The following is a 56,351-nucleotide window of genomic DNA, read 5'->3' as shown; positions in this document are numbered from 1 at the left end:
ATTGCTGTTTTCATTCAGCGCGCCCGTAAAAAGCGTCTGTTTGCAAGAGGGGCATAAAACGCACATTTCGCCCGGAACATCGGGCGAAACCGTTTTGAGATACTTGTTGTAATTTTCAAGCTCGTTTTTCGGCTTGCGAAAAAATTCTTTTTTCAGCACGGAACGTTACCCCGTTTCTCGATCAAATCGGTATAATAGTCGCCGGCGATAAATTCGCTGTCGCTCAGAATATCCATCTGCTGCTCCGCGTTGTGCTCCACACCCTCGATCACCAGCTCGCACAGGGCCGCCTGCATTTTGCGGATGGCTTCCTCGCGCGTTTTGGCGTGCACGATCAGCTTGGCGATCATGGAGTCGTAAAACGGCGGAACGGTATAGTCCTGATACAGGGCCGTGTCAAAACGGACCCATGGCCCGCCCGGAATATGCAGAAAGGAAATGGTACCGCAGCTGGGACGGAACCCGTCACGCGGATTTTCCGCGTTGATGCGGCACTCGATGGCGGTGCCTTCGATCTTGATATCTTCCTGTTTATAGGAAAGGGGCACGCCGGACGCGATCCGGATCTGCCACTTGACAAGGTCGATCCCGGTCACCATCTCCGTTACGGGATGCTCCACCTGAAGCCTCGTATTCATTTCCATAAAATAGAAATTCCCGGTCTTATCCATCAGGAACTCGATAGTACCGGCGTTGACGTATTTGACCGCACGGGCCGCCCTGACTGCCGCCTCCATCATCTTCCGGCGCGTTTCGGCGCCGACGGCGGGGGAGGGGCTTTCCTCCAGCAGCTTCTGGCGTTTGCGCTGGACGGAGCATTCCCGCTCGCCCAGGCAGACGACGTTCCCGTAGCCGTCGCATAAAATCTGCATTTCGATATGCTTTACCGGAAACAGATACTTTTCCATGTAGACCTCGCCGTCGCCGAACGCGCTCTGCGCTTCCGCAGAAGCCGCGGCAAAGGCGTTTTTCAGCTCTTTGGCACTGTTGACCGTGCGGATTCCCCGGCCGCCGCCGCCCGCACGGGCCTTGACCAGAAGGGGATACCCGATTTTGTCGGCTTCCTGCTGAATCAAAGCGGGGTCGTCAAGGATATCGCAGCCCGGCACAACGGGGACCCCGGCCGCGCGCATCGTCTTACGCGCCGCGTCCTTATCGCCCATTTTGCGGATGAGGTCGGCGCTCGGCCCGATAAACGCGATGCCGCATTTTTCACAGAGCGACGCGAAGTCCGCGTTTTCCGACAGCAGCCCGTAACCGGGGTGGATGGCCTGCGCGCCCGTTACCACGGCGGCGGAGAGGATGGCGCTCATGTTCAGATAGCTGTCCTTCGCCTGCGCGGGGCCGATGCAGATGCTTTCGTCCGCAAGGCTGACGTGCAGGGAATCCCTGTCCGCCTCCGAAAAAACCGCTACGCTCGAAATCCCCATCTCCTTACAGGCGCGGATGATGCGGACGGCGATTTCGCCGCGGTTGGCAATCAATATTTTAGAAAACAAGCTTCAGCCTTCCTTTCCTGTCAGCCGCCGACCAGCGCGAAGGAAAGCTCGCCGGAAACCGCCAGCTGCTCACCCACATAGCCTTTGGCGCTTGCAAAGCAGAAAGGGCCTCTTTCCTTTGTCAGGCTGCACTCGACTGTGAGTGTATCCCCCGGGAGGACCGTGTGCTTGAAGCGCACCTTATCCAGTCCCGTATAATACGGCGTACGGCCGTTGATTTTATCCCCGATCAGGATGCAGCATGCCTGCGCCAAGATTTCGCACAGAATAACGCCGGGAACGACGGGGTTTCCGGGAAAATGCCCCTTTAAAAACCATTCGTCCCCCCTGACGGTATACCTTCCCTGCGCCGTTGTTTCCCCTGTTTTTTCCACTTGGTCAACCAGCAGCATGGGTTCCCGGTGGGGAATCATTTTCATGATTTCTTCTCTGTTCATAAAAAACCTCCTACCTGATCCGGAACAGTACCTGCGCGTACTCCACGACCTGGCCGCTGGCCGCACAGATTTCGGTGATTTCCCCGTCGCACTCCGCGCTGATTTCATTGAGCAGCTTCATAGCTTCAATGATACAGAGCGTGTCGCCCTTTTTTACGCGGCTGCCGACCTGTACGTACGGCTCCGAATCGGGGGAAGCGGAAGCGTAAAACACGCCGACGATCGGCGATTTCACTTCCGCTCCTCCGCATTCCTTTGCGGGGGCGGGCGCCGCCTCGGCCGCGATCTGCGGCGGAACGGCTGTCGGAACGGGAAGAGCCTCCGCGCAGGCGGGTTTCCGCTCCAGCCGGAGGGAGGCCCCGTCCTGTGTGATATCGACTAAAGTCAGCCCGTTTTCGCGCATGGCCTCCGCGATTTCCTTAATTTGCTGAATATCCAAACCAAAACCAGTCCTTTCCACATTCAAGTCCTATTCGCCGCGGTATTTACGCAGGGCGATACAGGCGTTGTGACCGCCGAAGCCCAGCGAAACGGAAAGCGCGGCGCTGACGTCCTTCTCCCTTGCGGTGTTCGGCACATAGTCAAGGTCACAGTCCTCGTCCTTTTCGCGGTAGCCGACGGTCGGGGGGATCACCCCGTTTTTCAGGGCAAGCACGGAGGCGATCGCCTCGATCGCGCCCGCCGCGCCGAGCATGTGGCCGGTCATGGACTTGGTGGAGCTGATGCAGACATGGTATGCCCTGTCGCCCAGCGCCTTTTTGATCGCAATGGTTTCAGATTTATCGTTCAGGGGAGTCCCCGTACCGTGCGCGTTGATATAGATTTCCGTCTCTTCCTGCAGCCCGGCTTCCTCCATGGCGAGGGAAATCGCCCTTGCGCCGCCGACGGCCTCCGGGTGGGGAGCCGTGATATGGTGCGCGTCGCAGGTGTTTCCGTAGCCGCTGACTTCCGCGTAAATCTTCGCGCCGCGGGCCTTTGCGTGCTCATATTCCTCCAGTACCAGAATTCCCGCGCCCTCGCCCATGACAAAGCCGTCGCGGCGCTTGTCGAACGGGATGGAGGATTCCTCGGGGATATTTTTGGTGGAGAGCGCCATGCAGTTGGTAAAGCCCGCGATTGCGAGCGGGTTGACGGTCGCTTCCGCGCCGCCCGCAAGGATGACGTCCGCGTACCCGAAACGGATGGAGCGGAACGCTTCGCCCACCGCGTTGGTGGAAGTCGCGCAGGCGGTCACGACCGGAAGGCTGGGGCCCTGCGCGTTGTATTTGATGGCGATATTGCCCGACGCCATGTTGGAAATCATCATCGGGACAAAGAGGGGGGAAACCTTCCTCGGCCCGCCCTTCAGCAGCTTATCGCACTCGTTGATGAAGGTGCTCATGCCGCCGATTCCGGAACCGACGTAAACGCCGAACCGCTCGGGCTCGACCTTGCCGAGAATTTCGCTGTCCTCCACCGCCTGCGCGGCGGCGGCAACGGCATACTGCGCGAACAGGTCCGTTTTACGGATTTCCCCCTTTTCCATATAGTCATGCGGGTCAAAGTTTTTGACCTCCGCCGCGATTTTCACCTTATAATCGGCGGTATCGAATTTCGTGATAAAATCGATTCCGCTCCGGCCTTCCACCAGACTGTCCCAGAACGATTCCACGGTATTTCCGACGGGCGAAATCACGCCCATCCCGGTAACAACCACTCTTCTCATATTGAATCCTCTCTTACTGCGGCAAGCGCGCCGTCTTTACTCTGCCGGTACTCCTCTGAAAGAGTCTCGAACAGCTTTTTGACCGATACGATCTCTTTCACCTTGTAACCGTTCGCCCCGATAAACGCAAAGCCGTTTTCCATCCTGCCCCTGCCGGCGTTGATCAGCGCCATGGAGATGCAGTAGGGACTTTCCTTCTGCTTACAAGTGATAATGCAGTGGAACGGACAGCCGGCGGGATGCTTCTCCCCCTGTGCGGCCTGCTGAAGGAACCCGTTCACAATGGCGCGTCCGGGCATGCCCACGGGGCTTTGGATAATGCCGATATCCTCCTCTTTACAGGCGACATAGGCGTTTTTAAAGGCGATGTCCGCGTCGCATTCCTCGGTGGCCACGAAGCGGGTCGCCATCTGCACTGCGGAAGCGCCCAGATCGAAAAACCGCCGGATATCCGCGCCGCTGAAGATCCCGCCCGCGGCGATCACGGGGATTTTACGCCCCGCCTGCTCCTCGAGCGGACGGACCGCCTCAATAACCTGCGGCACCAGCTTTTCCAGCCGGTACTCCGGGTCGTCGATCTGTTCCTTATGAAAGCCCAGATGCCCGCCGGCCATGGGTCCTTCGACGACAAACGCGTCAGGGGTGTAATTGTATTTTTCCTTCCACCATTTCGCAATCGTCCTGACCGCGCGGGCGGAAGAAATAATCGGCACCAGTTTGGTTTTACAGCCCTTTCCCACAAAGGAGGGCAGGTTCAGCGGCAGGCCTGCGCCCGCGAAAATGACGTCGATGCCCTCTTCGACGGAGGTTTTCACCATTTCGCCGAAGTCGCTCAGCGCAACCATGACGTTGACGCCCAGCACGCCCTTGGTCTTTGCGCGCGCCCGGCGGATTTCCTCCCGGAGCGCCGCAATGTTGTCCCGGGCACTGGGGCCGGTCTGATGCATCATGCCGACGACCGCGGCGGAAAGCACGCCGATTCCGCCCTCGTTCGCCACGGCGGAGGCAAGCCCGGAAAGGGAAATCCCGACGCCCATTCCTCCCTGCACAACGGGGGTCTGAGCCACAAGGTCACCGATGACGAGTGGTTTCTGATCAAAATAAGCCATTGTATCCTCGATTCTCCGCATACAGCGCGGTTGACGTTATCACATGCAGAGGCCGCCGTCCATTTTAATGACCTCGCCGGTAAGATAGCCCGCCTCGTCCCCCGCCAGAAACGCCGCCAGCGCGGCAATGTCGCCGGGGGTGCCCATGCGCTTTAACGGAATGGCCTCCACGGCGGCTTCCCTGACCTTATCCGTCAGCGCGGCGGTCATATCGGTGTCGATAAAGCCGGGGGCAATCGCGTTGCAGGTCACGTTCCGCGCGGCAAGCTCCTTCGCCGTGGATTTGGTCAGGCCGATCAGCCCGGCCTTCGCGGAGGAATAGTTGGCCTGACCGGCGTTTCCCGTCACGCCGGAAACGGAGGTGATATTGATGATCCTGCCGCTTCTTTTTTTCATGAAGTGGCGGTAGGTATGCTTAATCATATGAAATGCGCCCTTGAGGTTCGTATTGACCACGGTGTCGAAGTCCTCTTCCTTCATCGAGAGAATCAGCCCGTCCCGCACGACGCCCGCGTTGTTGACCAGAATATCGATTCCGCCGAAGTCGGCAAGAATCGCGTCGACCGTTTCTTTGGTCTGCCGGTCGTCCGCAACGTCGCACCGGTAGGCTTTCGCCGTTACGCCGGACTGCCCGATCAGGGAACAGGTCTCCTGTGCCGCCGTTTCGTTTCCGGCGTAAAGGATGGCGACGTCGGCGCCTTCCTGCGCCAGCCTCAGCGCGATGGCTTTGCCGATTCCTCTGGAACCGCCGGTTACGACGGCCGTTTTTCCTTTCAGCATGAGGTCCTCCTTAACTCTTCCGCGGCGGCCCGCGCGTCCGCAAAGTTTTCCACATTGAGGATACGCACCTGCGAAGAGATTTTTTTGATCAGGCCGCACAGGGTTTTCCCGGGGCCGACTTCCACAAAGGTATCGATTCCGTCCGCAATCATGTTTTCCACGGACTTCTGCCAGTAAACGGGGTGGTTGATCTGCTCCGACAGCGTGACTTTCCCGTTTTCCCCGTAGGGCTTCGCGTCCACGTTGGAATAAACCGGCAGGGAGGGCGTTTTCATCTCCACCGTTTCCAGCTCCAGGAGCAGCTTTTTTGCCGACTCGTCCATAAACGGGGAGTGGAACCCGCCGCTGACCGCCAGAGGGACGGCTCTGCCGCCCGCTTTCTGCACATCCGCGCAGAAAGCGTCCATCGCGCTTTTGGAAACCGCGGCGACGGTCTGCCCCTTGCAGTTGTAATTGACAGGATAAGCGTTTTCATATCTGCCGCAAAGCTCCCTCACGATTTCCGCCGGAAGCTTCAGCACCGCGGCCATGCCGCTCGGATTCTTTTCCGCGGCATCCTGCATAAACGCCGCCCTCCGGCACACCAGCCGGATTCCCTCGTCCGGGCCGAACGCCCCGGCAAAGGTCAGCGCCGCGACCTCGCCCAGCGAAAAACCCGCGACCGCGTCGGGGGTGACCCCTTCGGCTTTCAGGCACTGTGCCGCCGCCAGGTCCACGCAGAACACGCAGGGCTGCGTGTTGATGGTCTGGTTCAGCTCCTCCTGCGTACCGCCGAAGCACTGTGCGGAGGTTCCGGGCCGCAGCTCGTCGGCGCGGTCGAACACCTCTTTCGCGGCGGGGCTGTTTTCGCAAAGGTCTTTGCCCATGCCGCTGTACTGAGTTCCCTGCCCCGAAAAGACAAACGCTATTTTACCCATCTGCCGGCACCACCCAACACAGTTTCCGCTTCCCCGAACATTTCCCGGATGATCTCCGCCGCGGGCTGCTCCTTGTCGACAATGGCCGCGATCTGGCCCGCCATAAAGCATCCGTTTTTCTCGTCGCCCTCCACGGCGGCGCGGCGCAGCGCGCCGGAGCCGAACGCCTCCAGGTCCTCTGAGGAAACGTCGGCGTCGTATTCTTTTTTGGCAAATTCACGGGTGAAGGCGGTTTTCAGCGCCCGCACCGGATGCCCGGTACGCTTGCCGGTCGTCAGGGTATCGATATCCTTCGCGTGAAGGATCTTATTCTTATAATTCTGATGGACCCCGCATTCGTTCGCCACCAAAAAACGGGTGCCGACCTGCACGCCGGCCGCGCCGAGCAGGAACGCCGCCGCGATTCCCCGGCCGTCCGCAATACCGCCCGCCGCGACCACGGGGATATCCACCGCGTCGCACACCTGCGGCACCAGCGTCATAGTGGTCAGCTCGCCGATGTGGCCGCCCGATTCGCAGCCCTCGGCAATGACGGCGACCGCGCCGCAACGGGCGACGCGCTTCGCGATGCCGGTGGAAGCCACTACGGGCAGCACCTTGACGCCCGCTTCCAGCCACGCAGCCATATACTGCGAGGGGTTTCCCGCGCCGGTCGTTACCACCGGCACCCCCTCGTCGATAACAAGTTGGGCAACCTCCTGTGCATAAGGGCTCATCAGCATGATATTGACGCCGAACGGTTTGTCCGTCAGCGTTTTCGCCTTACGGATTTCGCCTTTCACCCATTCCGCGTTCGCGTTCATGGCGGAAATCAGGCCCAGCCCGCCGCCGTTGGAAACCGCGGCGGCAAGGGAAGCGTCCGCGATCCAGGCCATTCCTCCCTGTAGAATGGGATATTCGATCCCGAGCAGTTCACACAATGGTGTCTTGATCATCTGCAGTCCTCCTTGTCTTTTTGGTCGGAACCGTCTGTTCGCCCCCAGCGGAGGATGCAGGCCCCGGTGGTCATGCCGCCGCCAAAGGCGGTCAGTGCCAGGATATTTCCGGCGTGCAGCTCCCCTGCGCGGTTGAGCTCATCCAGCAGGATGGGGATGCTCGCCGAGGAGGTGTTGCCGAACCGTTCAATATTGTGCCGGTATTTTTCCGGCGCAATGGAAAGCTTGCCGATCGCCGCGTCGATAATCCGCAGGTTTGCCTGATGGGGCAGGACAAAGTCCACGTCCGCTTCCGTCAGCCCCGCTTCGCGGATGACCTGTACAAGGTCGCCGCACATGGCGGCCACGGCGAATTTATAGACATCCTTGCCGTTCATTTTCAGGTAAGGGTCCACCTGTTTCACCTGAGAATACGGACAGTTGCCCTGTGTGTTTTCCGCGTAGAGCGGGGCGGCGTCGCCCTTCGCCCCGATTTTGACGGAAAGCAGGCTGTCCCCCGGTGCCAGCACCGCCGCGCCGGCCCCGTCGCCGAAAAGCACGCAGGTGGAGCGGTCCTGCCAGTCCAGCAGCCTGGACATGGCCTCCGCCGACACAATCAGGATTTTTTTCGCCCTGTTTGCCGAAAAATAAGAAAAAGCGACATCCAGCGCGTAGACAAAGCCGGTACAGGCCGCGTTCAGGTCGAACGCCGGACAGACCGCACCCAGCCTTTGCTGGATTTCGCATGCAAGAGACGGTGTAATATGATCGCCCCGCGCGGTGGAGCAGATGATCAAGTCCAGCTCCTCCGGCGCCGTGGAAGCGTCTTTCAGCGCGCGCGCCGCCGCTTCGGCGGCATAATCGCACAGGGTTTCCGAAGTGGTAATGTGCCTGCTTTTGATCCCTGTGCGCGTGGAGATCCATTCATCCGAAGTATCAATCAGAAGCGACAGTTCCTCGTTGGTCTTTGTGCACGCCGGAAACGCGCTTCCCGTACCGATAATCGTAAAGCTCATTCTTTCCTCCGTGTTCCGCGTCAGGAATCCCCCTGCGCAATATAGGATACGCCCACGCAGCCCGGCCCGCCGTGGGTGCCGACGACCGACCCGAGGGCGATAATCTCGCTGTCCGAAATGTCCGCCACGGACCCCGCCGCGTCCTTCAGAAGGTTCAAAAACTGCGGGGAATCGGTGTCGCCGAAAAAGATGCGGTGAGCGGGGTCCGGCTTTTCCTTCTCCATCATCTCCGCAATGCGCAGAGAGGCCGCCTTGTGCCCTTTCTTTTTGTCAAACGCCTTGATTTCGCCGTTTTCGATCGAGACGATCGGCTTGATGTGGAGCATGGAACCGAGGAAAGCGGAGGAGGCCGATAGCCTGCCGCCCATTTTCAGATATTTCAGCGTATCGATAATGGCGTAAAACTTCTGCTTCCTTTTCAGTTCTTCCACTGCGGAACAGATTTCCGCCGCGGTTTTTCCGGCGTCCCTCAGCTTGATCATCTCATAAACCAGAAGCGCCAGCCCGAAGCTGACGGTCAGCGAATCGATCAGATGGATGTTTTCCGCTCCCAGCGCCTGTTTGGCAATTACCGCGGACTGATAGGTCCCGCTGAGCTTGCCGGAAATGAAAATACCGATTACCTCGTCGCCGCTATTCCTGTATTTTTCAAATAATTTTTCAAACCGTTCGGGGTTGACCTGCGCCGTAGTGGGAAGCTCCGCGCTGTCGTGGAGCATCTGAAAAAACTGCGGTTTGGTAATGTCCACGCCGTCCACATATTCCTTGTCGCCGAAATGTACGCTCAGGGAAACGATTTCGATCCCGAGCTCGGCCTGTCGGTCAAGGGCAATGTCCGACGTGCTGTCCGTTATAATCTTAATAGCCATAGAAGTCCTCCACTATTTTTTGTTGCTTTCAAAAAAGTTTTTCACCGCGGCCAGTCCCTTTACAAACATGGCCAGTTCATCCTCCGTCATGGCGGACATGATCGCGGAAACCATTTTGTGGTGAAAAGAGGAATGAACTTCATTTACGCTTTTTCCTTTTTCGGTCGGGAGGATACGGACGACTCTTTTGTCGCGCTGGTCCTACTGCCGCTGGACAAAGCCCTTTTTCACCAGCGTGTTGATGGTCGTCGTCAGCGTGCCCGCGGTGATTCCCTGGGAGCACGCGATATCCGAAGCCGTGTTTTTGCCCGCCTGCGTGCCGTCGCACACCGCTTCGATCACATGCATTTCCCGCATGGAAAGGTTGTGGGATTCCTTGGTTTTCAGGCTGGCTTCTTCCGTTCTCAGTACCTCGTTAAACACTTTTACAAGAAAATTATTGATCTGGGAGTATTCGTTATTCAATGCAGTTCCCTCCTTTCGCCATTTATTTTGAAGTTCAAAATATTTGTTAATTATATCAAAAAAGAATCGTTTTGTCAAGAAAGTTTTGAAGTTCAAAATAAATATTGGAATTTTTTTACAAATATTATCTTGTGTTCCGGGCATGATAATATACAATCCACCAAAAAAGAAAAGGAAGCCCGCAGGGGCTTTATCGGAAAAAGACCGTTTCCAACCCCTGCGCATTATGCTATAATAGCAGCGTAAATTGGAATCATTCCCTTCAAAATGTGGCGGCGGAGGCTTCTTATGAACGTTTTTGATATCATCGGGCCGGTAATGATCGGCCCGTCAAGCTCCCACACGGCGGGCGCCGTAAGAATCGGGCGGATCGCCGGCGCGCTGCTGGACGGAAAGCCCGTGAGCGCGCACATTCTGCTGCACGGCTCCTTTGCGAAAACATACCGCGGGCACGGAACGGACAAGGCCCTTGTCGCCGGGATCATGGGCATGTCCCCGAGCGACGCCCGCATCCGTGAAAGCCTTGCGCTCGCGAAGGAACGGAACCTTTCCGTTGTCTTTGAAAAGGGTGAAATCGAGGGGGCTCACCCCAACACGGCGGTGATTACCCTGACGGATGAGCAGGGGCATACCGCGACCCTGCAGGGCGCTTCCGTGGGCGGCGGAAACATCGTCATCAGCGAAATCAACGGGATGAAGGTGGACGTCACCGGGCAGCAGACCACGCTCCTGATCCTGCACCGGGACGTGCCCGGGGTGATCGCGCATGTGACGAACTACATTGCCTCGCAGGGGGTCAACATCGGCAACTTCAAGCTGACCCGCGGGCACAAGGGTGAAACGGCGCTGATGACCATTGAGGTCGACGGCGAATTCAGCCGGGAAAGCAATGCCGGAATCGAAAAACTGCCGAACGTCCTCCGCTCGACCATGCTGCGGCCGGACTGACGCGGCCGAGAAACCAAGAATCGGAAAGGCCTGATGGAAGATGGGAATTTATTATTCGGTGGAAGACCTTGTGGGCGCGGCCGAGCGCGAAAATAAAAAAATATCGGAGATCGTCCTGGAGGACCAGGCGCGCGAGCTGGAAAAGCCGGAGCCGGAAATATACCGGACGATGCTGGAAAGCTTCCGCGTGATGCAGCAGTCCGTCGAGGACGGCATTGACCCGGACATGCGCTCGGTGAGCGGGCTTTCGGGCGGCGGCGCGTACAAAATGAAACAGGCGGTGGACAAAGGCCGCACCCTTTGCGGCAAGGTGTTCGGCAACGCGCTGGTGCGAGCGCTTGCGGTTTCGGAAAGCAACGCCTGTATGGGCAAGATCGTCGCCGCGCCGACCGCCGGTTCCTGTGGGATTATCCCCGCGGCGCTGCTGACGGTGATGGAGGACCGGGAGCTTCCGGAGCGCGACGTGGTGATGGCGCTGTTCACCGCCTCCGCGTTCGGCATGGTGATCGCCAACAATGCGAGCATTGCCGGCGCGCAGGGCGGCTGTCAGGCGGAATGCGGCGCGGCCTCCGCCATGGCAGCGGCGGCGCTGACGGAGCTGACGGGCGGAACCCCGCAGATGGCGGAGCACGCCTGTGCCATCGCGCTGAAAAATATTCTGGGCCTTGTGTGCGACCCGGTGGCGGGGCTGGTGGAAATTCCGTGCATCAAGCGCAACGCCATGGGCGTGGCGAACGCGTTTGTGGGCGCGGAGCTGGCGCTGGCCGGAATCCAGAGCGCGATTCCCGCCGACGAGGTCATCGTCGCGATGAAGCGGATCGGCGACGCGATGCCCCGCAGCCTGAAGGAGACCTCCGAGGGCGGGCTTGCCGCCACGCCGACCGGAAAGCGCCTGAAAAAAGAGATTTTCGGGGATAACTGAGACCATGCGGTCGGCAGACGGACCTGCCGGTCAGGAAGCGGACCTGCCGGTCGGGATGCGCCTACGGCGATACCTCCAATCGGCTTACGTTAAACCGAAGTCTGATGCTCCAAGACTCCCTTCGTCGCGCCGGGCGCGACACCTCCCTCACAGAGGGAGGCAGGGGTTCGACCTTTTTAGGCTCCCTCTTTGAGGGAGCTGGCAGGCGCAACCTGACTGAGGGAGTTCTCCCCAACTTCCGTATCCCCCGTCAATGAAAACCATAGCGGTATCGTATCTCCTAAAGGCACTTTGGGGATACTTGGGGGTGCAGGGGGATTTTATGGAGCTCTCCCGCCGGGAATTCAAAATCCCCCTGCGCGTACTTTGCCTACTTTCGTACAAGAACCGAAAGTAGGGGCCCGCCCGGCCTGAGGGCAAAGCCGGCGATTAGAAAAGGGCAGGGTTATTCAAGAGCAGAGTCTGACTGGGGGAGTCTATCCATTCTGACCGAGATACCAAAAGGCTGCCGGGGGATTTCCCTCCGGCAGCCTTTTGGTATCGAAACGGCGGGTCACTCCCCGCCGAACAGCTTCTGCGCGTAATGCACCGAACCCATCGCGTCCCTGGAATAGGCGTCCGCGTGAATCGACTGCGCGTATTCGGGCGTGAGCACCGCGCCGCCGACCATCACCCGGCAGTCCGGCACCCTTTCGTGCAGCTGGCGGATGGTCTCCGCCATATTGGAAACGGTGGTCGTCATCAGCGCGCTGAGCCCGACCAGCTTCACGCTGCCCTCCTCCGCCGCGTCCACCACCGTTTCGGGGGGGACGTCCTTGCCGAGGTCGATCACGTCGTAGCTGTAATTTTCCAGCAGGACCTTGACGATATTTTTGCCGATATCGTGGATATCGCCCTTGACGGTCGCGAGGATGATTTTTTCCTTCTTCGTCTGCTCCCCGTTGACGGTCATTTTCCCCCGGATGACCTCAAACGCCGACTTGGCGGCCTCCGCGCTCATCAGAAGCTGGGGCAAGAACAGCACGCCCTGCTCGAAATCCTTTCCCACCCGGTCAAGCGCGGGAATCATCTGGGTATTGATGATGGCGAGCGGTTCCTCCGTTTCCACCAGCCGGAGCGCCGCCGCGTGCGCGCTTTCCTTCAAGCCGCGCACCACCGCGTCCAGCAAAGAGATTTCCCCCGCGGCGGGCGGCGGCGCGGTTTCCGTTTTCTGCGCCGAATAGCGGGCGATATAGTCCATGCACTTCTCGTCGCTGCCGCTGAGCGCGCAGTACGCATGGTACGCGTCCATCATCGCGGCGGAATTGGGGTTGACGATCGCGGCCCCCAGCCCGTTCTGCAGCGCCATCGTGAAAAACGCGGCGTTGATGTGTTCCCGCTGGGGCAAACCGAACGAAATATTGGAAACGCCGAGCGAGGTGTGGATGCCCAGCCGGTCGCGGATCAGCCGCAGGGCTTCCAGCGTAATGGCGGCGTTTTCCTGTCCGGCGCTGATGGTCATGGCCAGCGTGTCGAAAACCAAGTCTTTTTTGTCAATCCCGTATTCCCGGGCTATTTTCACGATTTTTTCCGCAATTTCAAACCGGCCCTGCGCCGTGGTCGGAATCCCGTTTTCGTCCAGCGTCAGCGCAATCACCGCGCCGCCGTACTTTTTCACGAGCGGGAAGATCGCCTCCATCGATTCGGCCTTCCCGTTGACCGAATTGATCAGCGGCTTGCCGTTGTAAATGCGCATGGCCCCCGCCATCGCCTTCGGGTCGGAGGTGTCGAGCTGAAGCGGAAGGTCGGAAATCCCCTGAATTTCCATGACCGCGCGGCGAAGGAGCGCAGGCTCGTCGATCTCCGGCAGGCCGACGTTTACGTCGAGAATATGCGCGCCGTTTTCCTGCTGGGTGATCGCCTCCCGCAGCAGGTAATCCATGTCGTTGTCGCGCAGCGCCTGTTTCAGCCGGGATTTGCCCGTGGGATTGATGCGCTCGCCGATCAGAACCGGCTTTTTGCCGAACACGACCGCCCGGGCGAATGAGGAAACCACCGTGCGGTTTTTCGGGACAATGGGGCGCGGGGAAAGGTCTTTGCACCGCCGCACGACCGCCGCGATATGCTCCGGGGTCGTGCCGCAGCAGCCGCCCAGAATCCAGGCGCCTTCCTTCGCGATTTCCTCCATCACGGCGGCGAATTCCTCCGGATTTACGTCGAACACGGTTTTGTCCCCTTCGGTGCGGGGCAGCCCGGCGTTGGGGTTCACGATCACGGGCAAGGAACACGCCCCCGTCATCTGCGGAAGGAATTTTTTCATCTGCTCGGGGCCGAACCCGCAGTTGAGCCCCACGGCGTCCACGCCGAGACCCTCCAGCAGCGCGACCGCAGCCGGGATGTCGCCGCCGGTCAGCAGCTTGCCCTGCTCATCCACGACCATCGTGACGAACACGGGCAAGCGGGTGCTTTCCTTCGCGGCGAGCACGGCGGCCTTGCACTCGTAGGTATCGCTCATGGTCTCGATCAGGATCAGGTCGGCCCCGGCTTTTTCCCCCGCGGCGGCGGCCCGGGAAAAGGCGGAAACAGCGTCCTCAAAATCAAGGTCGCCGAGCGGCCTGAGCAGCTTTCCGGTCGGGCCGATGTCCATGGCGACCAGCGCGCCGGGGGCGGCTTCTCTGGCAAGGCCCACCGCGGCGGCCACGATTTCCTCCGTAGTACGGCCGCAGCCGTGCAGCTTGATCGGGTTCGCGCCGAAGGTATTGGTCGTCAGGATATCCGCGCCCGCCGCGCGGTATCTGCTGTGAATTTCTTTTATCAGTTCGGGGCGGGTCAGGTTCCACAGCTCCGGCAGCTCGCCGGGGCCGAGGCCGTTTTCCTGTAAAAGGGTGCCCATGCCGCCGTCAAAAAAGACGATACGTTTCCCCAAGTCTTCCAGTATTCCCATGATATCAGTCCTTTCTGAACGGACAATTCAAAGACTTGCAGCCCATGCATTTCGCAATGTGGCAGGTCGTCTGCTCTGCGGTCAGGCCAATGACCGCGGTAACGGATTTTGTCGGCACCAGCATACTGTCCTGCGTCATGGCAAGGCCGATTTTTTTCTGCGCCTGTAAAATCCCCAGAAGATCGCGCTGATGCAGGATGGAGAAGTCCCCGTAACCGGGGCTGTACCGGGGCCGCAGAAACAGCCCGCGCTTTGCCGCCTCGGCGGAAAGCTCCTGTTCCGCTTCGTCGCAGACGCTCTCTGTCAGCGCGGCGGCGCAGGCCTGCAGCACCACGGCGCGGCTCATGTCGATTTTGGAGGCGCGCTCCAAAAGGAAATCCGCTTTTGTGCCGAGCGTGGCCGCGAACAGGTACGCTTCCCCACAGCCGGAAAGATGATTCCTCAAATCCCTGCTTTCCACCCTCAGGTTGCCGAGCAGCACCGCGTCCCCGTCGAACTCCACCGGCAGAAGCAGGCTGAGGCTGCGGGGAGTGACCCCGGCCCGCAGCTCGTTCAGGCAGGATTCTATTGTAAGCAGGGTGCGCTCATCCGCGGGCTTGCCGCGGTAGCCAAGGTAGCGCAGCACTTCTTCCGTCTCTTTCATTCCCTGATGATCTCCGATAAATTATCCATGATTTTTGCCGCGATATCCGGCTTGTTCATCGTATAAATATGAATCGCGCTGACGCCGTTGGAAATCAGGTCGATGATCTGCTCCGTCGCGTAGGCGATGCCCGCCTGTTTCATGGCGGCGGGCTTGTCGGCGAATTTATCCACGATCGCCTTGAAGCGCGGCGGCAGCTCCGTGCCGGAAAGCGCGCAGATCCGCCTGATCTGGCCGCTGTTGGTCACCGGCATGATGCCCGCCACCACCGGGATATGAATCCCCTTCGCCAGAATCCGGTACAGGAACTGGTAGAGAATATTGTTGTCAAAAAACATCTGTGTAGTCAGAAAGTCGCAGCCGCTGTCCACCTTTTCCTTCAGGTAGCCGATGTCGTCCTCCCGGCGGGCGCACTCGACGTGCCCCTCGGGGTAGCAGGCCGCGCCGATGCAGAACCCGCCGTATTCCCTGATCTGCCTGACCAGCTCGCCGGCGTAGCGGTACTGGCCGGGGGACGGGAAATCGGAATTGTGGGGGATATCGCCGCGCAGGGCCAGAATATTTTCAATATGATGTTCTTTTAACCCGGATAATATTTGCCCGACCTCCTCCTTGGTGGAGGAAACACAGGTCAGGTGAGCCAGCGCGGTCACGCCGCAGTTCTGGATTTCCGACGCGATGCGGGTCGTATTCTGGGACGTGCCGCCGCCCGCGCCGTAGGTAACGCTCATGAAATCGGGCCTGAGCGCGGAAATGTCGCGCACAACCTCGTTCACCCGGGCAATATCGTCGTCTTTTTTCGGTGGGAACAGCTCGCAGGAAACCGTGACCCTGCCGCTGTTCAGAATTTCGCTGATTTTCATGGCTTTGTTCCTTTCAGTGCCCCGGAAAATAAAAAAAACCCGTCTCCACAGGCGCCGTGCCCGATGAAGACGAGATTCCAAATCCCGTGTTACCACTTCAAATTCACCCGTCCCTTGCGAAACGGGCCTCTCAGGATATTACAGTGCAGGACACCGTCTATACCCGCTTTCTGTAACGGGAAATCCCGTCGCAGCCTAAACCGGAAATCCGGTCTCGGTGCGCCGCTCAGGAGCCATTTTCGCCCGGCCTCCCGCCCGCTTTCTTTCAGCGCGGCAAAGCCGCAAAAGCTTCTCTGTATGCCTTCGGAGGGGTTACTTTCTCCATCTCTGCGTGTAAAAATATATTTTTACTAGTGTAGCATAGAAAAGCACGGTTGTCAAACGGAACAAAAAGGAAAAGGGCGGGGCAAAACGCCCCGCCGCTGTCATTCATCGTCCCGCATCAGATTCTCAGCGTAATCGCGAAGGCTTGCGAAGGAATTGATGTTCTCCTCCCGCGCGCTGATGGATTCCTGCACGTATTCGGGCAGGTTGTCAAAGTATTCACCGGCTTCGCTGTCCTCTTCGATCAGCTCGTATAAACCGCTGTACTTGTCTTTCATCGGACTCACCTCCGGGAATAGTTTTCGCAGAATTTACAGGATTATCCATTTGTTTCCCGAATATGCTCGGCGGCCTGCATCAGCTCGCCCAGCGTGGAAATCTCCACGCCCGATTCCAGAATCCTGTTTTTCACGTCGATGGGCAGATTTTCAAAATATCCCCGTAAATCCGGATCGTTCTCATAAAAGGTCCCCAAAGCAAAACGCCTCCCCAAACCTCAGTAAATAAATCATTTACTGTAGTTTTTACGGGAGGCGCTGTTTTTACGTGAGGAAATACTTTCCTTATTTCAGGCTTTCGTCGTAATTCGCGCGTTCGCCGCCGATAAATTTCGGCCGGGTGCGCGCGCTGGTCACGTTGGCTTCGCCGATTTTGCGCACGGAAAGGCGCACCGGCACCGCCACTCTGGCAAGGTGCATGCCGATCAGCGTGCCGCCGATATCGATTCCCGCCTGAGCGGTGACTTCCTCCACCGCCGCCGGATGCTCAAAGTTCGAGTAAGCCGCCGTGGCAAAGGAACCGCCGGCCTTCGGGCGCGGAACGGCGTTGACGATTTCCAGCCGGTCCCTGACCGCCGCCTCTTTTTCAATAATAATCGCGCGGTTCAGATGCTCGCAGCACTGAGCGGCCAGATAAATCCCCTTTTCCTTCAAAACGGGGTAAACGGCGTGAAACACCGCGTTGGCGATTTCCACGCTGGAGGACGAGCCGATATCGTGCCCGCCGATTTCGCTGGAGGAACAGCCCACGACCAGGATATTTCCCGCGGTCAGATCCGCGGCTTTTATCAATTCGCAGACGGCTTTTTTCGCCTGCGCCGCAATTTCATCATACATAGAACTCAACTCCGGTTATAATATTTGTAGGTTTGACAGATATTATAATCTTATTGAAGAGATTTTGCAACTCCGCGCGATTTTGCCCCCGGCGGCCGCGTTTTTTCGCGAGCGGGAGAAATTATTTAATTTTCTCACTTAGAATTAATGTGTGCTATACATTATGATATTATAGACTAAAATATATGGTTTTGAAAACTATATGATAATTTGAAATTATAGGAGTGCTTTTATGACCTGGAGTATTCTTTCAGACAGCTCCTGCGACTTACCTCAAAACGCATTCCAGGATTACGGCCTGCACTTTGCGACCGTACCCCTGAAGCTCATCGTGGGCGGCACCGAGTACACCGACGATGATTCGCTGAATGTAAACATCATGCTGGCCCAGATGAAAAATTACAAGGGGCCGTCCTCGTCGGCGTGCCCGTCGCCGGAAGAGTGGGCAATCGAATTCCGGAAAAGCGACTGCACCATGGCGGTGACGATGACCAGTGCGCTGAGCGGCACCTACAACAGCGCCCTTGTCGCAAGGGACATGGTTCTGGAGGAATTCCCCTGGAAGAAAATCCACGTGATCGATTCCCATTCCACCGCCGGGGGGCTGGTGCTGATTCTGAGAAAAGCGGCGGAGCTGATTTCCTCCGGGCTGGACTTCGACGAAGTCGTCAAACAGGCGGAAGCGTACTCCCGCAGCCTGTTTCTGCTGTTCGCGCTCGGTTCCTACGACAACCTGATCAAATCGGGGCGCATGTCCCGCGTGGCGGGGATCCTGGCCAACTCGCTCGGCATCCGCGCGGTGGCCTCCAACACGCCGGAGGGCGAGATCAAGGTGCTGCACAAGCCGCGCGGCGAGGAACGCGCGATCATGCAGATCGTGGAAACCATGAACAAGCTGAAAGACATGGCGGGCAAGCCCGTCGTCATCAGCCACTGCAACAATCCCAAGGGCGCGCAGCGCCTGAAAGAGCTGATCGCGCACGTCTGCCTGACCACGAAAATCACGATTTTGCAGACACGGGGGCTGACCAGCTATTACACGGAGAACGGCGGGTTTCTGGTCGGCTTCTGACCGTACGCCGTATCAAAAGCGGCGGGAAGTTTGAGCCGCCCCAAAACCCATCTGGTAAATTGCATATATTAATTATGTATGATATAGTTAAATATACAGGAATTAATTTAATGGATATCGGAACGGGTTTGAGGTGATATTTTGAAGGCAATCCTAAAAAACATCGGCAAAAATGAATTGTATTTAATTTTTTTCCTCATATCCCAAGAAATCATCCGTTTATTGATGAAAGCAAGCAATGATTTATCCGTCAGTTTAAAGCAATCCATAATCATGATAATCATTGTAGCCGTTCTGTCGGTCATACAGCAGTTATTAAAAAGGAATCCTTAATATATAAAGGTTTTGGCTCCCTCTTTGAGGGAGCTGGCAGGCGCAGCCTGACTGAGGGAGTCACCCCCTGCTTTCATGAGAGCATCGCCGCAAGCAGGAGTTGATCGTTAGCTTTGCCCTCAGGCCGGGCGGGAGTCTCCGCCTGCTTCATTAGTGCATCGCCGCAAGTAGGAGTTGATCGTTAGCTTTGCCCTCAGGCCGGGCGGGAGTCTCCGCCTGCTTCATTAGTGCATCGCCGCAAGTAGGAGTTGATCGTTAGCTTTGCCCTCAGGCCGGGCGGGAGTCTCCGCCTGCTTCATTAGTGCATCGCCGCAAGTAGGAGTTGATCGTTAGCTTTGCCCTCAGGCCGGGCGGGAGTCTCCGCCTGCTTCATTAGTGCATCGCCGCAAGTAGGAGTTGATCGTTAGCTTTGCCCTCAGGCCGGGCGGGGACCTGCCGGTCGGGAAGCGCCTACGGCGGACTCGACTGCAAGCAAAAAGATGAATGGGTCGCTAAATTCCGTCGTTCTAAGTAACGGCGGGAGGGTTCCATAAAATCCCCCTGCACCCTCAGGTATCCCCAAGGTGTCTTTAGGAGATGGGATACCGCTGTGGTTTTCATTGACGGGGGTACGAAAAAGCAGAATTTGGCTCTCTCTTTGAGGAAGTCACCCGACTCATATAAAACATCACCGCAGACGCCTGAAAAAGGGGCGGGAATTCTTTCCCGCCCCTTTTATTTTCCATAAAATGATATAATTTAGCAAATTCTATTGCACTGGCAAAGAAAACGCGCTATAATTCAGTTGCAAGGCACAAATAAAAGTGCAGCGCAGGAACGGAGTGCTGGAACACCCCGCCCCCTGCATACGGAGAGTACACCTCCATACACAACCGAAGAATCGGCACGCTGCGGATATTATTATACCGCCTCTTTACTCTTTTGTACAGAGGGGATTTTGTACCCGCGGACGCTTGATGACGTTGTATATGGATTTCGTATCCGTGTACGGCGTTTTTTTGTGCCCTGCGGCGGCGAAAGGGCGGCGGGAAAGTGTCCCCCGGCCGCCCTCTTCTAAGCCTCCGTGCCGATTCCGAGGAAAAGGCTTTGGATTTTCCCGTCGGCGTCCAGCACAATGTGGTCCGTCCCTTCCATGGTGAAAACGCCGCCGGTCCTGCTGACGCAGGCCGCAGCCCACGGCACCCGGAACCCGCCCTGTTCGGGCAGGATTTCCCAGACATGCTTCATTTCCCTGTTTCTGCCCAGGAGAGCCTGAAAAAACTCCCTGATTTTTCCGCGCCCGCGTATTTCGTCGTACCCTTTCAGCCGCAGGGAAGCGTTTTCCGAAAACAGCCCTTCCAGCCCGGAAAATGCCGCTTCGTTCTCCATCGCCAAATCCAGCTGGGTAAAATACCTGCCGATCACCGTCACTGCAACCACTCCCGTCGTCCGGCTTTTCCGCCGGTTCATTACACCTGCATTATAGCACCCGGCCCGGCCCCGTACAAGAAGGGATTTATTTTTCGTCCTGCTTTAACAGGCCGATATATACGTCGATCACCTTATAAAAGGTATCGATTTCCTCGGGTGTGCATTTCATCATCAGTTCTTCCGTGGTCTGGGCAATATCCGCCAGATCGTACATTTTGTGCGCGATGGAAAGCCGCGTACCTTCCTCCGTAGCGTAAAGCAGGACGGTTTTGGAGTTGTTCTCCTTCATTTTCCGCGTTACCAGCCCGCTTTCCACCAGCCTTTTCACGGTCTGGGAAATCGCGCCCTTGGTTTTGTTCCAGTCCTTCGCAAGCTCCGTGATGGTGGTGCCGGGGTTTTCCTCAATATAGGTAAGGGTGTGTACATCGATCATGCCTATTTTCTGCCCGGTGCCGTAATCCCTTTGGGCATGTATGTAATCGCTGTAAAGCAGAACAAATTTATACAGCTTATCGGCGCGCGCGTTCAGCTCGCGGTACAGCCGGTCCAAATCCTCGCGCTGGTCCTTAGTCGCCATGTAAGAGCCCCCGTTTCTAAATATATATGTATTATGACATAAAACGAATAAAATTACAATATACCGGCATACCGGCTTCCCGCCGGGTTACGTTCATCCCAGCTTCCGTATCCTTTCGTCAATGAAAACCATGCAGGTTTCGTATTTTATAAAGACACTTTGGGGATACCCGGGGGTGCAGGGGGATTTTATGGAGCACTCCCGCCGGGAATTAAAAATCCCCCTGCGCGGACCTGCCGGTCGGGGAAGCGCCTACGGCGATGCTCTCAGGCAGCTATCTGTTGAATTGCGGCGATGCACTAATGAAGCAGGCGGAGACTCCTTCCGTCGCGCCGGGCGCACCACCTCCCTCATGGAGGGAGGCTGGGGGTTCGACCTCTTTAGGCTCCCTCTTTGAGGGAGCTGGCAGGCGCAGCCTGACTGAGGGAGTTTCACCCCAGCTTCCATATCCTTTCGTCAATGAAAACCATATAGGTTTCGTATTTCATAAAGACACTTTGGGGATACCCGGGGGTGCAGGGGGATTTTATGGAGCACTCCCGCCGGGAATTAAAAATCCCCCTGCGCGTCCTTTGCCTACTTTCGGACAAACGCGAAAGTAGGGGCCCGCCCGGCCTGAGGGCAAAGCTAACGATCAACTCCCATTTGCTACGATGCTCTAATGTAACAGGCGGAGACTCCCTCCGTCGCGGACCATTTGGTCGGCACGCGCCTACGGCGACGCTCTCAGACAGTTATCTGTTAAATTACGGTGATACGTTTGCGAAGGAACTCCTTCTGTCGCGCCGGGCGCGCCACCTCCCTCACGGAGGGAGGCAGGGGATTCGGCCCCCTCCCCGAGGGGGCCGGCAGGCGCAGCCTGACTGGGGAAGTCAGCTCAACCCAACTGAAAGAATACAACTCGGCCCCATCTTGGAAGGGGCCGCCACTTGGTGGGGAGTTTAACATAGCCCGGCCGGAGGGGGTCCCTCTCTCCCTCCGGGCACGCCGGGCGCGGACCCGACTTTGATACCGGCTTCACGCCGGTTTTTTTCTGCCCTTTTTCATGTTTAATGACTAAACCAAAATTCTGTAATATTGTCGAAATATCGGGCTTCATTTCTACACAATATACAAATATTTAATATTTAACATTATTTAATTGACATATTCTTAGCATAGTGCTATATTTTTAGCAGAAAATAGTTTAATGACTAAACAATAAACGAAGCAAGAAGAGAAAGGTGATCAAATGAATGCAGAACAGTTTTGCGCAAAGTACGCGGTAGACAGGATGGGGACCAGCTCCCTGAAATGGGACGCTTTACAGTTGAGGTTCGGCGACCCGGATTTGATTTCCATGTGGGTGGCGGACATGGAGTTCCGTACCTGCGACGCGGTCGTAGAGGCAATGACCGAAAGGGTGCGCCACGGCGTATTCGGCTACTCCTTTGTCCCGGACGAATACTACGAGGCGTTTTTCAACTGGGAGGAGAAGCATCACGGATACCGCCCGAAGAAAGAATGGATGCGCTTTTCCACCGGTGTGGTGGTCGCCCTGTACTGGTTTGTAAACGCGTTTACCAAACCCGGCGACTCGGTCATGATCCTGACCCCCGTCTACTATCCGTTCCACAACGCCGTCAAGGACAACGGCCGCAAGCTGGTAACCTGTGAACTTACGAATACCGACGGACTCTACACGATCGATTACGAAAAATTCGAGAAGAACATTGTTGACAACGACGTAAAGCTGTTCATCCAGTGTTCCCCGCACAACCCGGCCGGCCGCGTCTGGACGGAGGAAGAGCTCGACACGGTTCTGGACATCTGCAAACGCCGCAACGTGCTGGTCGTTTCCGACGAAATCCATCAGGACATCGTTCTGGGCGACAAAAAGCAGATTCCGTCCGCAATCGTAAAAGGCGGCAAATACGCGGACAACCTTATTACCGTGACCGCGCCGTCCAAGACCTTTAATCTGGCGGGGCTGCTGAATTCCCACATTATTATTGAAAACCCGGAAATCCTTGCCCGGTACGACGACTATGCGAAAACGATCAACCAGACCGAAGTCAACATTATGGGCCTGACCGCGGCGCAGGCGGCATACACCCAAGGAGAGGACTGGCTGGAGGGCGCGCTGGCGGTCATCAGGCAAAATTACGAATACGTCTGCAAAGCCCTAAAGGAAGGCGCTCCCAAAATCGTTATCACCCCGCTGGAAGGCACCTATCTGATGTGGCTCGACATGCGCGCGTATCTGGACCCGGACGGCGTAAAGGATTTCACCCAGAACAAATGCCGTCTTGCGGTGGATTACGGCGAATGGTTCGGCGCCCAGTGCAAGGGCTTTATCCGGCTGAACCTTGCGACGGAGCCGAAGTACGTGAAAGCGGCGGTAGAGAACATTGTCAAAAACATAAAAGCCCTGTAAACAAAGTCCACAAAAAACAAGAGGAGGAAAACAAATGGCGACTTTCTTCAAAAACAACAAGTTCCCCTTTATCCTTCTGGGCAGCATGCTTGCGGGTTCCATTCTGGGCGCGTTCTGGGGCTCCGGCGCCACCGTTCTTTCCCCGATCGCGGACATCTTCCTGAACCTTCTGTACTGCTGCGTCGTCCCGATGATCTTTGTTTCCCTGGTGTCCTCCATTGCGAACATGGAAAACCTGAAAAAGCTGGGTAAAATTCTCGGCGTCATGATGCTGATCTTCATCCTGACCGAAATTATCGCAAGCGTCTATATGGCGGTCATCTGCGGTGTTTTCGACCCCGCCAAGGGCGCGCAGATCGCCATGAACGAGAAGGTCGAGGACCTGACCAGCAACAACAACTTCCTGTCCATGTTCACGGTAAACGACTTTTCGCTCCTGTGGTCGCGCAAAAGCCTGATGGCGCTGATCGTGTTCTCCATGATCTCCGGCGTGGCGGTGGTCGCGGTCGGCGAAAAGGGCAAGCCGGTCATGCAGTTCTTTGACTCGCTTTCCGCCGTCATTATGAAGATGGTCGGATATGTCATGCTGCTCGCCCCCATCGGGCTGGGCGCGTTCTTCGCAACGCTGATCGGCCAGTACGGCGGCGAAATCGCAGGCCCGCTGTCCCGCTCCCTCGTGATCTACCTGATTGCGGCCGTGGTCTACTACGCGCTGTCCAACACGCTGTTCGCCTTTATCGGCGGGGGCGTGATCGGCGTAAAGCGCTTCTGGAAGCCCATCATTTCCCCGACGCTCACCTCTCTGGGTACCTGCTCCAGCGCGGCGTCCATCCCCGCGGAGCTGATCGCCGCGAAACAGATGCATATTTCCGACGACGTTGCGAACATCACCATCCCCATGGGTGCGAACCTGCACAAGGACGGCGCATGCCTGATTACGATCCTGAAAATCGCGTTCATGTGCTCGGTGTTCCATGTAAACTTCCTTGACCCGCACATCCTGTTCACCGCCATTCTGGTATCGGTGGTCGCCTCCACCGTGATGGGCGCGATTCCCGCGGGCGGCTACGTCGGCGAAATCTTCATTATTTCCGCCTTCGGCTTCCCCGAGGTTTCCATCCCGATCATGGTTTTGATCGGCACCATTACCGACGCGCCCGCCACCGCCATCAACTCCACCGGCGACACCGGCGTGGCGATGATCGTAGCGCGCATCATGGAAGGCAAAAACTGGCTGAAGGACAAAATAGCGGCCGAAGAAAAAGAAGAGATTTCCGGAACAACAGAAACCGCCTGAGTTTTTCTTTCCTTTCCTTTTTCAGAGACAGGATGCAGCATCCTGTCTCTGTTTTTTTACGCTTCCTCCCACGGCAAAAGCCCCCCTGCGCCTTCCGGCCCAGGGCGTGAAGCCGAAAATTCGTACCGTCCCGCGCAGGAGAGCCGCCGCCGCCCGGTCCCGCTTGAAAAGCCGCCGGTTCCATGCTACACTAAGCCTACAGCGTTTCCCGTTGATTCTGCAACAAGGTTGCGTTTTCCCCCCGCCTTCGGCGGGGGGAAAACGTGTTCTGTCTTGCCAACTAAAAGGGAATTGCTGTACACAACATTCCGGATACTCAGGAAAGGAACTGCTTTATGAAACTAGGAATTATCGGCACTTCGGAAATTTCCCGCCTGTTCGTACAGGCCGCTGTGGAAACGGGAAGCTACGAGCCTTACGCGGTTTATTCCCGCAAAGCGGAGACCGGCGCTCAGTACGCGGCCCTCTACCGGATTCCCCACGTATTTACCGAACTGGAAGCCCTGGCAAACTGCCCCGGACTGGACGCCGTCTATATCGCGTCCCCAAACAGCCTGCATTTCCCGCAGGCAAAGCTCTGCCTTTCCGCCGGAAAGCATGTGATTGTGGAAAAACCGGCGGTGGCGACCTCGGCGCAGCTCGAAGAGCTGCTGGATATCGCGAAAAGAAACCATGTGTACCTGCTGGAAGCGATCCGCCCGATCTACAACCCCGATCTGAACGTCCTGAAGGAAGCGGTCAAAAAGATCGCCCCCGTTCACTACGTCTATTTCAACTATATGAAATATTCCTCCAAATACGACGCGTATAAGGAAGGAAAGAACCCGCCCGTTTTCAGCCCGGAATACGACGGCGGCGCGCTGGCCGACCTCGGCATTTACAATCTTTACCTCTGCGCCGCCCTGTTTGGCGCGCCGAAAAGAAGCACCTGCACCGCCGCTCTGCTCGAAAGCGGGGTGGACGGGGTCTGCACCCAGATTCTGGAGTACGACGGCTTTTGCGCCGTGCTCAGCTCCTCCAAAATCTCCGTCAGCCGGTCGGCAAGCGAAATTCAGGGCGAAAACGGTACCGTCACGCTGGAGGGCCCCACCTCTCTGGACAGTATCCGGCTTTATCCCCGCGGGGGCGGGGAGGAACTGCTTTCCACGGAGCGCAAATCCTCCATGTTCTGTCAGCAGAGGGAGCTCGCCCGCATTCTTACGGAACGGGACGAGGCCGCGTACGCACGCGCCTGCGAACGTATGCGCTGCTGCATCGGGCTGCTGGAGCAGGGCCGCCGTCAGGCCGGAATCCGGTTCAGTTCTCTTTGATTTTTCCAGTTGTCGGCGCCGCGCGATTGTGATATGATAGAAATAAAGAAAAAGCACCTCCGTTTTTATGCGGAAGTGCTTTTGAACGTAAAAACAGAGAAAGGTATTTTCACAGGATAGGTGAGGTTTATGGAGGACACCATTAAAGTAACGGCACCGGTTTACCAGAAGATTGCCGCCGACATTGCGGCAAAGATCGTGGACAACCGTTACCGCGTAGGAGAAAAGATATACGCGAGATCGTACCTTGCAAGCCAGTACAACGTTTCTTCCGAAACCGCACGGCGCGCCATCTGCGTACTGTCCGACCTGGAGATCGTAGACGTGACAAAGGGCAGCGGCGTGATTATCAAATCGTACGACAACGCCGTAAAATTCGTTCACCAGTACAACGACATCCAGTCGCTGAACGACCTGAAAAAGGATATTTTGAGCAGCGTGGAACGGCAGAAAAAAGAGACGAAATTTCTGCTGAAATCCATTTCCAGCATCATAGACCGGACGGAGCGTTTCCAATCCATCAATCCGTTTATTCCGTTTGAAATCGAGATTACGGACAAAACGCCCCTGCTCGACAAATCCCTGTCCGAGCTGAATTTCTGGCACCACACGGCGGCGACCATCATCGCCATCAAGCGCAACAGCACGCTGATGATGTCCCCCGGCCCCTACGCGATTCTGCAGAAGCACGACGTGCTGTATTACTGCGGCGAGGACAACTGCCAGGACCGGGTGAAAAGCTTTCTTTACCCGGACGAGGAAGAATAAAACAAAATACAAAGACCCGGAAAAGCGTTGTACAGCGCTGATCCGGGTCTTTTTTATGATTGAGAAGATAGCTGAATTACTTGAGCAGCCCCTTTTCCTGCAGGAACTGTTTTGCGACCTCCGGTACGGTCTTGCCCTCCACGTCGACTGCGTAGGTCAGGTTGACCATGGTCTCGTTGTCAAAGATTCCGCCGAGCTTGTTCAGGGTCTCTTTGAGGTTGGGGGCCGTTTTCTCGAAGCGCTCGAACAGGTCCGAGCGGACGAGCAGCGCGCCGTTGTACTCCGGGAAGAAGCTTCTGTCGTCCTTCAGCACTTTCAGCTGGGCCTTTTTGTTCAGGCCGTCGGTGGCGTAAACCTCGGTCACGTCGATGTTCCCGTTTTCCACCGCGGAATATTTCAGTCCCAGATCGACCGGCTTGCTTTCTTTAAAATTCAGCCCGTAAAATTTGACGAACGGGTTGAATTTCATGCTGCCCTCTTCACTGAAAAACTCATGCTCCGCGCCGAACACCAGCTTGTCGGCCACCGGCACAAGGTCGCTGATGGTTTCCAGCTTATACTGGTCCGCGATCTTCTGCGGAACGGCGATCGCGTAGGTATTGTTGATTCCGAGCTTGTCCAGAAGATAGACCTTTTTCTCCTTGAGCGCGGTTTCGTTGACAAAATCGTACAGGGTCTTCCCTTCGGGGATATCCTTTGTGTCCAGCTTCAGATAGGTGGTCAGCAAGGTGCCGTCGTAGCTGTTCATCAGGTCGCAGTTGCCCTTGACCAGCTCGTTGAAGCCGTTGACGGGGGAGACCTCGTCCTTAATGACGACCTTGGCGTCGGTGTCCTGCTCCACCAGCATTTTCACCATCTGGTGAATCAGCTTCATTTCGGAAAACTGACCGTCCATAATGACGATTTCGTCCCCGCTGCTTTTACCCGAGCCGCAGCCCGCGGCGGAAAGCGCCAAAACCAGGCTCATCATAACGGCAATCACTTTTTTCATACTTTCTCCCTCTTTTCTTTATATATTATTGATATTCCTGTCGACGAAAATACACGATTCCCGGATGGAACCGTATTTTAATGCTCATCGCCTTTTACGGTCCTGTGGCGGTACAGCCGTTTTTCAATATAGGCCATCACGCCGTCGAACAGCACGGCCATCCCCATCAGCGACAGCGTTCCAAACAGGATCAGCTGCATGTTCTGAATATGGATGCCGCGGTAGATGACGGAGCCGAGCCCGCCGCCGCCCACGAACGTGGCAAATACGGCTACGCCGATGGAGGTGACGGTTGCGATCCGGATTCCCGTGAAGATGACCGGGAAGGCAATGGGGATTTCCACATGGAGCAGCCGGTAAGTCCGACTCATGCCCATGCCGTCGGCGGCCTCTTTGATGGCCGGCTCAATATTGCTGAGGCCGAGGTAGGTGTTGTGCACGACCGGCAACAGGGAATACAGCACCAGGCCGATGATGACCGTCGGCTTGCCCGCGCCCAGAAAAACCATAATGATTCCGAGCAGCGCCAGCGCCGGGATGGTCTGCAGGATATCCACGGCCCACAGCACCACGGAGCGCACCGGTTTTTTCATATAGGCCAGCACGCCGAGCGGCAGGCCGAGAAGAACGGTGAAAAGCACCGAAAGCAGCACAATATAAAGATGTTCAAAAATCATCGTCGCGCTCACTTGACATCCCCCCTTAATCCCTTTGGCACGGCCTTTTTCTGGAAATAGTCGATCAAAAGCCCCAGCCCCACCGCGAGAATGGCAGCCGGAATCGCGCCCGCGATAATCAGCGTGTTATTGTTGGTGCTGACGCCGATATAGATGAAATCGCCCAGGCCGCCCAGGCCGATCATAGAGGCCAGCACCGCCCAGCTTACAATATAGACGGTGGACATCCGCAGCCCCCCGATGATGGCGGGAAGCGCCAGCGGAAGCTCCACCCGCAGCAGCGACTGCAGGGAAGACATCCCGCAGCCCCTCGCCGCTTCCTTATACTGCTCCGAAACGCCAATCAAGCCGGTGTAGGTGTTTTTCAGTACCGGGAAAATCGCGTAAATGGAAAGCGCGGCCAGCACGGTCGCGGGCACCATTCCGAGATACAGGAACAGGATGCCGATAAACACGATGCCGGGGATCGTCTGCACCACGGAAAGGACCGGCAGAACAAATTTGGATATTTTCGGGGCTCTGGAAAGCAGGATTCCCAGGAACAGGGCGATGACAAATCCGATAAAAACGGAAATCAGGACATAAACCAGATGGGTTGCGATGGCCTGGAGCAGCTTATCCCCGTAAAGACGGAAGAAATCACTCATTGCCCATCCCCCCAAACAACGCTTGCCAATGCCTTTGACATGCTGGTCTTTGTAATGATGCCGGCCACTTTTTTGTCCTCCGTCAGCACGATCACGTATTCCGCCCGCTGGCTGCTGATGATATCGAAAGCGGTTTTCGCGGGGGTGTCCGGCGTAACGGTCGGGAAGTCCACCGTAATCAGGTCCCTGATGGTGTCGCCCGCCTTGCCGCGCTCGTTGACAGTTTCAATCAGCAAAACGCCGATATAGTGTTCCTCCCGGTCCACCACGACAAGGGAGTCGATCTCCCTGCGGCTCATGATATTGACGCATTCCAGCGTCTTTTTGTCCTGTGTGACCTTTGCCACGTTGGTTTTCATCAGGTCGGAGCACGCCAGCTGGTTCTGTGAGAAATTATGTACATGCTTGCCCATAAATTCCCGCACGGTGTCGTTGGCGGGCGCGCGGAGAATCCCCTCGGGGGAATCCGTCTGCAAAATCTGGCCCTCGCTCATAAACACGACCGTATCGGCCATTTTCAGCGCCTCGTCCATGTCGTGCGTAACAAAGATGACGGTCTTTCCCAGGCGCTGCTGCAGGGACTTGACCTCATCCTGAAGGGAGTCCCTCGTAATCGGGTCCAACGCGCCGAAAGGCTCATCCATCAGGATAATGGGCGGCTCCGCCGCCAGCGCGCGAAGCACGCCGATTCTCTGCTGCTGGCCGCCGCTCATTTCATTCGGATATTTATGAGCATAGGTTTCATACGGCATATTGACCAGTTCCAGAAGCTCTTTCGCCCTTTGGCGGCTTTTCTCCTTGTCCCACTTCAACAGACGCGGCACCACGCAGATGTTTTCCTCCACCGTCATGTTCGGGAAAAGCCCGATTTGCTGGATGACGTACCCGATGCGGCTGCGCAGCTTTTCGGGATTCATCTCCATAATATTCTTTCCGTCGATGCTGATGCTGCCCGAGTCCATCTCGATCAGGCGGTTCAGCATTTTCAGCGTTGTCGTTTTTCCGCAGCCGGAAGGGCCGATCAGCACGACAAACTCACCGTCGGGTATCTTTAAATTCAAATCTTTCACAACTTTTTGTTTTCCATAAGACTTACTGACATTTTTATATTCAATCATAAATGCCCTCCTTTTCTGCCCATAATCCGACAAGAAACAACTTCAATTTTTTTATAGATTGCTTCTTAGATTTCTATAATATCACAAAATCATTAATCCTGTCAAATGCACGCTGTCATTTTTTGGTAATAATATTCATCCACACGCATTAAGCCTTTTAAAAATCAGTCATTTTTACCCGTTTCGGGCAGCGAAAAGCGCATATCCCCAAACGGGATATGCGCCCTTATAATGCTATCCTGTTATCCGTTCAGACCGGCTTCTGCCCGGCCTCCACAAGCTTTTTGCTGAAAACCAGGAACAGTCCTTCCACGAAAATCAGCACCCCGGTCGCAACCAGCATCCATTCGATTTTAATCCAGTCGGACAGGGGACCGAATAAAAGCATTCCCAAAGGCATGCTCATACTGGTAATCATGGTCAGCACGCCGAACACGCGGCCAAGGTAATCCGGCTCCACCTTTTCCTGAAGCAGGACGGTGGAGGGCGTGTTGAAAATGGGCATGACGAATCCGACAAGCCCCATCAGCGCCAGATAGACCCAAAAATCGGTGACAACGCCCAGCAGAAACACCCCGACACCGATCAGAAAGCTGGAAAGCGCCATGGTGTGCACACGGTTTCTCAGGCCGCCCCAGCAGGCCATCAGGAGCCCGCCCAGCATCATCCCGAGGGAAAAGGCGATTTCGATCGCGGTCAGGTACCAGACCTCTTCTCCGAAGCTGCGCGTGACCTGCAGCGGGGTCAGAAAAGCCGCCGGGGCCGCCAGAAAGGTGAAAAGGGCAAAGAACAGAAAGAACCGTTTCAGGTACGGGTGTGTGCCGATATAGGAAAATCCCAGCCGCAGCCCTTCGAAATAGCCGGAGCTTTCCGGCGCCGCGCCGCCCGCCCGGGCAGGGACGCGAAGGAAAAAGAGCAGCGTAAAAACACCGATTGCGGCGGTTCCCACATCAATAAAAAAGATGGTCTCAATCGGCGCCGCCGACATCAGCGCGCCGCTGGCGATAGGGGAAAGCAGCAGGATGGCGGACTGAATGCTCGAGTTGATCCCGTTGACCGCGGTAAGCTTTTCCACCGGCACCAGCTGCGGCAGAAACGCGCCCACACACGGCGTCTGCACCGCGGAGCCCAGCGCGCGCACGGCCGATATGACAAAAAGCAGCCACATGGCCTTGTGCCCCAGAAGGAACAAAACCGCCATGACCAGCGTCGACAGCGCGATCATGGAGTCCGACAGGGCAATCAGGATTTTCCGATCGTAGCGGTCCGCCCAGACGCCCGCAAAGGGTGAAAGCAGAAAGGTCGGGATAAAGCCGCAGAGGATGGAGATCATCATCATGACGCCCGACTTGGTCTGCAGGGTAATATACCACATGATGGCATACTGAACCAGAGACGAACCGAACAGAGAAACCGTCTGGCTTGTCAGAAACAGAACCGTATTCTTTTTCCAGTTTTGTTGCATAGGATATTTCCGTTCCCCCCGTTAAGCGTTCCGGCCCGGTCCGCCGGTCATTCCTATGATATGATACCGTAACTTACCGTGACCGTCAAGGAAAGCTTAATCCGGGCGGGGCGTTTTCCGCTGTCTGATGAGCGCAAAAATACATCCTGCCGCCGCGAGCAGCAGGATTCCTCCCAGCGCGGCGATTCCCGCAGTGTAGCTGAACACGTCGCTCACTGCGCCGATCGCAGGCGGGCCGAAGGTCTGGCCGATGTCCATCATAGTGCTCATCACGCCCAGCGACCCGCCGAGCTGCCCCTTCTGCGCAACGTCCGCCGCCAGCGCGTTGGTTCCGGAGGTAATCAGGGCGAATCCCAGTCCGTAGACCACAATAAGGGGGATCACAAGCATGACCGCTTTGAGAAAGGTCAGCAGAAAAAAAGTGCCCGAGCAGACGAACAGCCCGACGACCATCAGCGGCAGGCGGCCCACGCGGTCGGACACCCGGCCGAACACCGGTTTCAGCAAAATCATTCCGATCAGCTGGGCGCCGAGCACATACCCGATCTGCCCGGTGGACATTCCGAGCTGTTTCGCGTAAAGGGGAAAGATCATCTCAAACGCGCCGTAGGAAAAATACGCGCAGGCGTTCAGCACTCCGACCAGAAGCAGGGGCCGGTAGCGCAGCATGCCCCACAGCTTTTTCAGGGAGGAAATCTTTTCGGCTTCTTCCTTCCGGCTTTTGGCCGTTTCCTCCGCCCTCCGCATATTTTTGCTTTTATGGAAATACCAGACTGCAAAGGCCAAGGCCAGAATGCCCGCGCCGCCCGCAATTCCGTATACCGCAGGGATTCCTCCGTACTCATACGCCGCGCCGCCCACGGTCGGCGCCAGCGCCCGGCCGATCAGCGTGGCGGAGGTATAGAGGGACAGGTTCTGTCCGGTGTTGTTCCGGCTGAAAGCCGCGATAGCCGCCATTGCCACCGGGTCAAACGCCGCGGTCGCAAAGCCGTGGTAGAAACGCACCGCCGCCAGCCCCATCGGATTGATTACCAGAAAGTAAACGAACGGCGCGCTCGCAAAAACGAGCAGGGAACCGATCAGGATTTTTTTATATCCGAACCGGTCGGCCAGATCCCCGGCCAGATAGCTTATCAGGATTCCGGGCAGGGTGGACGCCGAAGCGATCCAGCCGATCTGGGTGCCGGTCGCGCCGAGATTCTTTGCAAAGATCGGTAAAACCGGCGATTTTGATATGGTAGAGCTGAAAACCGCGAAAGCCCCGCACAGGCCGAGCATCATTACGATGCGCAGTCCTCCGGTATTTTTCTTCATATGTCCTCCCTCCGCCGGCGCCGGGGGAAACGGTCGTGTCTGCACTTTGCTGTTTGGCGCCGTATCTTCAAACTGTCCCGCTCTTTATGTGAAATCCATTCGGGTTTAGTATGCTCGCTCTTTCCTTCACAATTCTTTTTCGCGGCCGGTTTTTACCGGGTACAGAAAAGCTTTCGCAGCCAAATCAGCAGGGACAGACAAAAAATGAGGAAGCCTAGAGGACTTCTACTCCGTGGGATTGAAAAAAGCCTTTCGTTTCGGGGTCCAGTTCATCGTCGGAAACCACAAGATCAATGTCCTTGAGCGTTGCAAAAGTAAAGGTGTTGACAATGCCTACTTTCCCGGAGTCCATTAAAGCGACTACCCTTTCGGATTTGCGGAGAACCGCCTTTTTCAGTTCGTTCTCGTCCTCTACGCCGCAGTTGAAACCCGTTTCCGGACTGTAACCGGTCACACCCAGAAACGCGATGCTGAAATTGACATTCTCAATCGCTTTCACGCTGTTGATGCCGTTCACACTCAGGCTGAAACGGTTCATCTGTCCGCCGAGAACATGGACCTGCGACTGCGTCAGATGTGCCAGTTCCAGCGCGCAGCTGATTCCCCCGGTAAAAATCAGGTAGGATTCATCGGGAAAAACACGGGCCAGCTCCGTAGCCGTCGTTCCGGAATCGAGGAAGACGGATGTTCCCGGGCGCAGGAGTTTCACCGCTTTTTCGGTAATTTGACGCTTCTTTTCCATATTCCGCGTACTGCGCTTGTAAAACAGATCGTCCGTTCCGATCACGACCTCCACCGATTTTGCTCCGCCGTGCACACGGACGATCTGGCGGGCCTGATCCAGAAACTTCAGATCATTGCGCAGAGTCATTTCCGAAACCTTAGGAAATGCAACCTTCAATTTCGCAAAGCTGACAGCGCCCTCGCTGTTGACAAGTTCCACGATCTGTTCTCTCCGCTGCTTCATTCTTCCTCCTATCTTTTGTAACAACAAAAAAAATTATTGAAACAATTATAAAGCATTGGAAAATACTTGTCAAACCAAGATAATATTTCTATAGAAATATATCAGGCTTTCTGAACGGGTTTCCCTGAGCCGCCCACGGGGGATTTCCCGGCTGCGGGAAAAATCGGGCAAATCGAACGGACAATGAATATACTGTATCAGATATGCAGAAAAAGGAGCCTTCCGCTGCGCTTGCCGCGGGGCCTTTTTACGATTGACACAGGAGCTGACAAAATCGCTATGTTGAATATCTGGCCATTGGCAATCCCGGACGCCGCGCAGGAAGGCTTTTCAGCCTTTGTCTCTTCGATTTCCATGTCTGCGGATACGCAGCTGAAGCCATGGACCGTAACGTCCCCTTATTTTAACAGCGGAAATCTCAATGCGACTACAGGAAATTATACCGTTCCGGCAACCGGAAGATACTTCATAGCCGCAACCGTCAGCTATACCCTGAACTCAGCCCTGACGCTTTCTCTGGGTGCGGGAATCACCCCCTGGTTTATAGTCAGACGCTCCGCGCCCAGCTCCAGAGACCTGATCACCGGTCTTCTTCCCCTGTTGAATGTCGCTGTAACGCTCTTAACCCTGAGAGCCGTGCTGGGGGCGGGTACGGTGACGTTAACCGGTGAAGTCCAGCTGAACGCGGGAGATACCGTCGGGCTTTATTATGTGGCGGACGGCATGACGCTGACTTTGAGTATTGATAGCGCCGTATGGTCCATTAACCGTATTACCTGACGGACAGGGCTCTCCAATTTTTTGTAAAAATTTGAAATTATGGAATTTTCTGCTTGCTTTTTATTCTTATAGTGATAAAATATATGTATAAACTGTAAACAGAAGGAGAGTAAGTCATGAAAACTGCAAAGCTTGTCATTGGTATTGTGTCAATTGTAATGTCTCTTTTTGTCCTTTTCCAATCATGCGTGGCCGGCATAGGGAATACCTTAGCAAACGCCGGTGAAACCAGCGGCTCGTCGGGAACGATACTTGCTATTTGTTTACTGATTGCCGGGATTGTTGGAATTGCCGCAAGAGCTTCAAAGGGAGGCGCTATCGCTTCCGGGATTATTTATGCGATCGGCGGAATTATAGGAGCTACCAATGTTGGTACATATAAGGATTTAGCCATATGGTCCGTTTTTTCTTTTGTTTTTGCCGTGGTATTTATCCTTTCCGCATTTTTCGGGCAAACATATGTTAAAAAGGACAAAGGGAATACAAAGGAAGCTTAAAATCATAATAAATGAAAGGGGCAGCTCGTTTGAGCTACCCCTTTTTCTTGTCTTTTTTAGGTTTTCTGCTGCCCAGATGGAACAGGATCATCGCAGACACGACCATTGCTACGCCGCCCAGCAGCGGATTCAGCGCAAAACAGAAGCCTGTAACGATCAACGCAACCAGAATGCTCAGAAAAACACGAAGCCCGCTGACCGGAGAATTCCCTTTTACCTCGCCGGATTGACCGTTAACCATAAAACGATAGGTTTTCCCCTTAAACAGATAGGAAGAAATCCATACGGGCAGCAGCACACTTTTAAACGTGATATTGCGGTATGAAGTGCTGAAGGTCAGGTCTTTCACCTCATCCGCAGCAATGGACCGTCTGATTTTGTCCCTGAGGTTTCGTTCGATGATACCCTGCGCCGATTTCCAGCAATCCTCCCTGCTGATGCTGTTGTTTTCGGCAAGGAAGCTGTAAAGATATTCCTTCTGATAAGGAACCAGCTCTTTCAGGTTGTACTCCAGACGAATCAAATTATCATCGATATTTTTTGAAGCCAAAATCAGAACGTCATCAAAGCCGTGCGAAAAATGCCCGCTGACGGGAGCCCAGCTCGTTCTCGTCACTGCCCTCGATTCCATGACGGATTTCCCATCGCGCATGACACTGACCATTTCCGTACTGTGATAATGTGTCCCGGCCTGCGCATGGTAATCCGATTCCGTATTACAGTCATATGTAAAATGGGGCACGTAAACGCCGCGGAGCCTTTCCTGCAGGCGGTTCTGCTCCCGAAGCGCACGCGGAGCATAAAATCTGCTTTTGACCCAATCCTTAAAATACTGTTTAGCAGTGTCGGAAGAAATTTTGAATGGAATCAGGGATTCCGGCGGGACGGAATCTGCATTCTCACTTTGCGAAATCATCGGAGAACCGCAGTATGCGCACACCTGGGCCGTAATGTTTGATTCCGCAACCATATTGGCCCCGCAGTTGCTGCAGTGGATGACTTTTGTGGAAACACCCCATTCCTCCGGGCGGCTTTGGGAATTTTCAAAGGCATGCTCCTCAATGGCGGCATCGCTGACCGCAATTTCCCGGCGGGAACCGCAGTAAGGACAGATGAGCATGTTTTCCTCGGGGCTGTACACCATTTCCGCCGCACAGGACGGGCATTTGACATGCTCACCGCTTACTCCATTCTCATTGGTCATTTCTGTTTCCATTTTAATCCTCCCCTGTCTTAGTTCCGCATTGGGGGCAGAATTTCGCGTTTGCATCGATGGAAGCGCCGCATTTCACGCATTTGAACGCGGGCGGCGAGCTGGGCTTTCCGCAGCCGGGGCAGAATTTGGAGCCGGCCGGTATCTGTGCGCCGCACGCGGGGCAGGGGCTTCCCGGTGCCGCGCCGGTCTGCTGGGGCGGCTGGGTCAACGACTGAGTAAACACGGAACCCATCACCGCACCCGCGCCAAGGCCCACGCCCGCCCCCGCAAGCCCGCCCGGATTTTTGGCGGCGTCTTTAATGGAGTCCGCGGCCTGAAACTGAGCGTACTGCTGCAGATTTCCCAGCAGGCCCATTTCTGTTCTTTTATCCAGCACCGCTTCCACTTCCTGCGGAAGGGATATATTTTCCACATAGAAGGATGCCAAAGATAACCCGAACTCCTCAAATTTAGGAGCCAGCTTTTGCTGTGCCTTCCCGCTGATTTCGTCATAGTTCTGCGCAAGATCAAGCGCGGGAATTTTAAGCTCGCCGAGCAGGTCGGTTAAGCCTGAAACAATGAGCCTCTTCAACTGACCGGTAATGCTCTGGGTATCTGAAAGGCCGTTCGTGCCTGAAACCTGCTTTAAATAGCTCAGCGGATCGGTCACCCGGAAAGAGTAGATTCCATATGCCCGCAGGCGAAGCATCCCAAATTCGGCGTCGCGGAGCATGACCGGATTTTCCGTTCCCCATTTTTGGTCCGTAAACTGCTTCGTGTTAACAAAATACACTTCCGCTTTAAATGGGGAATTGAACCCGTAGGGCCAGGAATTCAGTTTTGTAATAACCGGCAGATTTTCCGTGGAAAGCGTATAAAGACCCGGCTGAAAGACATCGGCGGCTTTTCCTTCATTGATGAACACCGCCATCTGAGATTCTCTTACCGTAAGCTTCGCGCCCATTTTGATTTCTTTTCCCTGAACCGGAAAACGATACACCATCGTGTTTTCCGTATCGTCAACCCATTCAATCACCTCAATGAACTGGCTCTTAATAAAGTTTATTAATCCCACATCATCATCTCCAAAAATCATTTTCCGGAAAAATCAATTTTATTATACGCTACTAAAAGGGAGATGTAAATTATCCAATGCAAAGTCCGACGTGTGGTTTTTCGCACTTTTATGCTATAATAGGTGTAAATTCATGATAAAACGCAGGTGTTTACTATGTTTATTGCCGATTTTCATATCCATTCAAAATATTCCCGGGCCACCAGCAAGGATTGCGTTCCCGAAATGCTGGAGCTGTGGGCGCGGCGCAAGGGCCTCGACCTGATCGGAACAGGCGACTTCACCCATCCGGCCTGGCGGGAGGAGCTCCGGGAAAAGCTTATCCCGGCCGAGGAGGGACTCTATACCCTTAAAGACAGCTTTTGCCGGGAGGACGATATCGGGGGAAGCAGCAGCAAGCCCCGCTTCATGATCTCCGGCGAAATCAGCTCCATCTATAAAAAGAACGGAAAGGTCCGGAAGGTACATAATGTAATTCTTCTCCCCACTCTGGAAAGCGCCGAAGCCCTTTCCCACAGGCTTGAGGCCATTGGCAACCTGCACTCCGACGGCAGACCGATTCTCGGCCTCGACAGCAGGGACCTTCTGGAAATCACGCTGGACGTGTGCCCCGACGCCATCTTTATTCCTGCCCACATCTGGACTCCGCATTTTTCCCTGTTCGGCGCCTATTCCGGTTTCGATGATATCGAGGAATGCTTCGGAGACCTGACGGGACACATCCACGCGCTCTAAACCGGGCTTTCCTCCGACCCGCCCATGAACTGGCGCATCTCCGCACTGGACCGCTTCACGCTGGTTTCCAATTCGGACGCCCATTCGCCGGGGAACCTGGCGCGGGAGGCAAACCTTTTCGACACCGGCCTTTCCTACCCGGATATCTCGCGGGCGCTCCAGAACCGTGACACAAAGGAGTTTTCCGGCACGATCGAGTTTTTTCCCGAGGAAGGAAAGTACCACTACGACGGGCACCGGAACTGCGGGGTGTGTCTGAAACCCGCGGATACCCTGGCTGCTTCGGGCGTCTGCCCCGTGTGCGGCGGCAGGATCACGGTGGGGGTGCTGAATCGGGTGGAATCGCTTGCGGACAGAGAGGAGGGCTATGTCCCCCCTTCGGCCAAGCGTTTTGAAAGCCTGATCCCTCTGCGGGAAGTGATTGCGGCGTCGACCGGCTTCACGGCCGCAAGCAAGAAGGTCGGGGAAAGGTACGCCGGCCTGATCCGCAGCCTTGGCCCGGAGCTCTTTATCCTGCGCGAGGCGCAGCTGGGCGACATTGAGCTTGCGGCAGGCCCGCTGGTCGCCGAGGGCATCCGCCGGCTCCGCGGCGGGAAGGTAACCGTTCTGCCCGGATTCGACGGGGAATACGGAAAGATTAAAATTCTGAATCAGCAGGAGATCGGCCTGCTTTCCGGCCAGATCAGTCTTTTCAAGGAAAAGCGGAGCGATCCGTCTGCTCCGGAAAATACAGGAAAGCGAAAAAGCCGGGCGGACAACTCCCCGGCGGGATTGGAAGCAGAGAATGCGCCGCCCCAGAAAAAAGAGGCGGGCGCAGTTCCGGCTGCCGCTGAGGACGCCTTCAGCGGATTGAACCGGGAGCAGCGGGAGGCCGTGTCCGCTTCCGACCCCGCCGTCGCGGTGATCGCCGGACCCGGCACCGGCAAAACACGGACTCTTGTGAGCCGGATCGTCCGCCTCGTCCGCGAATGCGGCGTGTCCCCCGCACAGATTACCGCCGTCACGTTCACAAACCGGGCGGCGGAGGAAATGCGGTCCCGCCTTGCCGCGTATTTCGGGGACAGGCGGACCGTGAAAAGCATGCACATCGGGACGTTCCACTCCATCTGCCTGCAGATTCTCTCCGGAAAGAAGGGCGAGACAGCGCCCACCATCATCGACGAGCAGGACGCGCTCTCCATCCTCGCGGACCTTTTAAAGGACCTCGGGCTCAAAGCGTCCCCGCGGGATGTTTTCAGGGAAATTTCCCTGATCAAAAGCGGCGCGCGGCTGCCGGAAGAAGCTGAGGAAGTCCCGGAGGGGATTTATGACCGGTACTGTGAGCAGCTTGCGCAGTACGGCGTACTGGACTACGATGACATCCTCCTGAACACGCTGAGCCTGTTCCAAAACGGAGAACTGGGAAGCAGGGAGGAGAAAAAACTCAGAAACGCTTTTTCTTATCTTCTGGTGGATGAATTTCAGGATATCAATCCCGTCCAGTACCGCCTGATACAGGAGTGGGGGAAAAACAGTGCGGGAATTTTCGTAATCGGGGACCCCGATCAGTCCATTTACGGATTCCGGGGCTCGGACTCCCTCTGTTTTGACCGGTTCTTCGGGAATTTTTCCGGGGCGCGCCGGGTACGGCTCACGCAGAATTACCGCTCCACCCCCGAAATCATTGGCTGCTCCCGGTCCGTTCTGCCGGAAAGAGACACCGCGGAACCGTCTCTTGAGGCGCAAAGGGACAGCGGCGCCCGCGTGCGTCTTCTGGAGGCGGACGGCGAGCTGCCGGAAGCGATTTTTATTGCCAAAGAAATCAACCGCATGGTCGGCGGCATCGACATGCTCGACGCGCACGCTTCGTCCCACCCAAAAGGAAAAAGGCCCGTTTCGGAGCCGACGAGGAGCTTTTCCGATATCGCCGTACTGTACCGGACCAACCGTCAGGCGGAGCTTCTGGAGCAATGCCTCCGGAAAGAGGGCATCCCGTATCTGGTCGCCGGGCGGGATGAATTCCTTTCCGACCGCGAGGTGCGCAAAGCGGTCGCCTTTTTCCGCTTTCTGCTCGACCCGGCGGACCTGATCTCACTTCGGCTGTGCCTGAAGGAATGGGGCGTCTGCCCCGGCGGGCGGACGCAGCGGGTGCTGGAGGACTACGCCGGAACGGACAAAAGCACCGCGTCCCTTTTGGCGCTTTTGGAAACACTCCCCGCTTCCCCGGGAAATCCGCAAAAATTCTCCGAACTGCTCCGCAAATACGAGCCCCTCGTCCGCAGCGGGAAACCGCAGAAGCTGGTAGAAGCCTGGATCGACGATAACGGGCTTCAGGAGGTACGGAGCATGGAGCTGTTTCTCAACATGGCCGTTCTGCACGAAAAAATGCCCTCCCTCCTGCAGAATCTTCTGCTCGGGCGGGAAGGCGACGTGGTGCGCAGCGGCGGGAGGAGCTACTCGTCGGACGCGGTTTCGCTTATGACCCTGCACGCGTCAAAGGGGCTCGAATTCCCCGTTGTGTTTGTCAGCGGCGTAAAGGACGGAACGATCCCGCTGAAAAACCGGCGGGGTGACTGTGACCCGGACGAGGAACGCCGGCTCTTCTACGTCGGCATGACAAGGGCGCAGGACGAGCTGGTCCTGCTGACTTCCTCCTCACGCTCGCCCTTCCTCCCCGGCCTCCCCGCAGACCTTTTTTCGGAGGGGACCGCTTTTGAGCGGAAAAAAGCGCCTGCATTCGAACAGGTCTGCTTTTTCTGACGGACGGCGGCGCTTCATGTTTTTTACAGTCGGCTGCGGTCCTGAATAAAGACATAATTCCGGGCGTCCGAGCGGCCTTCCACAAAGCGGTAGCCTTCCCAGTCGAATTCCCTGAGCCCTTCCGGCTCCGTAATTCTGTGTTTGACAAGGAAGCGCGCCATCTGCCCCCGCGCTGTCCGGACGCTGGAAACCGTACCGCGTGCGCCGTCCGGCTTCTGCACCAGAAAGCGGCACGTAATCAGGGTGTCCCCCGGAAGAAGACGGGGAGCCGCCAGCCTGGTATAGTCCGCCGAAGCAAGGCTTACAACCGGCTCTCCGCTTTGAAAAAGCTGCCGGTACAGACGGTCGCCCCAAAATTCATAAAGGTCCTGCCCGTTGACCTTGAATTCCTTTTTGATTCCCAGACGGTAGGGCTGAATCCCGTCCGCCGGGCGCAGGAGCCCGTACAGGGCGCTTAAAATGCGCAGGTGCTCCTGCGCGAAGGAAAAATCCCTCAGATCAAAATCACGGGCATTCAGGTTCCGGAAAGCGGCGCCGTAATAGGACAGCAGCGCCGGCGTACCGGAGACGGCCGGGTCGAAGTGCTGGTAAAAGTCATAGAGCGTAAAGGCCCGCTCGGGATTCAAATCCAGAAGGCTTTCCAGCTCCCATGGGCTGTAATTTCGAAGGGCATCCACCAGCAGGCCGGTCTCTTTTGGAAAAAGCGGGCGGCCCGGCTTTACGCCTTCGAGAGAGAAGGGCCGGATATTTCTGGCGGGGGAAAGAACTGCAAGCATCGGGAATCCCTCCCAAATATTAGGATATCCCTATTATAGCATGGGGCCGGAGCGGACACAAATCTGCTTCCGGGATTGCCCGTCATTCCGCCTCCGGAGTAAATATTTTCCGGTACAGGTCTTCGCCGTAAGCCGTCTGAAGAGGTTCCCCCGGCATGATTTTAAAAGTACGTTCTCCGTTTTCAAGCCTTTGCGCGCTGAGAAATTGGACCTTCGGGTACCGCGGGCTGAAAAAGGCGGCCGCGAAGGTGTAAAGATGCGTCACGAAAAAGATTTCCATACCGTTGTCCGCAAGCGCCTTTGTTATCTGGCGACAGATTTCGGAGCCCTCCCGCTCATTGGTGGCGGCGAACGATTCATTGAACAGAACCAGAGCTCCGGGAGTCAGGCGGCCGGCAATCTCACTCATGCGGGCAAGCTCCTCGTCCAGCTTCCCGCTTGTCATCGTGGTATCCTCCTCTTTTTTGAAGTGCGTAAACACACCGTTCCGTATCGGCACACGGTAATTTTGCGCGCCGACGAACATCCCGCACTGCATCATAAGCTGTGCCTGCCCGATGCTTCTGAGAAAGGTGGATTTTCCTCCCTGATTGGCTCCCGTGATGATATAAAGCCGCTGATCCTCCGCATTCAGTTCGTTTCCCGTTACCCCCGAGTCCTTTAACAGGGCTAGACTGACATCGTACAGCTCCTTGTATTTCCGGCTCTCCGCTTCTAGCGGGAGCAGCTCGGGAATACAGGTCGGCATACCCACGGCCCGGAGCCTGTCGTATAAATTCAGGCAGCCGACGTAAAAGGCAAGCTCCTTTTGAAGGATAACGAAAAAGCTTTCCACGTGCTCCGCAGACTGTGCCAGCACATTGATGCTTTCATTCATCGCACGGGCGCGGCGGTTGCCGAAATCGGAAGCCCCCGCGTCGTCACGGGGCGCGAGCGTAAAAGACGGGGCAAAATGCCAGTGACGCCAAAAATGCGTTTTCTCTTTGCGCCGCATCACATAATCAATTCCCTGATTGTAATTGCCGAGCCCGGCGCTGATCAGCATCCCCTTTTCATCCTTCAGCTCATTCAGAAGCGAATGAATCTGTAAAAAATAATCGTCGCCGAGCTCCTGCCACAGCATGGAGATAAAATTTTTGAAGCCCTCGGAATGAAAATTCCTCATATCCGCATCGGTGGCATTGCGCATTTTCAGCAGCATTTCCGTGTATATTTTCAATAAATCGACTGCGCTGGAAAAATTGCTGGATAAATTCTGCCGTGTGGACAGCCACGACCAGGATTTGTGTTTCCGCTCCATTGTCTCAACCGTAATATCATAAAGCTTTCTCACTGTTTCGGGGTTGTTGATGCAGTCCTTCAGGACCTCCTGACGATAGCGGATTTCCCGGGCAGTCTGCAAAGGACAAAACAGGGCCGAACTGCACACCTCCCGAATCATCGTGTCGTCCTGTGCCATGGCCGAAAGGATGCGGGCAAATTCAAGATCGGCGATCAGCGTGTCTTTCCCAAAGCAGGGTTTTTGCTGCGGATTGAAATCCGTATCCTGATCCATCAAGTGTACTTTCAAAATTTCAGCCTCCCTTACGATGATCGTATAATCCGCCGCGCAGCCTTTCGCAGAGCCGCTCATAGGTCAGCCCGTATTTTCCCGCGATGTGCATCGCATAGGCAAGGCCGTCGGGCGGCCTGCGGGTAATCCGAAAAGTCCTTACCGCCGGGTCGTCCTCCCGGACCGAGCTCATCATGCTGACCGTTTCCTCCCCGTGTGCGGCCAGTTCATCGATAAAGGTGACGCACACGGCGGGAGCACCCAGCTTCGCAAGGGCGTCCATCATGCGGCCCCCCAGCAGCAGCGCGTCCGTCAAAGTGGTGGAGGAAAAAATCTCGTTGATGATGAGAATGCTCCGGGAGGTCGCGCGTCCGAGAAGCTCGTGAAGACGTTCGAGATCGTCCTGCAGTTTTCCGTTCTGGGTGGACAAATCCTCCTCCCGCCCAAAATGGGTGAGGATACTGTCAAAAAGGAGAATCGCCGCCTCCCTTCCCGGCACGCACAGCCCCAGGCAGGAGAGATAATGGATCTGTCCGAAGGCACGCGCAAAGGTCGTCTTCCCGCCCTGATTGGGACCGGTCACGACAATGATCCGCTCCGGTGTATTCAGCACAAAATCATTCGTCACCGGCTGCCCGGCACCTCCCATTGAGGAAGCCAAAGCCAGATCAAAACCGTCCCTGTCGTAAAGGTGTTCCGCGCTTTCGCACAATTTCGGGTAACAGAACGGAAGTCCCTTCTCACGATGCGGCCGGATATACTCCAGCCAGGAGAGGTAGAACTGAATTTCACGGGAAAACCGCGCGACGGTCGGGTCGATAAAATCCAGATACTTCGAGCAGAAATGGTCCAGATTCTCAAAAATGTCCCTGTACCATGAGGCGACCATATTCAGCACGGCCGCCTCCACATGCTGCGCGGACGGTTCTTCGGAAAGCTTGCGGCGGTAATTTGTCTCGTCCCCCTGACGGAATTTGTCGAACAGCCTGAGAATTTCCTTACTGTGATCTTCCTGCCCTTCATATTTCCGGACACGGATGACCCCGTTTTTGATCAGCATGCAGTATTCCACGGAAGAAAGCTGTTCGCGCAGTCGGCCGATCTGTTCCCGAAGCTCCGTGAACGCCTCCGTACCCGTATAGGCGGCCAGATACCACATAAAACCGCGCAGGCCGTCCGAGCAAAGCGTCCGGTCCCGCAGCCTGTCTGTCAGCCCGGCAAGCTCCGTGCAGTAGCTGTCTGCACAGTCGAGCAGACGCCCCTTAGTCAGATAATGATTTTCATAGCTGTTTTCGGACGTGAGCGATTTTTTGATGGCTTCCATGGATTGGCTGAGGCGATATACGGATTGCGAAAAGTCGGAAAAGAAACCGCGCAGCCCGTCGTCTTCCAGCTCCCGCATGACTTCCTGCCGGTAGGTAATGGTATCGCCGTCGCGAAGCGGCGTGTAGAAGAAGCCCTCGAGCCCGTATTCCTTGCTGCTGTTCAGGATCGGCCGGAAGATCTGGTCAAGATAAAGGTCCCTGAAGCAGTCCGGCGCAGCTTCCTTTCTCGGTTTTTTCCACTGCTCCTCAGCCGGAAATAAGATACTGTAAAACACATTGCACACCTCTTCCTGTTTTTCAGTGCTTTGCCGCATACTCGGCAAGACGCCGGAGCGAACCGGTCATATCCTCGTGATGCACCATTACCTGCGGCGGTGCCTTCAGCCGTACCGAGGAATAATTCCAGACCGCGACGATTCCGGCTTTTACCAGCGCGTCGCATACCGGCTGCGCACAGCTTCCGGGCGTTGTGATCACTCCGATTTTCGCGTCCAGCCGGCGGCAGATTTCATTCAGTCTATCAATAGGGTACACCGGCTTTCCGTACGCACCTTTTTTGATGATTTTCGGATCAACGTCAAACCCGGCAAGAATATCAAGGTCGTATACGGAATAGCCCGCATAGCTCATCAGCGCCTTTCCCAGTTTCCCCACACCGACGAGGACGACGGCGTCTGTTTTCCTGGACTGCCGGACGGCCTTCGGGCCGGGGACCGGATTGATTCCTTCCATGCCGCACCTTCTTTTGCTTTTCATGATGCAGAAGCCACCGCGCTGCTGCGGCCTTTTCCGGGCACCACAGCCTGATAACGACAAAAAAGCCGATGGCTTCCAAACAGAAGTCATCAGCTTTCACGCATTTCGGTATTACCGCGGGAGTACTTCATTCCCAAGGCTATTATAGAACATGCTTCTGCAAAAATCAATGGGCAATAAAATTCCGTTTAGTGGATGACGCTCCTTACATTTTTCTTCACAAGCCGCACGTAAAGGGAGAAAAGGTTGAAAAATCCGTCATAACTTGCTATAATCATAAACGGGAATGAAGTTCTCCCCTAGCTTTGCTAAAATTGCTTTTCAGCTGATGACTTCTATGGTAATCATAGAAAGTGGTCAGCTTTTTATTTTTTCCTTTCACAAAAACAGAAAAATTTACAGTTCAGGCCCTGTTTGTAAAATCAGGAATGCAAATAAGGCCTGGTCGCAGCAACTGAAATGCCAAATTTGGGGGTATCTATGAAAAAAAATATCGCTGTCGCGATCGGAGGGGCGGCCGGAACTATCCTGAGGTATGTGGTCCATCAGCTTCCGCTGCCCTTTGACGAGCTTTACCGTCCCATTCTCACGATCCTGATTAACGTAAGCGGGAGCTTTTTACTGAGCTTTCTGACCATCCTGTTTGCAAAAAAATTCCCGGTGAGCGCCGAAGTGCGCCTGGGCATCACCACGGGCCTGTTAGGAGGATATACCACGTTTTCGACCCTTTGCAAAGAAGCTGTTTTATTGGGCCTTTCCGGGGATGTTTTTCTTTCGGCGGTTTACGTTTTCGCTTCCGTCCTGCTGGGCCTTGCCGTCGCGTGGCTCGGGATCAAAACCGCAAAGCGGATGGAACGGAGGCGCGCCTGATGGATTTCGTCTTACTGAGCGTCGGCGGCGTCTGCGGCGCGATCGCCCGCTATCAGATCGGAGCCGCCTTTTCGAAAAAACAAAATCATACGTTTCCCTTCGGCACCTTTTTCATCAACCTATCGGGCGCATTCCTTCTGGGAATTTTTTGCGGGCTGGGCATCGGCGGAAATTCCTATCTGCTTCTGGGCGACGGCTTTTGCGGCGCCTTTACCACTTTTTCCACCTTTACCGTGGAAAGCGTGCAGCTCATGCAGCACGACGCCGTCAGGGAGTCCCTATTGTTTATCGTATTGTCGCTGGCAGCCGGTCTTCTTTGTTTTTTGATGGGTTACGGAACCGGGAAGCTTTTTTGAAACGAGCGGGGAGACGCCGTTTCCCCGAAAATCATTGATTTTACGGAGGTGTGGTTATGAGAAGGGTTTTACTTCCGATCGACGGAACAGCGCGGAGCCTGAAAGCGGTCGATTTGATCAAATCGCTCTATACGACGGAGGATGTGAGCATCGTACTGCTTATGGTCCGGGAAGACACGGAAACGATGTATTCGGAAGAGGAACTGCAAAAATCCAAAGCGCAGCTGAAATCGACCTTGGACGCGGTGGCCGGACAGCTGCCGGGCTATCCCGTGCGAAAGCAGGTCGTTTTCGGGCGGGCCGGCGACCAGATTCTCGAATGTGCGGAACAGGACGAAATTGATATTATCGTGATGACCAAATCCACAAAGACCGGCCTGTCCCAGAAAATCGGCTCGGTTGCAGCCTACGTCGTAAAATACGCGAAATGTATCGTCATGATTGTGCCGGAAAATATGCCCCGTGAAAAATCGGCGGGGAACGTGCTGAAATGCCGGCATATGGACGATATCGTTACGCTGAGCGGTCAGATGAGCTTCCGGTCCAGCTCCTGTCTGCTTCCGGTGCAGGCGGGAAAATGCGTGTACAGCATCACGGTGCTGGAGGGAAAGCTGCGCCTGAACCACAGCGCCTACGACCCGGACGGCGGCACATGGTCCGCCCCGCCGCGAAACGGCCAGCCGGAGCATTATGACCTGAAAAAGGGAGAGGAAAGAGAAATCCGTCTGGAAGCAGGTATTGCATTCCGTCAGCTCGACCAAATCGAGGTCGTCAACCCGAGTATGACGTCTCTGCTGAAATTTCACTATATCGCACGGTTTGAAAGCCTGGAGGAATAACCGGCGTTATAGGCCGCGTCTTATTTCTCACCTGAAATCCCAATATTTATATGTTGAAAGACCAGAAAATAAAGACAAGGCATGATACCTTGTCTTTATTTTTTAGGAAGTAGTGCAAATGGATTTTTGTCGCTGATGATGAACGGCGTTGTCGGCCCTTTGTACGGTTACGGCATATTGTTCCCGGCACAAAGGCAGAAGGGATGTCCGGAAGGGTCTATCATTGTTACAAACTCACTGCCCCCGAATTGTGACGCCGCTTTCGTCGCACCGAGAGACTGAGCATATTCAACCGCTGCCGGGACATCCGGCACCTGAAAATCGAAATGCATCTGTTTTTGCTGTTTCCCTTTTTCTTCCGGCCATATGGGTGGGACATAATGCTCTTCTTCGATAAACAAAAACACAATCCCATTTTTATTGCACAATGCAGGACGGCCAAACATTTTCCGTTTTTCCCATCCAAGCAATCTGTGGTAGAATTCGCACAGCCTTTGTTCGTCATCGCAGTCAACCATTACATTGCCCAAGCAGATTCCGTCAATCATAAGAACTCCTCCTGTATAAGTTTTTGCGGTCGCATGCCTGATAATTTATCCCTATTATAGCATATGGCAGTCCAAAGAAGGCGAAATCTCATATTGAAAATCAGGATGCCGTTGTCAGGGCGTCGGCTGGGATGTCAATCATATCTTAAACCACATGATGCTCTTTCAGAAGCTTTTCAATGTCGGTGCCCTGGGTTTTTTTCAGAAGCAGCTTCATGGCAAGCCTCTCTTTGAACCCAAGCTCCATATCGGTAATTTTCTTGCCGTCGCGCAGGTATACGGTGGAATTCAGCAGGTCCCGCACATCATACACGCTGCCCCAGACCTCCGGCACGCCGCGGTCGATGTTCAGCAGAGTATACACCGCTTCCATGCCGGTGCGGATGGAATATTCGGTGGTGAAAATGGTGTCGCGCGCGGTCTCGGCGAACTGACCGAGGAAAGCGAAATTGACGGCGCCCTTCGGAACGACCAGAGGACGGTCCCCTTTTGCCCTGGGCATGAAGAACGCGGTGATGTACGGCATCATGCAGGGAATCGTGTTGGCGCTCTTTTCGGCAAGCCCGGGGATTTCGGATTCCGGTACTCCCATATGATACAGCCACTCCATGCAGATTTCCTTGCCGGTGCATTCCCGCATGCTTTTTTTGACGTAGTTGCCGGGCTTGTCGCTGAACAGGCCGTAAGTCCAGCCCACAAGCTGCCCCTTCGGCTGGGAGCGGAACTGCGGCTGACGGTTGAACGTCCAGCTTAAAAGCCAGTTTGAATCCTTTGCCGTGACGATCCCGCCGGTGACCACCTTCCCCGAGAACGGGTCGCGCTTGCAGATTTTCTGAATATACGGAGGAATCTTGCCGTCCAGGGTGGTGACGGTGGCGCTCATCCAGTTGCTTTGTTCCGGATTATGGCAGAATTTGTCCGGATGACCGAAGGACGGGTCCTGTGCGGCGATCTTCCGCCACATATCCCAGCCGCCGCCCGCTTTGATTTCCGTGTTGAATGGGGCAGGCTCGTTCTGGCCGCCGAGGGAGGAATTCTCCACGCAGCCGCCGTTGGTGATAAAGATCAGATCGTCCTCGGTCAGATCGATATTCTCCGTCTTGCCGTCACAAAGAACGATCACGCGCTTCGCCGTTTTTTTGTCCTTCTGAATATCGAACTCCACGCTGACGACCCTGGTGCCGTAATGGAACTGCACCCCGTTGGATTCCAGATATTTGATCATGGGCAGAATCATGGACTCATACTGATTGTATTTGGTAAAACGCAACGCCGTAAAATCGGGAAGGCCGCCCACATGATGGATAAAGCGTTTGATATACAGCTTCATCTCCAGAGCGGAATGCCAGTTTTCAAAGGCGAACATCGTGCGCCAGTACATCCAGAAGTTGGATTTCAGGACCTCGTCGCTGAAATACTCGTCGATGCGCTTATTGTAAAGCTCTTCGTCGGGAGTAAAGAACAGCTCCATGATTTCTTCCGCGCCCTTATCCGAGAGCCCGAATTTTTTGTCGGTGTGCGCGTCCTCCCCGCGGTTGACCGTTGCGCGCATCAGCGAATAGTTCGGGTCCTTCTTGTTCAGCCAGTAGTACTCGTCGAGCACGCTGATTCCTTCCGTCTCAATGGACGGAATGGAACGGAACAGGTCCCACATGCATTCGAAATGGTTATCCATTTCCCGGCCGCCGCGCATGACATAACCCAGATTCTCATAGAGATATCCGTCGCAGGCTCCGCCCGGAATCGGGTCCTTCTCCAGAATGTGGACATGGCTGCCCTTCATCTGCCCGTCGCGGACAAGGAAACAGGCGGCTGCCAGCGCAGCGAGGCCGGAGCCTACAATGTAAGCGGACTTGTGATCGACGCCTTCCGGCTTAACCGGGCGTGCGAAAGCTTCATAATTCCCGCTGGAATAATACATAAAAGTTACCTCCGTTTGTTTTGGTTTCTGAAAATATTGTATCCATTCCGGCAGAAGGATTCCATAAACAGAAAACGCGCCATGATGAAAATTTCATCACGGCGCAAAAATTGTAAAAAGTTTTATCATTCCGGGCATTTTGATAAAGAAATATCCGTGCGGTAGTTGTCCAAAGCAGAGGTGATATTGCCGTGCACCAGCGAGCTGAGCCGGTCGATGATCGTCTGAGGCTCCTCTTTCATGCCGTTCTTGATCCAGTCCAGCATCAGTCCTACAAATCCGTATTTATAGAAATCCGCAATGAACTTTTTATCCTCGTCACGGACGGCCATGCCCTGCGCCTTTTCTTCGACGACGCCGATCAGAAGATCATAGGTCAGCTTGTACAGATAGATTTCCACCTGCTCCTGGCTGACGGAATGATAGACATTCAAGATAAACGGCTTGTTGGCAAGCACCGCTTCAAAAATCTGCAAAAATCCCTGCTGCCAGGTATCGTATGTCTTCTTGCCTTCCAGAGCCTTGGTCGCATCCTCCACGCACGACCATTCCACCAGATCGAAAATGTCCTTGAAATGGTAATAAAAAGTCATGCGGTTGATGCCGCAGTCCTCCGCAATGTCATTGATCGTTATCTTATCCAGCGGCTTCTGTAGCAGCAGGTTTTTCAGGGAAGCTTCCAAAGCCCGTTTTGTTGTCTGAGACATACGGAGCACCACCTTGTATCTTTCGATTTTTAAAACCCTACGATTGATATATTCTTTGCTGTTTCAGGTATAGCATACAATAAAAACCGGTGCTGCGCAAATACATCATATTAAATTGTCATGCTTATCAACGCGCCTTTCATGGAACTCCCGGATCAAATTTTAGACAATAATCGCTCCGAAATGCTGATGAAGGCGATGCAAACCCAATACGCGCCGCTATTTTTGATATTCCATCCAATCACCCGGCTGGCAGTTTAAGCAGTCACAAATTTTTTCGATAACAGCAACCGGTAAATGTTTGGCTGTATTCGTGCAGATCGCTGATATCGTCGGCGGCCTGATTCCAGTATTATCTGACAGCTGTTTTTGCGTCATTTCCCGTTTTGCTAACATAACTTTCAAAGTTATTTTCAATGGCATATCATCACATTCCTTTTGCCGTAGTGTACCACATTATAAATATAAAATCAATACGATATGCGTTATAAACATTTACTAAATTTGATAATTTTATACGAATGTAATGTTTACAAATTACGTAATTCGTAGTATACTATAATCATAGGCAAGCAGCGGGACCAGTTTCCTTTTCCCTTTATAATTTTACTATAGCGCATTAAATTATTTAATGTTATAATATAATGACAACTCAGGATAAAGGAGTCTTAACATGGCTTTTAAACTTGATAAATCCAGCCAGTCCTTTCCCCTCTATGTACAGATTGCAGAAGATCTTCAATATAAAATACTGTCCGGCCAATGGAAGGACAACGAGCAAATCCCCCCCGAGATGGAGCTGTGTCAGTTATATGATGTAAGCCGGATTACTATCCGAAAAGCCATCGATCAGTTGGTCAACCAAAAATATTTGTGCCGCGAACGCGGGAAGGGGACCTTTGTCAGACCCGAATCGGAGTCACAGAAGGATAATTCCACTCTGGTACAGAGTTTTACTTCTGAAATGAGTGAGCGGGGCAAGGCGGCAATCACCCATCAAGCGGATGTTGCGCTGATCAACGCCGACAGGAAGCTGTCTGCTTTTCTTCATCTGGACATTGGAACATCAATTTTACAGCTTAAAAGAGTCCGGGGAACCGAAGACAACCTTTTTTCCTATTTTGTAACCTGTATCCCGTATCTTTCCGGGTTTTCCCTGAATTCGAAAGATTATTACGGATCTCTGTATGAATATCTGAAGCAGTTCGGCATTGTCATGAATTCCGAGAAAGAATATATTGAAGCCATCAGTCCGCCGTCCGAAGTCCAGAAAGTATTGAATATCAGCTGCAATACACCCGTCTTAAAGCGTGTCCGCTTTACTTCCTGCATCGAAAAAAATTTTTTCGAATACACGGAATGCTTCTATATCGGAACGGAATATCGGTACTATATAGAAATGATGCGCAGGGAATAAGCGGCAGAGCGACGTGTCCGGGGAATAAGAAAGCCAGCGCCTTTTAGGCGCTGGCTTTCTTTGAGGAATGAGGAGGAACTGTCTCGATATGTTTATATTCCGGGACCTTCTTTCATAAGGCCCGCCATCTTTTGGAAAATGGCGTTGCCGTCCGCATTCCCACACCAAAGCTTTTCCAATTTCAATATGAGCTCTTCCGGGGCCAGGGGACTTTCCTGCAGTCCGTTTGCCGTCTGGATAAGCTCCTTTAAAAATACAAGTCCGTCATCGGTTGGAACCCCGAACTTTTCAGAACGGAGCAGCGGATAAACAAAACGCTCTTCCAGAGACAATTTTGGGAAAAGGTTTCTCGCTACCGTGCCGAGCTCCCGGGGAATCTCAGGATTTGCCAGACGGCGGCGGTAGCAGTCCGCCCAGTAGTCCAGCTCTTCTTTCGCAATTCCGTATTCTGCATTCAGCAGATTTTTCAGCAGCGTCAAAAACGGTGCTACGGTCGCGTTTACTCCGTCGTCACCGGCTGCTTCATACAAATATTTTTTTCCTTTTGACAGGGCAAAAAAGCTGACGGCGTCCGCATAGGAATTCATCAGGTACCTTTTTCTCGCAAAGCGGGTGCCGATGTCGTACACAGAGGTGATATACTCCATTCCCGTTTGCGGAAGCACGTTCCGGTCAACGCTGCATTCGTGGAACCGCTCCCCGGTGACAACGCCTAAATCCTCCTTTGAAGAGCAGATCCGGTCGACGATCGTGTCCGGTATCCGAATATGACGGAGCCTCTGTTCCTGCTCTGCCGTAAGGTCATTGCCCAGCAGCAGACTTTGAAAATAGGAACCCACATGCTCGATGTTTTCGCAGCAGATCACCCTTTTTTCGTCCGTGTCCACATCTTTCCAGGCCTTCAACAGGGTCGCCGCCACATATTTCAAGTTTTCCCTGCGAACGGAGGTGGTTATCGTATCGGTCTGCTTCAAAAGGGAGATCAGCTTTTCTTCTTCCCGAACACTTGATAAAGCGTCCTGAAGCGGGATCGTCCGGTATCGGTTTTCCTGTGCGTCGCTGACGTCCAGGGTATAAGACATTTTCTTTCGTATCGTTTTGAGCAGGGCCTCGTTGGTGTCCACCAGGATCACCTGATATCCGCTGTCCACCAGCATGGGGATCACCAGTCCGCGCCCCAAAGCGCCGCCCCCAAAATGTATTACAGTTTTACCCATCATTTTTCCTTTCCGGCTTTTTAAGGTTGAAAATTGTCCCAGACCGCCTGAACGGACTGCGGATTTGTGACGAAAGAAAACAGCTCCCTGTTTTCCTCGTACTGGCTGTAGATCGGCACTCCGGTCTTCAGTCCGAATTCCGGGTACCCGCGCGCTTCCCTAGTTTCCAGACGGCCGTCCGCATATTCCGGATTATGCACGAAGGCAATTTCGCCGTTCCTGACCTTCGGGAAAAAGGCCACCCCCTTGTGGGCCCGGACACCCCGGTAATCAAACCCGTAATCGCGGACGCACCATGCCCCGAAAAGCATGGCTTCCTTCACGGAAGCATTGATCGTACAGTGGGTCCATCCGGGAGGGACGATCACGACGTCGCCCGCCATGGCATGAACGGCGAAGCATCTCCCGGGATGGTCCTCCGCGGATTCCTGCATATAAATATAAGCTTCCCCGGACCAGATTTCATAGACCTCCGGGGTGGAGGCATTGCAGGACGGTGAGACTGCATGAATATGTCCCTGGCTGCGCACCGGTTCTTCGCCGACGACGCCCCCTTGAAAAATCATGGCGCCGTACAGCAGATTTCTCTGGAGCAAATCCCCCCGATCCTTTATCTTTCCCACGTCCATGGCGACCGCATAAACAACTTCCGGACCGTCTACAGAAGGGTCACTCAAGCTGGGGCGGATATCGTCCAGCTTTCTTCTTTCTATTTTGGGGCCGAACACACCGACGCCGTAGATGAATTCCAAATTCTGAAGATCCGCTTGAATGTCAAATCCTGCTTTCAAATCCCATACCTCCTACTAGACTCTCACAAACGCCTGAATAACGGCTACTTTTTTCCCGACGGATTTTCCGGCGGGCGCGATTTCGTACTCTCCGACGTTTTCAGGAACAATGAACGTTTCCGCATAATGAACGGTAAACGGGTTGAACCGTCCCTGCGGGGAAGTAACGGCGATTTCCTCGCCCTCCACAAGATTCAGCATATTTACGGAATTGTTACAGTCCATGCGAATTTTTTCATCGAACCAATATCGCCTTGTTTCAATAAATTCCAACTCGTGAAGGCCGGTCCGCTCCACTTTTTTATGCGCGTCTTCTTCCAGCGTGATTTCGCGATGCAGCAGATTTTTTTCCACCCAATCCGTAGTCCGGTTGAACTGGATTACCTTTTCCCCGTGTTCGATGTTGATCGGCCGGGGTTTTCCGTCCAGCCCGACTCTGCCCCAGTCCCAGAGCTTCATGGTGAAGATAGAGGGCGTGGCTGAGATTTCAAGGACGACGGAATTTTTGCCGGAGCAATGAATCGTTCCCGCCGGGATTAGGACATGATCGTGCTTTTTGATCGGGAACTTGTTGATATACCGGGTGTCGTCGAACGTCTGACTTTGCTGGGCCTCTTTTAAAGCCGGGATAAGCGTTTCCTTCGTCGTTCCTTCCTTGACCCCGAGATAAACGCAGGCATCCTCTTTTGCGTCCAGAATATAATAGCTCTCATCCTGCGTGTAATGCATGCCGAAAGTCTGCTGTATGTATTCGGTCAGGGGATGAACCTGAAGGCTCAGATTTCCCCCGTCCATGGTATCCAGAAAATCGAAACGGATCGGGAATTCCGTGCCGAAGCGGGAGTGAACCTCCGGCCCGAGCAGACGGTCCGGCTCCTGAAGCACAATATTGAGGGCGGGGATTTCTACAATGGTATCCTTGAATTTCAGATGGACGGCATTTTCCTCGGGCACGCCGTCAAAGCACCACGCAAAATTATTCTTGCCGGGCTTCAGCGCGAAGACTTCTTCCATCCAGCGTCCGCCCCAGATGCCCTCGTCGAAATAAGGCACAAGCCGGAAAGGCTGCGATGCCATTTGGCAGATGCCGTCGCGCAGCGCGCAGCCCGTTATCATGTTCGGGGAATTGTCCCGATTGGTATCAATCAGGAAGTCCATATCCGGGAAAACATCCATCTTGTGCCTGTCAAGAGCCCTCCACTCGATAAAATAACCACGTTTGTATTTGCGCAGGGAGTCCTCTTCAAAATTCCCCGCCCCCCAGTTGTCCAGCTCTCCGCTGCGATACCGGCACTGGATTTCCCACCGGGACAGGTCTCCGTAAATCAGGATGTCTCCTTTGGTTACCAGCGATGCGCCGACGCCGTATACGACGATCAGTCCCCGGTCCGTGTCTTCGATCTGCTTTCTGCATGCTTCCAGTTTTTCTTCGTCAAAGAATTCAATTAGCCGGCGGACCGACAAAACGCCGAAAACTCTGTCGTCCGTAATGTTTCTTTCCAGTTTCGGATACAGCTTCTCCTCCGGTAATTTGCAGTCTTCGCTGAAAAAGGTTTTATCGGCAAGCAGGGGCCTGATCAGGCTGCTTTCTATTTCCTTTTGACGGACGCCGTGATAATAATCGATCACCACAACGGTTTTATTCTTTTTTAATTCGCTTAGGCGCGCTCTTATTTCCGCGACAATATCCGCGTATCCGTGAAACGCCTCACGGTCATGCCCTTGAATTTCCGTGAACGGAAATTTATCGTAATTCGTCTTTCTATCCTTAAAATACATGATGTGTCCTTTCTTCTAACTCTGCAACTTTCTTTTGGAACACGGTATCAGAATCGAGCCTTCTTCCCCAAAAGTTGCCGATAGCAGTAAGAGGCATTTATTTATCCACTTGGACAGCTACCTTCATACACAAAATATCCCTGGTTTTTTCAAACGCTTTTTGTGTCTCTTCAAAAGAGAAACGATGGGTGATTATTCGGCCAATGTCGATCTTCTCCTGCTGCAGCAAGGAAATCAATTTGGGGTAAGTATTCGTATAACGATAAGAAGGGATTACCCTCAATCCCTTATAAACGATTTGCTTAAAGGTCTGCCCCAGCGGCTGGTCGGAAACCCCAACGGTCACTAATGTTCCCCCATTGTGCAGATATCCGATAAAAGTATTCACGGCCTCTGTATTGCCCGTGGTATCAATGACTGCGTCAAGCGCCGGGACCGTGGAGCCGTCATACTTTCCCGCAATGAGAAATTGCTCCCGCTTGAAATCCATTTGCACCCCGATATCCCTTTTTTCGGGGAAAATATCTGACAAATAAACCTTTTTATCGGGAAACATGACGGACAGAAGTTTCCCAATAAGCATACCGATAGAACCGGCCCCCAAGACCGCTATCACCGAGCAGTTTTCTTCGGGCAGCTTTTCAATTGCCGAATAAGCCACTGAC

Annotated in this window: 56 protein-coding genes and 2 riboswitches (2 of these 58 cut by a window edge); of the genes, 15 read left to right on the top strand and 41 right to left on the bottom strand. The window is 54.8% G+C overall.

The features are described 5' to 3' along the window. The 12 genes from accD to ACRQU7_RS00500 all read right to left on the bottom strand — a co-directional run. Positions 1-159 carry the start of an acetyl-CoA carboxylase, carboxyltransferase subunit beta gene (gene accD, locus ACRQU7_RS00555; protein WP_141826823.1) on the bottom strand. It extends 711 nt beyond the left edge of the window, so only the first 159 of its 870 coding nucleotides appear in the window; the start codon lies at positions 157-159; its stop codon lies beyond the left edge, outside the window. Continuing rightward, positions 153-1,499, bottom strand: a complete 1,347-nt coding sequence (accC, locus tag ACRQU7_RS00550; RefSeq protein ID WP_444642881.1) for an acetyl-CoA carboxylase biotin carboxylase subunit — start codon at positions 1,497-1,499, stop codon at positions 153-155. Before accC ends, accD begins: the two co-directional genes overlap by 7 nt. A 20-nt stretch (positions 1,500-1,519) precedes the next feature. Next, positions 1,520-1,936, bottom strand: a complete 417-nt coding sequence (gene fabZ / locus ACRQU7_RS00545) for a 3-hydroxyacyl-ACP dehydratase FabZ (RefSeq protein WP_444642879.1) — start codon at positions 1,934-1,936, stop codon at positions 1,520-1,522. A 10-nt stretch (positions 1,937-1,946) separates the two neighbouring features. Further along, positions 1,947-2,375, bottom strand: coding sequence for an acetyl-CoA carboxylase biotin carboxyl carrier protein (gene accB, locus ACRQU7_RS00540; RefSeq protein ID WP_444642877.1), 429 nt, complete (start codon positions 2,373-2,375; stop codon positions 1,947-1,949). A 30-nt stretch (positions 2,376-2,405) separates the two neighbouring features. Beyond that, on the bottom strand, positions 2,406-3,641 hold the full coding sequence (gene fabF, locus ACRQU7_RS00535) for a beta-ketoacyl-ACP synthase II (RefSeq protein WP_444642875.1): 1,236 nt from the start codon (positions 3,639-3,641) through the stop codon (positions 2,406-2,408). After that, entirely contained in the window at positions 3,638-4,750 is a 1,113-nt protein-coding gene (locus tag ACRQU7_RS00530; RefSeq protein ID WP_444642873.1) for an NAD(P)H-dependent flavin oxidoreductase, read from the bottom strand. Before ACRQU7_RS00530 ends, fabF begins: the two co-directional genes overlap by 4 nt. 39 nt (positions 4,751-4,789) lie before the next feature. Next, the gene (gene fabG / locus ACRQU7_RS00525; RefSeq protein ID WP_444642871.1) at positions 4,790-5,530 is read right to left on the bottom strand and encodes a 3-oxoacyl-[acyl-carrier-protein] reductase; all 741 of its coding nucleotides are present in this window, start codon (positions 5,528-5,530) and stop codon (positions 4,790-4,792) included. Next, complete coding sequence (fabD, locus tag ACRQU7_RS00520) at positions 5,524-6,447, bottom strand: ACP S-malonyltransferase (protein ID WP_444642869.1); 924 nt, start codon at positions 6,445-6,447, stop codon at positions 5,524-5,526. Before fabD ends, fabG begins: the two co-directional genes overlap by 7 nt. After that, complete coding sequence (gene fabK, locus ACRQU7_RS00515) at positions 6,435-7,382, bottom strand: enoyl-[acyl-carrier-protein] reductase FabK (protein ID WP_444642867.1); 948 nt, start codon at positions 7,380-7,382, stop codon at positions 6,435-6,437. Before fabK ends, fabD begins: the two co-directional genes overlap by 13 nt. Further along, complete coding sequence (locus ACRQU7_RS00510) at positions 7,379-8,377, bottom strand: beta-ketoacyl-ACP synthase III (protein WP_444642865.1); 999 nt, start codon at positions 8,375-8,377, stop codon at positions 7,379-7,381. The genes fabK and ACRQU7_RS00510 overlap by 4 nt, the downstream gene beginning before the upstream one ends. A gap of 20 nt (positions 8,378-8,397) precedes the next feature. Further along, on the bottom strand, positions 8,398-9,246 hold the full coding sequence (locus ACRQU7_RS00505) for a DegV family protein (protein ID WP_444642863.1): 849 nt from the start codon (positions 9,244-9,246) through the stop codon (positions 8,398-8,400). Between the two features lie 201 nt (positions 9,247-9,447). Continuing rightward, on the bottom strand, positions 9,448-9,711 hold the full coding sequence (locus tag ACRQU7_RS00500; RefSeq protein WP_444642861.1) for a MarR family transcriptional regulator: 264 nt from the start codon (positions 9,709-9,711) through the stop codon (positions 9,448-9,450). A gap of 288 nt (positions 9,712-9,999) precedes the next feature. Here ACRQU7_RS00500 and sdaAB point away from each other — a divergent pair, with 288 nt between their 5' ends. Continuing rightward, on the top strand, positions 10,000-10,659 hold the full coding sequence (sdaAB, locus tag ACRQU7_RS00495; RefSeq protein WP_038322306.1) for an L-serine ammonia-lyase, iron-sulfur-dependent subunit beta: 660 nt from the start codon (positions 10,000-10,002) through the stop codon (positions 10,657-10,659). A gap of 40 nt (positions 10,660-10,699) precedes the next feature. After that, entirely contained in the window at positions 10,700-11,581 is an 882-nt protein-coding gene (gene sdaAA / locus ACRQU7_RS00490; RefSeq protein ID WP_444642859.1) for an L-serine ammonia-lyase, iron-sulfur-dependent, subunit alpha, read from the top strand. A gap of 553 nt (positions 11,582-12,134) precedes the next feature. On the opposite strand, the gene ACRQU7_RS00485 is transcribed toward sdaAA, so the two are convergent. The 6 genes from ACRQU7_RS00485 to ACRQU7_RS00460 all read right to left on the bottom strand — a co-directional run bounded on the left by ACRQU7_RS00485 (position 12,135) and on the right by ACRQU7_RS00460 (position 17,449). After that, on the bottom strand, positions 12,135-14,504 hold the full coding sequence (locus ACRQU7_RS00485; protein WP_444642857.1) for a homocysteine S-methyltransferase family protein: 2,370 nt from the start codon (positions 14,502-14,504) through the stop codon (positions 12,135-12,137). Positions 14,505-14,508: 4 nt separating this feature from the next. Next, positions 14,509-15,147: a Vitamin B12 dependent methionine synthase activation subunit gene (locus ACRQU7_RS00480; RefSeq protein WP_444642855.1), complete on the bottom strand. Its 639-nt coding sequence runs from the start codon at positions 15,145-15,147 to the stop codon at positions 14,509-14,511. Then, entirely contained in the window at positions 15,144-16,010 is an 867-nt protein-coding gene (gene metF, locus ACRQU7_RS00475; protein ID WP_038322310.1) for a methylenetetrahydrofolate reductase [NAD(P)H], read from the bottom strand. Before metF ends, ACRQU7_RS00480 begins: the two co-directional genes overlap by 4 nt. Positions 16,011-16,435: 425 nt before the next feature. Beyond that, entirely contained in the window at positions 16,436-16,612 is a 177-nt protein-coding gene (locus ACRQU7_RS00470; protein WP_170949864.1) for a hypothetical protein, read from the bottom strand. A gap of 41 nt (positions 16,613-16,653) precedes the next feature. Continuing rightward, positions 16,654-16,809, bottom strand: coding sequence for a hypothetical protein (locus ACRQU7_RS00465; protein WP_156103884.1), 156 nt, complete (start codon positions 16,807-16,809; stop codon positions 16,654-16,656). A gap of 88 nt (positions 16,810-16,897) precedes the next feature. After that, positions 16,898-17,449: a TIGR01440 family protein gene (locus ACRQU7_RS00460; protein WP_444642852.1), complete on the bottom strand. Its 552-nt coding sequence runs from the start codon at positions 17,447-17,449 to the stop codon at positions 16,898-16,900. A gap of 232 nt (positions 17,450-17,681) precedes the next feature. On the opposite strand from ACRQU7_RS00460, the gene ACRQU7_RS00455 reads away from it, so the two are divergent. Continuing rightward, positions 17,682-18,521: a DegV family protein gene (locus tag ACRQU7_RS00455; RefSeq protein WP_444642850.1), complete on the top strand. Its 840-nt coding sequence runs from the start codon at positions 17,682-17,684 to the stop codon at positions 18,519-18,521. Between the two features lie 1,386 nt (positions 18,522-19,907). Here the strand turns inward: ACRQU7_RS00455 and ACRQU7_RS00450 are convergent. Together ACRQU7_RS00450 and ACRQU7_RS00445 are read right to left on the bottom strand one after the other, a co-directional pair. Further along, positions 19,908-20,303, bottom strand: a complete 396-nt coding sequence (locus ACRQU7_RS00450; RefSeq protein WP_141826806.1) for a nuclear transport factor 2 family protein — start codon at positions 20,301-20,303, stop codon at positions 19,908-19,910. Between the two features lie 46 nt (positions 20,304-20,349). After that, positions 20,350-20,841: a MarR family winged helix-turn-helix transcriptional regulator gene (locus ACRQU7_RS00445; RefSeq protein ID WP_038322314.1), complete on the bottom strand. Its 492-nt coding sequence runs from the start codon at positions 20,839-20,841 to the stop codon at positions 20,350-20,352. A 1,231-nt stretch (positions 20,842-22,072) separates the two neighbouring features. On the opposite strand from ACRQU7_RS00445, the gene ACRQU7_RS00440 reads away from it, so the two are divergent. The 4 genes from ACRQU7_RS00440 to ACRQU7_RS00425 all read left to right on the top strand — a co-directional run bounded on the left by ACRQU7_RS00440 (position 22,073) and on the right by ACRQU7_RS00425 (position 26,632). Then, positions 22,073-23,257, top strand: a complete 1,185-nt coding sequence (locus ACRQU7_RS00440) for a MalY/PatB family protein (protein WP_444642847.1) — start codon at positions 22,073-22,075, stop codon at positions 23,255-23,257. Between the two features lie 34 nt (positions 23,258-23,291). Continuing rightward, positions 23,292-24,554, top strand: coding sequence for a dicarboxylate/amino acid:cation symporter (locus ACRQU7_RS00435; RefSeq protein ID WP_042081278.1), 1,263 nt, complete (start codon positions 23,292-23,294; stop codon positions 24,552-24,554). Positions 24,555-24,889: 335 nt separating this feature from the next. Then, positions 24,890-25,864, top strand: a complete 975-nt coding sequence (locus tag ACRQU7_RS00430) for a Gfo/Idh/MocA family protein (protein ID WP_444642844.1) — start codon at positions 24,890-24,892, stop codon at positions 25,862-25,864. 129 nt (positions 25,865-25,993) lie between these two features. After that, positions 25,994-26,632 carry a TrkA C-terminal domain-containing protein gene (locus tag ACRQU7_RS00425; protein ID WP_038322318.1) on the top strand — a complete coding sequence of 213 codons (639 nt, stop codon included), beginning with the start codon at positions 25,994-25,996 and terminating at the stop codon, positions 26,630-26,632. A 76-nt stretch (positions 26,633-26,708) separates the two neighbouring features. Here the strand turns inward: ACRQU7_RS00425 and ACRQU7_RS00420 are convergent, their stop codons facing one another. From ACRQU7_RS00420 to ACRQU7_RS00390, 7 genes are all read right to left on the bottom strand, one after another. After that, positions 26,709-27,623, bottom strand: coding sequence for a glycine betaine ABC transporter substrate-binding protein (locus tag ACRQU7_RS00420; protein ID WP_444642842.1), 915 nt, complete (start codon positions 27,621-27,623; stop codon positions 26,709-26,711). A 77-nt stretch (positions 27,624-27,700) separates the two neighbouring features. Then, positions 27,701-28,312, bottom strand: a complete 612-nt coding sequence (locus tag ACRQU7_RS00415) for an ABC transporter permease (RefSeq protein ID WP_038322320.1) — start codon at positions 28,310-28,312, stop codon at positions 27,701-27,703. After that, positions 28,309-28,947, bottom strand: a complete 639-nt coding sequence (locus ACRQU7_RS00410; RefSeq protein ID WP_444642839.1) for an ABC transporter permease — start codon at positions 28,945-28,947, stop codon at positions 28,309-28,311. The genes ACRQU7_RS00415 and ACRQU7_RS00410 overlap by 4 nt, the downstream gene beginning before the upstream one ends. Further along, positions 28,944-30,065, bottom strand: a complete 1,122-nt coding sequence (locus tag ACRQU7_RS00405) for an ABC transporter ATP-binding protein (RefSeq protein WP_038322322.1) — start codon at positions 30,063-30,065, stop codon at positions 28,944-28,946. Before ACRQU7_RS00405 ends, ACRQU7_RS00410 begins: the two co-directional genes overlap by 4 nt. A gap of 250 nt (positions 30,066-30,315) precedes the next feature. Next, positions 30,316-31,530, bottom strand: coding sequence for an MFS transporter (locus ACRQU7_RS00400; RefSeq protein ID WP_444642837.1), 1,215 nt, complete (start codon positions 31,528-31,530; stop codon positions 30,316-30,318). 96 nt (positions 31,531-31,626) lie between these two features. Then, positions 31,627-32,844, bottom strand: coding sequence for an MFS transporter (locus tag ACRQU7_RS00395; RefSeq protein WP_038322324.1), 1,218 nt, complete (start codon positions 32,842-32,844; stop codon positions 31,627-31,629). Positions 32,845-33,058: 214 nt separating this feature from the next. Continuing rightward, positions 33,059-33,811 carry a DeoR/GlpR family DNA-binding transcription regulator gene (locus tag ACRQU7_RS00390; RefSeq protein WP_444642834.1) on the bottom strand — a complete coding sequence of 251 codons (753 nt, stop codon included), beginning with the start codon at positions 33,809-33,811 and terminating at the stop codon, positions 33,059-33,061. A 279-nt stretch (positions 33,812-34,090) separates the two neighbouring features. On the opposite strand from ACRQU7_RS00390, the gene ACRQU7_RS00385 reads away from it, so the two are divergent. Continuing rightward, positions 34,091-34,591, top strand: coding sequence for a hypothetical protein (locus ACRQU7_RS00385; protein ID WP_444642832.1), 501 nt, complete (start codon positions 34,091-34,093; stop codon positions 34,589-34,591). 116 nt (positions 34,592-34,707) lie between these two features. Continuing rightward, positions 34,708-35,088 (top strand): hypothetical protein, encoded by a 381-nt coding sequence (locus tag ACRQU7_RS00380; RefSeq protein ID WP_141826794.1) that lies wholly within the window; start codon positions 34,708-34,710, stop codon positions 35,086-35,088. 34 nt (positions 35,089-35,122) lie between these two features. Here the strand turns inward: ACRQU7_RS00380 and ACRQU7_RS00375 are convergent, their stop codons facing one another. Both ACRQU7_RS00375 and ACRQU7_RS00370 read right to left on the bottom strand, forming a co-directional pair. After that, on the bottom strand, positions 35,123-36,304 hold the full coding sequence (locus ACRQU7_RS00375) for a hypothetical protein (RefSeq protein WP_444642830.1): 1,182 nt from the start codon (positions 36,302-36,304) through the stop codon (positions 35,123-35,125). Between the two features lies 1 nt (position 36,305). Continuing rightward, positions 36,306-37,358, bottom strand: a complete 1,053-nt coding sequence (locus ACRQU7_RS00370; protein ID WP_444642828.1) for an SPFH domain-containing protein — start codon at positions 37,356-37,358, stop codon at positions 36,306-36,308. A gap of 156 nt (positions 37,359-37,514) precedes the next feature. Between ACRQU7_RS00370 and ACRQU7_RS00365 the strand changes: the two genes are divergently transcribed. Further along, positions 37,515-38,093 (top strand): endonuclease Q family protein, encoded by a 579-nt coding sequence (locus ACRQU7_RS00365; RefSeq protein ID WP_444642826.1) that lies wholly within the window; start codon positions 37,515-37,517, stop codon positions 38,091-38,093. Between the two features lie 24 nt (positions 38,094-38,117). After that, positions 38,118-40,832, top strand: coding sequence for a UvrD-helicase domain-containing protein (locus ACRQU7_RS00360; protein WP_444642824.1), 2,715 nt, complete (start codon positions 38,118-38,120; stop codon positions 40,830-40,832). A gap of 23 nt (positions 40,833-40,855) precedes the next feature. Here the strand turns inward: ACRQU7_RS00360 and ACRQU7_RS00355 are convergent, their stop codons facing one another. The 4 genes from ACRQU7_RS00355 to ACRQU7_RS00340 form a co-directional block, all read right to left on the bottom strand. Continuing rightward, positions 40,856-41,608 (bottom strand): YaaA family protein, encoded by a 753-nt coding sequence (locus tag ACRQU7_RS00355; RefSeq protein ID WP_444642822.1) that lies wholly within the window; start codon positions 41,606-41,608, stop codon positions 40,856-40,858. An 82-nt stretch (positions 41,609-41,690) separates the two neighbouring features. After that, positions 41,691-43,178 carry a MutS-related protein gene (locus tag ACRQU7_RS00350; RefSeq protein ID WP_444642820.1) on the bottom strand — a complete coding sequence of 496 codons (1,488 nt, stop codon included), beginning with the start codon at positions 43,176-43,178 and terminating at the stop codon, positions 41,691-41,693. A 4-nt stretch (positions 43,179-43,182) separates the two neighbouring features. Then, positions 43,183-44,760: a MutS-related protein gene (locus ACRQU7_RS00345; protein ID WP_444642818.1), complete on the bottom strand. Its 1,578-nt coding sequence runs from the start codon at positions 44,758-44,760 to the stop codon at positions 43,183-43,185. Positions 44,761-44,782: 22 nt separating this feature from the next. Further along, positions 44,783-45,241, bottom strand: coding sequence for a redox-sensing transcriptional repressor Rex (locus ACRQU7_RS00340; RefSeq protein ID WP_444642816.1), 459 nt, complete (start codon positions 45,239-45,241; stop codon positions 44,783-44,785). Positions 45,242-45,314: 73 nt separating this feature from the next. Further along, positions 45,315-45,385: riboswitch (Fluoride riboswitch) on the bottom strand. 129 nt (positions 45,386-45,514) lie between these two features. Then, a riboswitch (Fluoride riboswitch) is annotated at positions 45,515-45,586 on the top strand. Between the two features lie 135 nt (positions 45,587-45,721). On the opposite strand from ACRQU7_RS00340, the gene ACRQU7_RS00335 reads away from it, so the two are divergent. Genes ACRQU7_RS00335 through ACRQU7_RS00325 form a run of 3 tightly spaced genes read left to right on the top strand, consistent with a single transcriptional unit; the run spans position 45,722 to position 47,306 of the window. Next, the gene (locus tag ACRQU7_RS00335) at positions 45,722-46,111 is read left to right on the top strand and encodes a fluoride efflux transporter FluC (protein ID WP_444642814.1); all 390 of its coding nucleotides are present in this window, start codon (positions 45,722-45,724) and stop codon (positions 46,109-46,111) included. Then, the gene (gene crcB, locus ACRQU7_RS00330) at positions 46,111-46,467 is read left to right on the top strand and encodes a fluoride efflux transporter CrcB (protein WP_038322330.1); all 357 of its coding nucleotides are present in this window, start codon (positions 46,111-46,113) and stop codon (positions 46,465-46,467) included. The genes ACRQU7_RS00335 and crcB overlap by 1 nt, the downstream gene beginning before the upstream one ends. A gap of 56 nt (positions 46,468-46,523) precedes the next feature. Then, on the top strand, positions 46,524-47,306 hold the full coding sequence (locus ACRQU7_RS00325) for a universal stress protein (protein WP_444642811.1): 783 nt from the start codon (positions 46,524-46,526) through the stop codon (positions 47,304-47,306). Between the two features lie 167 nt (positions 47,307-47,473). On the opposite strand, the gene ACRQU7_RS00320 is transcribed toward ACRQU7_RS00325, so the two are convergent. The 4 genes from ACRQU7_RS00320 to ACRQU7_RS00305 form a co-directional block, all read right to left on the bottom strand. Then, on the bottom strand, positions 47,474-47,854 hold the full coding sequence (locus ACRQU7_RS00320) for a VOC family protein (RefSeq protein WP_141826784.1): 381 nt from the start codon (positions 47,852-47,854) through the stop codon (positions 47,474-47,476). Between the two features lie 145 nt (positions 47,855-47,999). Then, the gene (locus ACRQU7_RS00315; RefSeq protein ID WP_444642809.1) at positions 48,000-49,775 is read right to left on the bottom strand and encodes an oleate hydratase; all 1,776 of its coding nucleotides are present in this window, start codon (positions 49,773-49,775) and stop codon (positions 48,000-48,002) included. A 125-nt stretch (positions 49,776-49,900) separates the two neighbouring features. Beyond that, entirely contained in the window at positions 49,901-50,482 is a 582-nt protein-coding gene (locus ACRQU7_RS00310) for a TetR/AcrR family transcriptional regulator (RefSeq protein WP_444642807.1), read from the bottom strand. A 219-nt stretch (positions 50,483-50,701) separates the two neighbouring features. Continuing rightward, positions 50,702-50,878: a helix-turn-helix domain-containing protein gene (locus ACRQU7_RS00305; RefSeq protein ID WP_444645640.1), complete on the bottom strand. Its 177-nt coding sequence runs from the start codon at positions 50,876-50,878 to the stop codon at positions 50,702-50,704. Between the two features lie 277 nt (positions 50,879-51,155). On the opposite strand from ACRQU7_RS00305, the gene ACRQU7_RS00300 reads away from it, so the two are divergent. After that, positions 51,156-51,899: a GntR family transcriptional regulator gene (locus ACRQU7_RS00300; protein WP_444642805.1), complete on the top strand. Its 744-nt coding sequence runs from the start codon at positions 51,156-51,158 to the stop codon at positions 51,897-51,899. Positions 51,900-51,991: 92 nt separating this feature from the next. On the opposite strand, the gene ACRQU7_RS00295 is transcribed toward ACRQU7_RS00300, so the two are convergent. From ACRQU7_RS00295 to ACRQU7_RS00280, 4 genes are all read right to left on the bottom strand, one after another. Beyond that, positions 51,992-53,116, bottom strand: coding sequence for a hypothetical protein (locus tag ACRQU7_RS00295; protein ID WP_444642803.1), 1,125 nt, complete (start codon positions 53,114-53,116; stop codon positions 51,992-51,994). Between the two features lie 20 nt (positions 53,117-53,136). Continuing rightward, entirely contained in the window at positions 53,137-53,907 is a 771-nt protein-coding gene (locus ACRQU7_RS00290) for a glucose-6-phosphate isomerase family protein (protein WP_444642801.1), read from the bottom strand. A gap of 15 nt (positions 53,908-53,922) precedes the next feature. Further along, positions 53,923-55,686, bottom strand: a complete 1,764-nt coding sequence (locus ACRQU7_RS00285; protein WP_444642799.1) for a class I mannose-6-phosphate isomerase — start codon at positions 55,684-55,686, stop codon at positions 53,923-53,925. Positions 55,687-55,783: 97 nt separating this feature from the next. Beyond that, on the bottom strand, positions 55,784-56,351 hold the 3' portion of the coding sequence (locus tag ACRQU7_RS00280) for a zinc-dependent alcohol dehydrogenase (protein ID WP_444642797.1). The gene runs 449 nt beyond the window's last position; only the last 568 of its 1,017 coding nucleotides appear in the window; its start codon lies off the right edge, out of view; it ends in the stop codon at positions 55,784-55,786.

The organism is Caproiciproducens puteiluti (assembly GCF_052442865.1).
Classification (GTDB): domain Bacteria; phylum Bacillota; class Clostridia; order Oscillospirales; family Acutalibacteraceae; genus Caproiciproducens.
This window is presented reverse-complemented; position numbering and strand designations above follow the sequence as displayed.

What these genes read in the sequence shown, in the direction of transcription:
- ACRQU7_RS00410 (WP_444642839.1), bottom strand. Translation starts at nt 28,947, where the DNA reads ATGAGTGATTTCTTCCGTCTTTACGGGGATAAGCTGCTCCAGGCCATC.
- ACRQU7_RS00310 (WP_444642807.1), bottom strand. Translation starts at nt 50,482, where the DNA reads ATGTCTCAGACAACAAAACGGGCTTTGGAAGCTTCCCTGAAAAACCTG.
- ACRQU7_RS00305 (WP_444645640.1), bottom strand. Translation starts at nt 50,878, where the DNA reads ATGTTAGCAAAACGGGAAATGACGCAAAAACAGCTGTCAGATAATACT.
- crcB (WP_038322330.1), top strand. Translation starts at nt 46,111, where the DNA reads ATGGATTTCGTCTTACTGAGCGTCGGCGGCGTCTGCGGCGCGATCGCC.
- ACRQU7_RS00510 (WP_444642865.1), bottom strand. Translation starts at nt 8,377, where the DNA reads ATGAGCTTTACGATTATCGGTACGGGAAGCGCGTTTCCGGCGTGCACA.
- fabD (WP_444642869.1), bottom strand. Translation starts at nt 6,447, where the DNA reads ATGGGTAAAATAGCGTTTGTCTTTTCGGGGCAGGGAACTCAGTACAGC.
- ACRQU7_RS00315 (WP_444642809.1), bottom strand. Translation starts at nt 49,775, where the DNA reads ATGTATTATTCCAGCGGGAATTATGAAGCTTTCGCACGCCCGGTTAAG.
- ACRQU7_RS00400 (WP_444642837.1), bottom strand. Translation starts at nt 31,530, where the DNA reads ATGCAACAAAACTGGAAAAAGAATACGGTTCTGTTTCTGACAAGCCAG.
- ACRQU7_RS00395 (WP_038322324.1), bottom strand. Translation starts at nt 32,844, where the DNA reads ATGAAGAAAAATACCGGAGGACTGCGCATCGTAATGATGCTCGGCCTG.
- ACRQU7_RS00295 (WP_444642803.1), bottom strand. Translation starts at nt 53,116, where the DNA reads ATGGGTAAAACTGTAATACATTTTGGGGGCGGCGCTTTGGGGCGCGGA.
- ACRQU7_RS00325 (WP_444642811.1), top strand. Translation starts at nt 46,524, where the DNA reads ATGAGAAGGGTTTTACTTCCGATCGACGGAACAGCGCGGAGCCTGAAA.
- ACRQU7_RS00375 (WP_444642830.1), bottom strand. Translation starts at nt 36,304, where the DNA reads ATGGAAACAGAAATGACCAATGAGAATGGAGTAAGCGGTGAGCATGTC.
- ACRQU7_RS00530 (WP_444642873.1), bottom strand. Translation starts at nt 4,750, where the DNA reads ATGGCTTATTTTGATCAGAAACCACTCGTCATCGGTGACCTTGTGGCT.
- ACRQU7_RS00320 (WP_141826784.1), bottom strand. Translation starts at nt 47,854, where the DNA reads ATGATTGACGGAATCTGCTTGGGCAATGTAATGGTTGACTGCGATGAC.
- ACRQU7_RS00445 (WP_038322314.1), bottom strand. Translation starts at nt 20,841, where the DNA reads ATGGCGACTAAGGACCAGCGCGAGGATTTGGACCGGCTGTACCGCGAG.
- ACRQU7_RS00335 (WP_444642814.1), top strand. Translation starts at nt 45,722, where the DNA reads ATGAAAAAAAATATCGCTGTCGCGATCGGAGGGGCGGCCGGAACTATC.
- ACRQU7_RS00430 (WP_444642844.1), top strand. Translation starts at nt 24,890, where the DNA reads ATGAAACTAGGAATTATCGGCACTTCGGAAATTTCCCGCCTGTTCGTA.
- fabZ (WP_444642879.1), bottom strand. Translation starts at nt 1,936, where the DNA reads ATGAACAGAGAAGAAATCATGAAAATGATTCCCCACCGGGAACCCATG.
- metF (WP_038322310.1), bottom strand. Translation starts at nt 16,010, where the DNA reads ATGAAAATCAGCGAAATTCTGAACAGCGGCAGGGTCACGGTTTCCTGC.
- sdaAA (WP_444642859.1), top strand. Translation starts at nt 10,700, where the DNA reads ATGGGAATTTATTATTCGGTGGAAGACCTTGTGGGCGCGGCCGAGCGC.
- ACRQU7_RS00425 (WP_038322318.1), top strand. Translation starts at nt 25,994, where the DNA reads ATGGAGGACACCATTAAAGTAACGGCACCGGTTTACCAGAAGATTGCC.
- ACRQU7_RS00405 (WP_038322322.1), bottom strand. Translation starts at nt 30,065, where the DNA reads ATGATTGAATATAAAAATGTCAGTAAGTCTTATGGAAAACAAAAAGTT.
- fabK (WP_444642867.1), bottom strand. Translation starts at nt 7,382, where the DNA reads ATGATCAAGACACCATTGTGTGAACTGCTCGGGATCGAATATCCCATT.
- ACRQU7_RS00390 (WP_444642834.1), bottom strand. Translation starts at nt 33,811, where the DNA reads ATGAAGCAGCGGAGAGAACAGATCGTGGAACTTGTCAACAGCGAGGGC.
- ACRQU7_RS00450 (WP_141826806.1), bottom strand. Translation starts at nt 20,303, where the DNA reads ATGAACCGGCGGAAAAGCCGGACGACGGGAGTGGTTGCAGTGACGGTG.
- ACRQU7_RS00365 (WP_444642826.1), top strand. Translation starts at nt 37,515, where the DNA reads ATGTTTATTGCCGATTTTCATATCCATTCAAAATATTCCCGGGCCACC.
- ACRQU7_RS00435 (WP_042081278.1), top strand. Translation starts at nt 23,292, where the DNA reads ATGGCGACTTTCTTCAAAAACAACAAGTTCCCCTTTATCCTTCTGGGC.
- ACRQU7_RS00385 (WP_444642832.1), top strand. Translation starts at nt 34,091, where the DNA reads ATGTTGAATATCTGGCCATTGGCAATCCCGGACGCCGCGCAGGAAGGC.
- ACRQU7_RS00360 (WP_444642824.1), top strand. Translation starts at nt 38,118, where the DNA reads ATGAACTGGCGCATCTCCGCACTGGACCGCTTCACGCTGGTTTCCAAT.
- ACRQU7_RS00420 (WP_444642842.1), bottom strand. Translation starts at nt 27,623, where the DNA reads ATGAAAAAAGTGATTGCCGTTATGATGAGCCTGGTTTTGGCGCTTTCC.
- ACRQU7_RS00460 (WP_444642852.1), bottom strand. Translation starts at nt 17,449, where the DNA reads ATGTATGATGAAATTGCGGCGCAGGCGAAAAAAGCCGTCTGCGAATTG.
- fabG (WP_444642871.1), bottom strand. Translation starts at nt 5,530, where the DNA reads ATGCTGAAAGGAAAAACGGCCGTCGTAACCGGCGGTTCCAGAGGAATC.
- ACRQU7_RS00300 (WP_444642805.1), top strand. Translation starts at nt 51,156, where the DNA reads ATGGCTTTTAAACTTGATAAATCCAGCCAGTCCTTTCCCCTCTATGTA.
- ACRQU7_RS00285 (WP_444642799.1), bottom strand. Translation starts at nt 55,686, where the DNA reads ATGTATTTTAAGGATAGAAAGACGAATTACGATAAATTTCCGTTCACG.
- ACRQU7_RS00340 (WP_444642816.1), bottom strand. Translation starts at nt 45,241, where the DNA reads ATGAAAAGCAAAAGAAGGTGCGGCATGGAAGGAATCAATCCGGTCCCC.
- ACRQU7_RS00470 (WP_170949864.1), bottom strand. Translation starts at nt 16,612, where the DNA reads ATGAAAGACAAGTACAGCGGTTTATACGAGCTGATCGAAGAGGACAGC.
- ACRQU7_RS00355 (WP_444642822.1), bottom strand. Translation starts at nt 41,608, where the DNA reads ATGCTTGCAGTTCTTTCCCCCGCCAGAAATATCCGGCCCTTCTCTCTC.
- ACRQU7_RS00440 (WP_444642847.1), top strand. Translation starts at nt 22,073, where the DNA reads ATGAATGCAGAACAGTTTTGCGCAAAGTACGCGGTAGACAGGATGGGG.
- sdaAB (WP_038322306.1), top strand. Translation starts at nt 10,000, where the DNA reads ATGAACGTTTTTGATATCATCGGGCCGGTAATGATCGGCCCGTCAAGC.
- fabF (WP_444642875.1), bottom strand. Translation starts at nt 3,641, where the DNA reads ATGAGAAGAGTGGTTGTTACCGGGATGGGCGTGATTTCGCCCGTCGGA.
- ACRQU7_RS00455 (WP_444642850.1), top strand. Translation starts at nt 17,682, where the DNA reads ATGACCTGGAGTATTCTTTCAGACAGCTCCTGCGACTTACCTCAAAAC.
- ACRQU7_RS00380 (WP_141826794.1), top strand. Translation starts at nt 34,708, where the DNA reads ATGAAAACTGCAAAGCTTGTCATTGGTATTGTGTCAATTGTAATGTCT.
- ACRQU7_RS00505 (WP_444642863.1), bottom strand. Translation starts at nt 9,246, where the DNA reads ATGGCTATTAAGATTATAACGGACAGCACGTCGGACATTGCCCTTGAC.
- ACRQU7_RS00480 (WP_444642855.1), bottom strand. Translation starts at nt 15,147, where the DNA reads ATGAAAGAGACGGAAGAAGTGCTGCGCTACCTTGGCTACCGCGGCAAG.
- ACRQU7_RS00485 (WP_444642857.1), bottom strand. Translation starts at nt 14,504, where the DNA reads ATGGGAATACTGGAAGACTTGGGGAAACGTATCGTCTTTTTTGACGGC.